Genomic DNA, 57,066 nt, shown 5'->3' on the forward strand with positions numbered 1-57,066 from the left:
GGTGCACATCTGGGCCTACGAGAGCCTGGATGACCGCATCCGTCGCCGAGCCGCGCTCTACGAGGACCGCGACTGGCTCGAGCGCTTCATCCCCAAGGCCTTCCCCATGCTGATCCGCATGGAGTCCAAACTGCTGATGCCGGCGGCGTTCTCGCCGATCAAGTGACCCTGTTTTCTTGCGAGCGTATTTTTCATGTCCGACGGATACAACTACATCGGCGGGCGCCGCAGCGGCCTGGGCGCGGTGTTGCTGAGCAGCATCGATGCCCACAGCGGCGAGCGCCTGCCCGGGTTCTTCTACCAGGCCACCGACGCGGAAGTGGAGGCCGCAGCTCAGGCGGCGGCCACGGCTTACCCTGTTTATCGCGCCCTGGCGCCGCAGCGCCGGGCGTGCTTCCTGGAGGCCATCGCCGACGAACTGGACGCCCTGGGGAGTGACTTCATCGCCTTGGTCGGGCGCGAAACCGCCTTGCCGGCACCGCGTATCAAAGGTGAGCGCGGGCGCACCAGCGGGCAGTTGCGGTTGTTTGCTCAGGTACTGCGCCGGGGCGATTACCTGGGGGCGCGCATCGACCGCGCCTTGCCCCAGCGCCAGCCGCTGCCGCGCCTGGACCTGCGTCAGTGCCGTCTGGGCATAGGCCCGGTGGCGGTGTTCGGCGCCAGCAATTTCCCGCTGGCGTTCTCCACCGCCGGCGGTGACACCGCCGCAGCACTGGCCGCGGGCTGCCCGGTGGTGGTCAAGGCCCACAGCGGCCACATGGCCACGGCCCAGCAGGTGGCCGACGCCATCGAGCGTGCGGCCCGTCATACGCAGATGCCGGCGGGGGTGTTCAACATGATCTTCGGCAGTGGTGTGGGCGAGCGCCTGGTGCGCCATCCGGCGATCCAGGCTGTGGGTTTCACCGGCTCGCTGAAGGGCGGCCGAGCCTTGTGCGACCTGGCGGCGGCGCGCCCCCAGCCGATACCGGTGTTTGCCGAAATGAGCAGCATCAACCCGGTGCTGGTCCTGCCCGAGGCGCTGCTTCGGCGGGGTGAGGCCATCGCCCGCGAGCTGAGTGCGTCGGTCGTGCAAGGGGCAGGGCAGTTCTGCACCAACCCTGGCCTGGTGATTGGCCTGCGCTCGCCCGAATTCAGCGCGTTCGTCGAGGCCTTGCGCCTGCACTTGGACGACCAGCCGGCGCAGACCATGCTCAACCGCGGCCACCCTGGCCAGCTACACGGCAGGCTTGCGCGCCCTGGCAGCGCACCCACAGGTTCAGCGTTTGAGTGCCGCCTGCCATGACGGCGCTCAGGCTTCGGCGCAACTGTTCAAGGCCGATGTGCAGTTGTTGCTCGAAGGTGACGAGCTGTTGCAGGAGGAGGTGTTCGGCCCGGCCACCGTGGTGGTGGAAGCAGCTGACCGTGAGGAACTGCACCGGGCCCTGGCCGGGCTGCGGGGGCAACTGACCGCCACCTTGATCGGTGAGCCGGCTGAACTCCTCGAGGCCGGCGACCTGCTGGCACGGCTGGAGGAGAAGGTCGGACGGGTGCTGGTCAACGGTTACCCGACCGGGGTCGAGGTCTGCGATGCCATGGTTCATGGTGGCCCGTACCCGGCCACCTCGGATGCACGCGGCACTTCGGTGGGTACCCTGGCCATCGACCGTTTCCTGCGGCCGGTGTGCTACCAGAACCTGCCCGACGCACTGCTGCCCGATGCACTGAAGAATGCCAACCCGCTGGGTATCAACCGCCTGGTGGATGGAGTGTTCAGCCGCGACCCGCTGTAGCACCATCGGGGCAATTTCACTGGCCCTGTCCTTATGCCAGGGCCGGTGACCTCTGTGCGATTCATTCACTAAGGAGCCGATCATGGATCTAGGTATCAAAGGCCGCTGGGCGATCGTCTGCGCCGCCAGCCAAGGGCTGGGCAAAGGCTGCGCCGAGGCCCTGGCGGGCGAAGGCGTCAACCTGGTGATCAATGCGCGTACCGCCGCTACCCTGGAGCAGACTGCTGCCGAGCTGCGTAGCCGGTTCCCGGCAATCGAGGTGGCCACGGTCGTCGGTGACGTGGCCGAGCCTGCGGTCCGCCAGGCCCTGCTCAGCGCCTGCCCGCACGTCGATATCCTGGTCAACAATGCTGGCGGCCCGCCGCCAGGGGATTTCCGTGACTGGGGCCGGGATGACTGGTTCAAGGCGCTGGACGCCAACATGCTCACGCCGATCGAACTGATCAAGGCCGTGGTGGACGGCATGGCCGAACGTGGCTTTGGCCGGGTGGTGAACATCACCTCCGGTGCGGTCAAGGCGCCGATCGACATCCTGGGCCTGTCCAATGGCGCACGTAGCGGCCTGACCGGCTTCATCGCCGGGCTTGCCCGCCAGCAGCGCCTGGCCGGGCGCAATGTGACCTTGAACAACTTGCTGCCAGGCGCGTTCGACACGGCACGCCTGCACAAGACCCTGCAGGCAGCGAGCCAGGCCAGCGGTGACCTGCAGGCGACGACCCAGGCACGCCGCCAGGCGATCCCGGCGGCGCGGTTCGGCAATGCCGAGGAGTTCGGAGCCTATTGTGCGTTCCTCTGCAGTGCCCATGGGGGCTATATCACCGGGCAGAACCTGCTGATCGATGGCGGGGCCTATCCAGGGACCTTCTGAGCAACATTGTCAATGAGCTGCAGACCGTCCAGGCCGGCGTTCGGGGTCCAGCCCCAGGCTCGATGGGTGTTGTGCATAGGGAGTCCTCGTGAAAGTAGCAGGGCAGGGTAGCCATCAATGACAAAGGGCCGCTTGGCGGCCCTTGTGTTCAGGCAAGCTGGATTCAGATTGCGAGGCTGTCGACCACACCGCCGTCGACCCGCAGGGCCGCACCAGTGGTGGCGGAGGAGTAAGGGGACGCGAGGTAGACCACCAGGTGGGCGACTTCGTCGACCTCGGCGGCGCGCTGGATGATCGAGCTGGGGCGGGCGCTGCGCACGAAATGGTCAGCCTCTTCGCGGATGCTGCGGCCGGAGGCCTTGGCAGCCTCGGCCACCAGGTTGGCGACGCCGTCGGTCAGGGTCGGCCCCGGCAATACTGCGTTGACGGTGACGCCGGTGCCTGCCAGACGCTTGGCCAGACCGTGAGAAACAGCGAGGTTGGCGCTCTTGGTCACGCCGTAGTTGATCATGTCGGCGGGGATGGCGATGCCCGATTCGGAGGAGATGAACAGGATCCTCCCCCAGCCTTTTTCCACCATCCCCGGGGCGTAGTGGCGAGCCAGGCGCACGCCGGACAGCACGTTGGTTTCGTAGAAACGGCTCCACTCGCTGTCGGCCACCTCGAAGAAGTCGACATCGTCGTAGATGCCCAGGTTGTTCACCAGGATGTCGGCCTTGGGGTGGGCGGCGAACAGGGTTTCGGCACCAGCGGCGGTGCCCAGGTCGGCGACGACGCCCTGTACCTGGCCACGCCCGCCCTGGGCGCGCAGTTCGGCCAGGGCGGCATCCACCGATTTCTGGCTGCGGCCGGCGATGACGACGTCGGCATGGGCCCGGGCCAGGCCGCGGGCGATGGCCAGGCCAATACCGCCGGTCGAGCCGCTGATGATGGCGGTGCGTCCGCCGAGGTCGATGTTCATGGAATGGCTCCTGTGGTTGAGTTGCATCGATGAGGCCATGCTAGTGAGGCGCTAAAAGACTGTAAAAGACAGAGTTCGACTGGGTTCAGACCTTTTCGGTCTGGTCCGCCAGCGCCAACACCTGCGCGCGGAAAACCGCCACGATCGGCCGCAGGTCCACCTGGTGCCAGGCCGCCCACAGCCGCACGCAGGGCCTGAACCAGTCCAGCTGGCGCAACACCACGGTAGGGCCCGCGCTGGCCGTCAGGCTGCTCTGCACCATGGCCAGGCCCAGCCCTGCGGACACCAGTCCGAGCACGCTCAGCGGGTCGGTCGCCTCCAGCGACAGGCGTGGAGTGAACCCGGCATCGGCGCAGCGGGCGATGAAGTCATCGCGCTTGTTGACCTGGTCGGGCTGGCCGCCGGTGATGATCCACTCTTGTTCATGCAGGTCGGCGGGGGTGAGTTCGGCCTGGGTCGCCAGCGGATGCTCGGCGGGGATCGCCAGCAGCATGGGGTCGTCCAGTACGGGTCGGGCAAGCAGGTCGGGATCGTTGTCGGGCGCGGGCTCGCAGACCAGGGCGATGTCCAGGCTGCGTTGACGCAGGCCTTCGAACTGCTCGCCGGGTGTCATGTTGTAGAGGGCGATATGGATCTGCGGACGATCGCTACGGATGGCCCGCACCGCGCCGGGCAACACGCCGGCATGGATGGCGTGGTTGACGTAGCCGATGCACAGGCCGCCTTCCTCGCCGCGGCCCAGGCGCTTGCCCAGCGACTCCAGGCGTTCGGCGTGCTTGAGCAGGCCACGGGCTTCGGCCAGGAAGGTGCGCCCGTCAGTGGTCAGGAACAGCCGTTGGTTGCGTCGTTCGAACAGGGCCAGGCCGAGGTGGTCCTCGAGCTGGGCGATCTGCCGGCTCAGCGGGGATTGGGAAATGTGCAGCTGCTCCGCCGCGCGGCCGACGTTTTCACATTCGGCGACGGCGACGAAGTAGCGCAACTGACGCAGATCTTGCATCGGACCTCCAGGGGACTGCCCCACGTTTTACGAGGGCGGTCCCGAACTGGCCAGCCTCAGTGCACCTCAGGTGATGCTACGCAGCCTCGCCGATGGCGTTGGCAGTGGCCTTGCCGCGCCCGCCAAGCCATACCAGCAACAGCCCGCCGGCTGCCAGCAGGCCACCGGCTACCGGTATTGCAGCATAGCCAAGGTCCAGGCTGATGACGCCGCCACCCAGCGCCGCGCCCACCGCGTTGCCGAGGTTGAACGCGCCGACGTTGATCGAAGATGCAAGGCCCGGGGCCTCGGCAGCGGCGATCATCACGCGCATCTGCAGTGGCGGCACCACGGCGAAGGTGAACACGCCCCATACCAGCAGGGCCAGGGCGGCGCCGAGGTGGCTGCCCAGTACCAGCGGCATCAGCACCATGATCAAGGCCAGGACACCGAGGAAGATCCGTGCCGAGCCGTCCAGCGACCAGTCGGCCAGGCGACCGCCCAGGCTGTTGCCGATGGTGAAACCCACGCCGATCAGCACAAGGCCAAGGGTGACGAAGCTGTCCGAGGCGCCAGTCAGTTCGGCCAGCACGGGGGCTACGTAGGTGTACAGGGTAAACATCGCACCGGCGCCGAGCACGGTGGTGGCCATGGCCAGCAGCACCTTTGGCCGGGCGATCACGGCCAGTTCGCGGCGTACATCGGGCACGCTGCCACGCTCGCCCTTGGGCAGGGCATACCACAAGGCGGCCATGGCGAGGATGCCGAGCAGCGCGGTGCCGGCGAAGGCCAGGCGCCAGCCGACCTGCTGGCCGATCCAGGTGGCGGCGGGCACGCCACCGATGTTGGCGATGGTCAGGCCCATGAACATGGTGGCGATGGCGCTGGCCTGTTTCTCACGTGGCACCACGCTGGCAGCCACCACCGCACCCAGGCCGAAGAAGGCACCATGGTTGAGGCTGGTGATCAGGCGCGAGGCGAGCAGGGTGCCGTAGCTCGGCGCCAGGGCCGAGAGCAAGTTGCCCAGGGTGAAGATGGCCATCAGCGCGATCAGTGCACCGCGCTTGCCGAAGCGGCTGAACAGCAGGGTCATGACCGGGGCGCCGAGCATCACGCCAATGGCATAGGCCGTCACCAGCATGCCGGCGCTGGGGATGCTGACATCCATGCCTTCGGCAATCACCGGCAGCAGGCCCATGGGGGTGAACTCGGTAGTGCCGATGCCGAAGGCGCCGATGGCCAGGGCGGTCAAGACGTGCCCGGGTTTCATTGTGCGGACTCCTGCGCGGCGAAGGTGGGGAATGGGGTCTGATCATGCAGGCTCATTGGGTGGCCTCCGATTGGTGTTGTGAGCGATGCGGGAACGGATCGCTTGGTGGGCGCAGTATCGCCATCTTGTGCGGGTGGATTAAGTCATGACTGCGTCAATGACTTTTGACTCGAAATCACGGATCAACAGAGGGAAAGCCCGCAGCTAGAGTATTCGCAGCGGGCAGGGGACTGGTTGGTAGAGCGGTCAGTGAATGGCAACCGGATTGATGTTGACTTGCGTGGAGCCAACATAGAGCGGTTGGCCGAGCACAAACAGGAACTCCCAGACCTTGTCGTGCACCAATGCACGGCTGTCGATAAGTTCCAGGTTGTAGATACCGCGCTTGGCGAGCATGTATTGGTTGACCGGGAACTCGTCCTTGCCATGGGGATTCGGATAAACCTCCGAGGCCCAGGTGTCGCCGCCGAACGCGACGATGCCCTGGTCTGCAAGCCATTGCGCCGCTTGCATGCCGATGCCGGGTTCCACTTCCAGGAACTGCTTGTTGTCCTTGCCGATCAATTCCAGCCAACCGGTGTTGAACAGCACCACATCGCCTTTGCGCAGGGTCAGGCCTTGCTGCTTCAACACCGCCTGGATGTCGGCCACGCTGAACTCGGTGCCACCGGGTACGATGGCCTTGTTGTAATGAGCGGTCATGTCCAGCACCACGCCACGGGTCACTATCGGCGGCACTTTCTCGACCCCGAGCCTGGTGACGCCATCGACAGTCACGAAGTCGGCCGCTTTGTTGCCGTTGTAGTACACATTATCGATGCCGATATGGCCAATCCCGTTGAGCTGGGTGCCAACGCCTGTCCAGGCGTTTACCAGTTCGTCGTTGAAGGTGAACTTGTTCGGCCCCAGCGACTTGCCGGCCTGCTGCCCGACCTGCACGTTGTACAGGCGGAAACTACGATGGCGGAATGCAGGAAGGTTGTTGTCCACGGGTACGGCCAACGGATAGGTCTTGCCCGTCTTGACCAGGCCGACCGCCTGTTTGACCACATCCGGGGTCAACAAGTTGGCAGCGCCGATTTCATCGTTCGGGCCGTAGGCCGACGGGTACCAATCGGCTGCAGAGGCGGCCTGCATGGCAAGCGGCAGCAAGGCCGCCAGGGCGAATTTTGAAAAGGTTTTCATCGTGGTTCTCCAGTTGACGAAGGCCGTCAAGGCAAGTGCGAACAGCGCAAGGGGATGATGCGGTCCAGTGGTCTGAGCAATGGCTCGCAGTTTGCGGCGTTTAAAATTGCGAATTAAGCCCTGTACAAGCCAAATTCATTTGACTTGAATTCAAGAATGGAAATTACACCAGAGGAGAAGTTTCAGGCGGTAGTTGCCGGCAGAGTATGTTGCCAGGGGGAGGGCAGGAGAGAAGTCCAGATGCCTTAAGTATCAAATTAGATAATTCTGTATATGTTCATATCGAGCACTGACTTCGCAGCCACCTAATCAATGCAGTCAATAATGAAATTCCAAGCATGGTCGTTACTGGCTACTTAGGGAGTGAAGCAACTTCTTGGCAACCACTGCCTATGATTCAAATGAGTGAACATCTGGTCGAGTTATATTTGGCGCCTATAAATTCGCGACAAAGGGGCAGGCCGCAATCAGATCTGTGAAGCGAAGCGTTGTCATCAGGCCCAAGTATCAAGTGCCATGAGTCGTCAGCGTTACCTCTGTGTGCTGGCCAACTCAGCGTCTTGCCACCCGCCACCAAGCGCCGCATAAAGATTGACCTCTGCCACTAACTGCGCCAACCGGTCACTGATCAACCCTTGCTGTGCGCTGAACAATGATCGTTGTGCGTCGAGAAAAACAAGGCTGCTGTCCAATCCAGTGCGATAACGGTTCTCGGCGAGGGTGTAGTAACGCTGGCTCGCCGCCACCAGTTCGCGCTGTGCCTGCAACTGCCGTTGGTAGGTTGCCCGTGCCGCAAGCCCGTCAGCGACTTCCTGAAACGCGTTCTGAATAGCCTTTTCGTATTCTGCTACCTGAATGTCCTTCTGCAATTGCGCATAGTCCAGGCTGGCCCGCAGGGCTCCGGCGGTGAAGATCGGCAGACTGATCTGTGGCTGGAACAGCCAGCTACCGCTGCCCGCGCCGAACAGGCCGTCAAGTTCGCGGCTGCTGCTGCCAGCGTTGGCGGTCAGGTTGATGCTGGGGAAGAACGCAGCCCGCGCAGCGCCAATGTTGGCGTTGGCCGCGCGTAGCCGATACTCGGCCTGGATGATGTCCGGACGGCGTTGCAGCAGGTCGGAGGGCAGGCCTGCCGGCATTTCGGCGATCTGCTCATCGGCCAGGGCCAGGACGGCCAGGTCATCGGCCACAGGTGCGCCTACCAGCAAGGTCAACTGGTTGAGGTCTTCGGCCACCCGCCGCTTGTAGCGCGCCACGGCGGCGCGGGTGCTGTCGACACTGGTGCGTGCCTGAATCTGGTCTAGCGCCGACACCGTACCGGCACGCCGCTGATTGCTGGTCAAGCGCAGGCTGCGTTCGTCGGCTGCCAAGGTATCCAAGGCCAGCGTCAGCAGTTCTTGATCGGCACGCCAGGTCAGGTAACCGCTGGCAACGCTTGCCACCAGGCTCAATTGCGTGCTGCGCCGGGCCTGATCGCTGGCCAGGTAGGTGAGTAGCGCCTGGTCGCTGAGGCTGCGCACCCGGCCGAACAGGTCCAGTTCGTAGGCGCTGACACCGAGTGTCGCCGCGTAGGTCGAGGAGATCATGCCTTGGTCGGTGCCGGTCATGCCGCGCGGCAGGTACTGGCGCTTGCCCTGTGCGTCGGCAGTCACTTTGGGGAACAGGTCGGCCCGCTGGATGCGATATTGCGCTCGATAGGCCTCCACATTGAGCGCCGCGGTGCGCAAGTCACGGTTGTTGGCCAGGGCATTGTCGATCAGCTGGCGCAATACCGGGTCATGGAACACCTGGCGCCAGTCCTGGACAGGTCGGTGTTCCAAGGCATTGCCCTGATAGGCAGGCCCCTGCGGGAACTGCTCGACCACCGGTGCCGACGGGCGCTGGTAGTCGGGAGCCAGGGAGCAGCCGCACACAAGTGCGGCGCAGAGCGTCAGTGTATGTCGGTGCATTGCGGGTCTCTTGGAGTCAGGCGCCTGCCATCCATCTGGCCAGGCCGTGGCGACCACTGATCCCCAACTTGGCGGTGGCGCGCTTGAGGTAGGTTTCGATAGAGCTGCTCTTCACGTTCAGCCGTTGCGCCATTTCAGGCACCGTGTCGCCGGTCAGCAACCCCAGGCAGACCTCCTGTTCGCGGGTGGAGAGCTTTACTGCCTCCTGAGCCACGCGCTCGGCGAAGGACTGGCGCAGCGAGCCGGCTTCCAGTTCTGCTGCAGGCCTGCCGGAGTGACGGGCGATACCTTGTCCCAGCCGCTGGCCGTGGTGCTCGACCAACGGCAGCAAGGCGTCGGAGAGGCTTTTGAGCTGCGACAGCTCCCCCAGGGTGAAAGGCCGCTGGCTGGGCAGGCGATGGAAGCAGATGACCCAGCGCCTGTCGCCGCTACGGGAAACCAGATGACACTGGTGGGCACTGTGGCTGTCGTGTGGTGGGGCCTTGAACTCGATCAACAGCGGGTCGGTCATCTGCATGATGCTGTGCAGAAACGGATCGCGCAGCGGGGCGGCACTTGGCGCCCGTTCTGCCCCGGCGTTCCCCAGTACCTTGATGTGGCTGACACTGACCTGGCGTGGGTCGAGCGTCCATTCGCTGAGGTCAAGCCTGTGAATTGGTACCTGGGCGTCGACCAGGCGAAACATCTGCTCGGCGAAATCATCGGCGCCGCTGCTGGCGATCAGTTCACCCAGTTGCAGATACAGATGGGGGTCGGGGCGCTGTTCGAGGCTGGCGTTCAGCTTCATATCCTTGTCGTCCTTGATTCAAAACGTTACGGCGGGTGGTCTCGCGATCGAGTCTCCGGGTTGCAAATGAGTGATGGCGGTATTCAAGCCCGCCTTGGAGGCGGCGTCTGTAATGGAAAACCGGGACAGAAAATGTCAGAAATTGCTGAACGATAAGTGGCTCAGCGCCCTGGGTTTCAGCAGCCATTCAGGCAAGTAGCCAGCGATTTGGCGTCATAAGCCCGGCGGTTCGCAGCGGATCCGGCACAATCGATTCAGGAGTAGGTCATTGGGGGCTGCTTCCCATGGCAAATCTCTTACAGGCTTTTCAGCTGCCGAGGATGGTGGCACCGGATGTCCGGGTTTCAGGGGCCATACAGGGTGGGATGGCGGTGCTTGAATCTGCGGATGATCAATCAGAAGGATCTGCCCCCTCATGCCAGCCGCCGAAACCTTTGCCCTGACTGCTGCCCAGCGCGATATCTGGCTGGACCAGATCAGCCACGGCGACTCGCCGCTGTACAACATAGGCGCTTATGTCGTACTGCAAGGAGCAGTGGATGTGGCGCGGCTGCAGGCCGCCCTGGCGCACCTTGTGGCCCTGCATGAAGGGTTGCGCACGGTGCTGGTGGCTGGGCATGGGGTGCCACGCCAACGCTTTGCCGAGAACGTGACGGTTGAACTAGCCGAGTACGACGTCCGCGCGACCGACGATCCGTTCGCAGCCGCCAAAGGCCTTCTGCACGACCAGATGCAAAAAGTGTTTGCCCTGGAGGGAGGCCCGTTATGGGGCGCGCAGTTGATCAGGCTGCAAGACCAGCGCTACCTGTTCGCCCTGCAGGCGCACCACTTGATCCTCGATGGTTGGGGCGTGGACCTGTGGTTCAAGCAAGTCGCTGATTACTATGGCTTGATAGGGCAAGGCTTACCGCTGCCGACCACGGCGCCGTCCTATCGTGAATTCATCGACGACGATGCCCAGTACCAGGCTTCGCCCCGTCATGGCAGCGACCGCGACTACTGGTTGGCCAAGTTCAGGCAGTTGCCCGATGCCCTGTTGTCGCCGCGTGAGCGTGGCGCGGTGTCGGCCGGCGAGCCGAGTGCAGTGCTCGAACAACCCTTCGATACGCGCCTGCTTGCGCGCATGCGGCAACTGGGCACGGACCTGCAGGCCTCGGCGTTTCATGTACTGCTGGCTGCGATGCACGTGTGCTGCGCGCGCACCTGGCAACGCGACGACTGGGTGGTTGGCTTGCCGGTGCGCAACCGTGGCAATGCCCGTCTCAAATCGACCATGGGGCTGTTCACCCAGGTCAGCGCCTTGCGCATGGACTTCGGACGCAACGGCTCGTTCGCCGAACTGGTGTGCGGCATCCGTGATGCCCTCAAGCGGGATTTTCGCCATCAGCGGTTCGCCCTTAGCGAGTTGAACCGCGCCCTCGGCGCGCTGCGCGAAGAACGGCCGCAGCTGTTCGAGCTGATGGCATCGTTCGAGGAAGACGGCAATGACCTGCGCTTTGGCGATATCAGCGGCCATACGGTGATGGTCTGCAATGGCCACGAACCCACGCCGCTCAGCGTCCACCTGCGCAGCAACCGCCACAGCGACAATGCCCACCTGCATTTGGTCTACAGCCGCGCCTGGTTCAGCGCGGACCAAGTCGAGGCATTGGCCGCCCGCCTGTTGCATGTGCTCGAGCAAGGGTTGCAGCAGCCCGGCTTGTGCATTGGCGCCTTTGACCTGCCGACCCCCAGCGAGCATGCGCAGCTGCAGCAATGGAACCGTTCGGCAGTGTCGCCCGGGCACGCTGAAGGGCTGATACACCGGCGTATCGAAGCCCAGGCCATGGCCAGGCCACAGGCGCTGGCAGCGCTGCACGAAGGCCAGGGCCTGAGCTACGGCGAGTTGAACCGGCGCGCCAACCACCTGGCGCAGCACCTGATCGGCCTGGGTGCCGGGCCTGACCTGCGTGTCGCGGTGGTCGCCCAACGTGGCCTGGATACCTTGGTCGGGCTGCTGGCGGTACTCAAGGCTGGGGCCGCGTATGTGCCGATCGACCCCGCTCACCCGCAGGAGCGCCTGGCCTATCTGCTCGAAGACAGCGCACCGCAAGTGGTGCTGAGCCTCTCACGGTTGAGGGGGCGGCTGCCTGCCCACGGCCTGCCGCTGATCGAACTCGACCGCTACCCATGGCCCGAAACGAGCGAAGCCGAACCTGCAGTTGCGCAGCTGGCGCCGCACAACCTGGCTTATGTCATCTACACCTCCGGCTCCACCGGCCTACCCAAAGGCGTGATGGTCGAGCACCGGATGCTGGCCAACCTGGTCGATTGGCACTGCGCCAGCTTCAACCTGGGGCCTGGCCGAAACCAGTCGAGCCTGGCCGGTTTCGGCTTTGATGCCATGGCCTGGGAGGTCTGGCCGACCCTGTGCAGCGGTGCGACGCTGCACCTGGCGCCGGTGCGCGACGGGGCCGAGGACATTGACGCCTTGCTGCGCTGGTGGCGGGCGCAGCCGCTGGACATCAGCTTCCTGCCGACCCCGGTGGCCGAACATGCCTTTGCCCAGGGCGAGCTGCACCCGACCCTGCAAACCCTGCTCATCGGCGGCGACCGCCTGCGTCGCCTGGCGCGCGAACGTCGCTACCGCGTCATCAACAACTACGGCCCCACTGAAGCCACGGTGGTGGCGACCTCGGGTCTGGTCGAGGCAGGCCGGCCGCTGCATATCGGTGGGCCGGTAGCCAACACCCGCCTGTACGTGCTCGACGAGCAGCGCCAGCTGTTGCCGATCGGCGCTGCCGGTGAGCTGTACATCGGCGGCAGCGGCGTGGCCCGCGGTTATCTGAACCGGCCTGAACTGACCGCTGAACGCTTTCTCGACGATCCCTTCAGCCCTGAGCCCGAGGCCCGCCTGTACCGCACCGGCGACCTGGCGCGCTGGCTGCCCGACGGCACCCTGGAGTACCTCGGGCGCAACGATGACCAGGTGAAGATCCGTGGCGTGCGAGTAGAGTTGGCTGAGATCGAGGCGGCCCTGGCCAGTCACGCTGCAGTGCGCGAATGTGTCGTGTTGCTGCGCGACGGCCAGTTGCAGGCGTGGTTCATCGGCGCAGCACCGGTGACCCCGCGAGTGCTGCATGAGCATCTGCGCGCGCAACTGCCTGCTGCCTTGCTGCCAGCCGCATATGTGGGCCTGGCCAGCTGGCCGCTCACCGCCAACGGCAAGCTTGACCGCCGCGCTTTGCCCGCTGCCGACGAGCCGGCCAAGGTGCGCCGAGAGCATGAGGAGCCCATGGGCGACATCGAGCAGCGCCTGGCACTTTTGTGGGCCGAGTTGCTGCAGGTCGAGCGGGTAGGGCGCCAGGACCATTTCTTCGAGCTGGGTGGCCATTCGCTGCTGGCGGTGCAGTTGATCGAACGCATGCGTCAGCAAGGGCTGCAAGCTGACGTGCAGGTGCTGTTCGGCCAATCGACCCTGGCCAGCCTGGCTGCCGCCGTGGTGGTGGGCGAAGCCGCAACGGTACCCGCCAATGGTGTGCCGTCGGGGTGCCAGCAGATTACCCCCGAGATGCTCAGGTTGACCGATCTCGACCAGGCTGCCATCCAGCGCATCGTCGCCACGGTGCCGGGCGGCGCAGGCAATGTGCAGGAGATCTACCCGCTGGCACCCTTGCAGCAAGGGTTGCTGTACCACCACGTGACCGATGAACAGGACCCTTATCAGCAGCAGGTGTTGTTCGCCTTTGCCAGCCACGCACAGCTACAGGCCTTTGCCGTTGCCTTGCAACAAGTAATCGATCGGCACGACATCCTGCGCACCAGCCTTCTTTGGGAAGGCTTGGAGCACCCGCAACAAGTTGTCTGGCGCAAGGCGCGCTTGCCGGTCGACAACTGGACAGCTGAACGGCCAGGTGACGATTGGGCAGCGCAGTTGCGCTGTGCCTACGATCCACAACGTCGGCCCCTGGATTTGCGCCAGGCGCCGATGATGGCACTGGTGACTGCTGAAGAGGCGGCGCAGGGCCGCTGGCTGGGGCTGCTGCGTTTTCACCACCTGGTCAACGATGCCGTTTCGTTGCAGGTACTGTTTGGCGAGCTCGATACGTTCATGCACGGCCGGGGCGAGCAACTGCCGCCGCCGGTGCCGTACCGCGACTATGTGGCGCTCAGCGGCGCTGACGAGCGCCAGGCCGGCCACGAAGCCTTTTTCCGCGATCAACTGGCCGGCGTCGAGCCGCCTGCGCCCGTTGCGGGGCTGGGCGGTGTCGCGGTAGACGAGCAGGACCTGCAGACCCATGCCGTGGCGCTTGACCCCGGCTTGACTGACCTGCTGCGCACTCAGGCACGTCAGCACGGCGTGGGCCTGCCCAGCCTGCTGCACCTGGCCTGGGCCCAGGTGCTCGGTAGCCTGTCAGGGCGCGATGAGGTGGTGATCGGCACCGTGCTGCTGGGCCGCGCCATGGCCGGCAAAGGCGCCGACCGCGCCCTGGGCATGTTCATTAACAGCTTGCCGTTGCGGGTCAGCCTGGCAAATCACTCACTGGGCCAGGCATTGGTTGAAACCCATGCACGCCTGGCCGCCTTGCTCGGGCACGAAGACGCGCCCTTGCTTCTGGCCCAGCGCTGCAGCGGGCTGCCAGCCGCCACGCCGCTGTTCAACAGCTTGCTCAACTACCGCCAAGGGGCATTGCCGCAGGGGCAGGTGCTGCCCGGTGTGGAACTGCTCGAAGCCAGCGAAGTGTTGAGCCACGGCCTGGTGCTGACGGTCGATGACCCGGGCAACACGCTGCACCTGGCGTTGCGCGCGCCATGTGCGATTGGCGCACCACGGGTGCTGGGCTATCTGCTGACGACCTTGCGCCAATTTGCCCAGAGCGCTGCAGAGCGCCCCCTGAATACCCTTTGCTGCGTGACCGCCGATGAACTGCAGCGCCTGTTGCACACCGTCAACCAGACCGAAGACCGGCAAAGCCCGCTGGATAGCACGCTGCCTGCACTGTTCGAAGCCCAGGTCCGGCGAACTCCCCTGGCTGTCGCGCTGCAGGCCGAAGACGCCAGCCTCGATTATCAGACGCTCAATGCCCAGGCCAACCGCCTGGCCCATCGCCTGATCGCCCTGGGCGTGGGGCCCGATACGCGCGTCGCCCTCTGCCTGGAGCGCGGTGTGTCAATGATGCTGGCGTTGTTGGGCGTACTCAAGGCCGGCGGCGCCTATGTGCCGCTCGACCCTGGCTACCCGGCTGAACGCCTGCGCTTCATGCTCGAAGACAGCGCGCCGAACGTGGTGCTGGTGCATGGCGCCACCCTAGGCCTGTTCGATGCGTTGCCGGTACCGGTGCTCGATCTGGACGGCGACAATTGGCAGGTCTGCAGCGCCGAAAACCCCAAGGTGACAGGCCTGGGCCCCAGGCAGCTCGCCTACGTGATGTACACCTCCGGCTCGACCGGCACGCCCAAGGGCGTGATGATCGAACACCGCGGGCTGTGCAACCTGATGCACTGGGGCTCGCAGATCTGCCCGCCGCAACCGGGTGATGCCTTGCTGCAACGGGCGCCCTACAGTTTCGACGGTTCGGTCTGGGAGTTGTTCTGGCCGCTCTGTGCTGGCCTGCGCCTGGTCCTGGCGCGCCCCGACGGCCATCGCGACCCCGCTTACCTGGTGCAGTTGATCCAGGCCCGGCAGGTCACGACGATGAAGTTCGTGCCGGCATTATTGCATCAGTTTCTCGAGCAGCCGGGCGTCGAACACTGCACCAGCCTGACCGACATTTTCTGTGGCGGGGGCGAGCTGACCCTGGCGCTGCTGCGCAACGTTCGTGAACGCTTGCCCCAGGTGCGTGTGCACAACGTTTATGGCCCCACCGAGGCGACCGTGGACAGCACCGCCTGGACCCTGCACGCACATGAGCCGCTTCCCGCACTGGCCCCACCCATTGGCCGGCCAATCGCCAACACTCGTCTGTACGTGCTTGACCACCACGACCGCCCGGTGCCACTGGGTGCGGTGGGACAATTACACATTGGTGGCGTCGGCGTCGCCCGTGGCTACCTGGGGCTACCGACGCTGCAGGCCGAGCGCTTCATTGCCAGCCCGTTCGTCGAGGGTGATCGCCTTTACCGCACCGGCGACCTGGTGCGCTACCGCCAGGACGGTGAGCTGGACTTTGTTGGCCGCAACGATTTCCAGGTCAAGCTGCGCGGGCTGCGGGTCGAGCTGGGCGAGATCGAGGCGGCGCTGGCAGCGCACCCAAGCGTTGGGCAAAGCGTGGTGCTGATGCGCGAAGAGCGCCTGGTGGCCTATTTCACCTGCCGCGATGGCTGCCAGGCGCCGGCGCTGGAGGTGTTGCGCAGCCACCTGCTCGCGCGCATGCCTGAATACATGGTGCCGCAGGCGTTCGTCGCCCTGGCGCAGTTGCCGTTGAGCGCCAACGGCAAGATCGACCGCAAGGCGCTGCCTGCACCCGGCGAGGATGCGGTGATCAGCCGTGAATTCCAGGCGCCGCAAGGCGAGCTGGAAGCCGCGTTGGCGGCCATCTGGACCGAGGTGCTGAAGATCGAACAGGTTGGGCGCCAGGACAACTTCTTCGAGCTGGGCGGGCATTCATTGCTGGCGGTAAGCCTGGTGGCGCGCATGCGCCAGGCCGGCCTGCATGTCGATGCCCGCACCTTGTTCAGCCAGCCGACCCTGGCGGGGCTGGCGGCCAGCACCCGCCGTGAGCAGCTTGAGGTGGTGATACCGCAGACCACCATTCCCAGCCTGGGTAAACGCAGGCGTCTCTGAGCCTATTGGGGCCGCTGTGCGGCCCATTCGCGGGGCAAGCCCGCTCCCACAGAGATCTGCCCTGCGCTCTACGCCAGACCTGGCTGCACGATTGTCCCCGCTTCCCATGTCAGACCGACCGGTCACGATCCTTTAGCGTGTCCCCGATTCCCATTTCCAGGCAAAGCAGGATGCTTACCGATGCTCTTCAGCGAACTGATGGCTGCTCTTTCCACCCGTGCGATCCGACTCCAGCGTGAAGACCAGGACCTGATTGTCCTGGGTGATGACGAAACCCTGGACGATACCCTGTGGGATGCGCTGTCACGGCACAAGCCGGCCTTGCTGGAGATGCTTGCCGAATACGACGACGACTGGCTGAGCCCGGCGTTCCAGATCACCCCCGACATGCTGCCGCTGGTGCAACTCGACCAACAGGCCATCGACCGCATCGTCGCCAGCGTGCCGGGCGGTGCAGCCAACGTGCAGGACATCTACCCACTGGCTCCGCTGCAGCAGGGCATGCTGTACCAGCATCTGGCGGCCAGCAATGGCGACCCGTACCTGGCCCAGGTGCAACTGCGCTTCACCAGCAAGGCGCACCTGGAGGCCTTCGCCGAGGCCCTGCAATGGGTGATCCAGCGCCACGACATTCTGCGTACGGCGCTGCATTGGGAGTACCTGGACGAGCCGGTGCAGGTGGTGTGGCGTGAGGCGACGCTGGTGCGTGAGGCCGTCGCGGTCGACGGCAGCCAGGCGCTGGCCCGGTTGTGCGAGCGTTTCGACCCGCGCCACTATCGCCTCGACCTGAGCCAGGCGCCATTGATGCAATTGATGCACGCAAGGGGGGAAGGCGGAGCGTGGGTGGCCTTGCTGATGTTCCACCACCTGGTGATGGACCATACCGCGCTGGACATCGTACGCCGCGAGATCCAGGCCCACCTGGCCGGCGAGTCGGCGCAACTGGCGGCCCCCATGCCGTTTCGCAATGTGCTGGCCGCCGCGCGCCTGGCGCTGGACGAGCAGGCCCATGAGCGCTTCTTCCGCGACATGCTCGCCGACCTCGACGAGCCGACCCTGGCCTTCGGCCTGCAAGACAAAGGCGACCAGGCCCTGGAACAGGCGCGCCTGACCTTGCCGGCTGCACTCAGCCAGCGCCTGCGTAGCCAGGCACGTTCGCTCGGGGTGAGCCCGGCGAGCGTGCTGCACCTGGGCTTCGCACGGCTGCTCGGGCAACTGTCGGCGCGCCAGACGGTGGTGTTCGGCAGCGTCCTGTTGGGGCGCATGACCACGGGTGATGGCAGCGAGCAAGCGCTGGGCATGTTCATCAACACCTTGCCGCTGCGCATCGACCTCGGCCAGCACGGCGTGCGCGACGCGCTGCTGGCCACCCACCGGCGGCTCAGCGCCTTGCTCGGCCACGAGCAGGCGTCGCTGGCCCTTGCCCAGCGCTGCAGCGGCGTGGCCGCGCCGGCGCCGCTGTTCAACAGCATGCTCAACTACCGCCACAGTGCGGCCGGTGATGCCGCCGAAGTCATCCCGGTGGCACCGGGCATCGATATCGTCGGTGCCGAAGAACGCACCGACTACCCGCTGACCGTCAGCGTCGACGACCTCGGCGACGACCTGCGCCTGACCGTACAGAGCCTGCCGCAATGGAGCGCAACACGCTTGTGCAGGCAGTTCGAACAGGTACTGGATGCCTTGGTCGAAGCGCTGGAGGCCAATCCCGCTGCGCCACTGCAGGGGCTGGCGGTGCTGCCGGCGTTGGAACGTGACCAGGTGTTGCGCCAGTTCAACGACACCGCTCAGCGCTTTGCGCAGGGCCAGACCGTGCATGCCTTGGTCGAAGCCCAGGCCGCCCGCACGCCGGATGCGTCCGCGCTGATCCAGGCCGGCCAGGTGCTGAGCTATGGCGAGCTGAACCGCCGCGCCAACCAGCTTGCTCACCGGTTGATCGGGCTGGGCGTCAAGCTGGGTGACCGGGTCGCGTTGTGCCTGCCGCGCAACGCCGAGCGCCTGGTCGGCCTGTTGGCGGTGTTGAAGGCCGGTGCTGCCTACGTGCCGGTGGACCCGACGTACCCGGCCGAGCGTATCGCCTACCTGCTGGCTGACAGCGCGCCGGCCTTGGTGTTGGCCACGGCGGCGATCGAAAACCTGCCGGACATGCCCCGCCTGAACCTGGATCAGCCCCACGCATTCGGCGGGGACGAAACCAACCCGGCACTGCCAGGCCTTGATGCGCAGCAACTGGCTTACCTGGTCTACACCTCCGGCTCCACTGGCCAGCCCAAAGGCGTGATGATTGAACACCACGCACTGGCCAACCTGGTGCATTGGCACTGCCAGGCGTTCGATCTGGCTGCAGGTGTGCACAGCGCCAGCGTGGCCGGTTTCGGTTTCGACGCCATGGCCTGGGAAGTCTGGCCAACCCTGTGTGCCGGCGCCACGCTGCACCTGCCTCCTGAAACCATCGGCAACGAGCATGTCGACGAGTTGCTCGACTGGTGGCTGCAGCAACCGCTGCAGGTCAGTTTCCTGCCCACGCCGGTGGCCGAGCAGGCCCTGCGCCGCGACCGCCAGCACCCGACCCTGCGCACCCTGCTGATCGGCGGCGACCGGTTACGCCAGTTCGAGCGCGACCCCGGCTTCGCGGTGGTCAACAACTATGGCCCGACCGAAACCACCGTGGTGGCGACCTCTGGCCAGCTCGTCCCAGGCGGCGCCTTGCATATCGGCCGGCCAATCGCCAATACCCAGGTGTATGTGCTCGATGAAGGGCTGCAGCCGGTACCGGTGGGCGTCACTGGTGAGCTCTTTATTGGCGGTGCGCAGGTGGCACGCGGCTATTTCAACCGCCCCGAACTGACCAAAGAGCGCTTCCTGCCCGACCCGTTCAGCGAGGTTGCCAATGCCCGCCTGTACCGCAGTGGCGACCTGGTGCGCTGGAACCCTGACGGCACCCTCGACTACCTGGGGCGCAACGATGACCAGGTGAAGATTCGCGGCGTGCGCGTGGAACTGGGCGAGATCGAAGCCGCCCTGGCCGCGCAACCGGGCATCGCCGATGCCGTCGTGCTGGTGCGCGAAGCGCGCCTGCTGGCCTGGTTCACCGAGACGGCGCCGGTTGACCTCGAACGCCTGCGTCAGGCCCTGCAGGCCAGCCTGCCGGCGCAACTGGTGCCGTTGGCATTCATGCGCCTGGATGAACTGCCACTGACCAGCCACGGCAAGCTCGATCGCCGCGCACTGCCCGACCCCGACAGTACCCTGCTGGCCGGCCAGGCCTACGAAGCTGCGCAAAGCGCGACCGAAGTGGCCATGGCTGCGATCTGGGCCGAGGTGCTGGGCGTCGAGCGGGTAGGGCGCCACGACAACTTCTTCGAGCTGGGTGGCCATTCGTTGCTGGCGGTGACCCTGGTCGAGCGCCTGCGCAAGGCGGGCCTGGTGATCGACGTGCGCGTGCTGTTTGCCCAGCCGACCCTGGCCGCGCTCGCCAGTGCGGCGGGGGTCGGCCATGAAGCCAAGGTGCCGGCCAACCAGGTGCCGTACGGCGCCGAACGCATCACGCCAGACCTGCTCAGCCTGATCGAGCTGGACCAGGCCGCAATCGACGCGGTGGTCGCCACGGTGCCCGGTGGCGCCGCCAACGTGCAGGAAATCTACCCGCTGGCGCCGTTGCAGGAAGGCATCCTCTACCACCACCTGAGTGCCGAGCAAGGCGACCCGTACCTGCTGCAGACCCGCCTGGCCTTCGACAGCGTCGAGCGCCTGCTGGCCTGGGCCGGCGCCTTGCAACAGGTCATCGATCGCCACGACATCCTGCGCACTTCGGTGCTCTGGCAGGGCCTGGCGCAGCCGTTGCAGGTGGTATGGCGCACGGCTGAGCTGGTTGTTGGCGAAATCGACGACCTGGTCGATGAGCCGGGTGTCGAGCGCATCGAGCAGTTGCACGCGCGCTTCGACGCCCGTCATTACCGCCTGGACCTGGCCCAGGCACCGCTCACCCGCCTGTATTACAGCCCGGACCCTGGCAACCAGCAGGTGGTGGCCATTCTGCTGTTCCACCACCTGACCCTCGACCACACCGCCATGGACGTGGTCGCCCGGGAAATGCGCGCGCTGCTGTTCGGCCAGGCCGACACCCTGCCGGCGCCAGTGCCGTACCGCAACTACGTGGCCCAGGCACGCCTGGCCGACCCGGCCGGCCATGAAGCGTTCTTCCGCGAGATGCTGGCGGATGTCGAAGAACCGACCTTGCCGCTGGGCTTCGCCGATGTACAAGGCGATGGGCGCGATATCGAAACGGCCTTTGCGCCACTGGATGCCGGCATCAGCCAGCGCCTGCGCGGCCAGGCGCGTCAACTGGGCGTCAGCGCCGCGAGCCTGATGCACCTGGCCTGGGCGCGGGTGCTGGGAGTGCTCGCCAACCGCCACGACGTGGTCTTCGGCACCGTGCTGATGGGCCGGCTGCAGGGTGGCGAGGGGGCCGACCGGGCGCTGGGCATGTTCATCAACACCTTGCCACTGCGGGTCGATACCCGCGCCTCGGCACAGGCTGCGGTGCGCGCAACCCACCGCAGCCTGTCGGCGCTGCTCGGCCATGAGCACGCGCCGCTGGCGCTGGCTCAGCGTTGCAGCGGCGTGGCAGCTTCGGCGCCATTGTTCAGCGCCTTGCTCAACTACCGCCACAGCGCAGCCGATGCGCCGCGCGAAGGCGAGGGCATCTGGGAAGGCGTGCGCCTGCTCGGCGGGGAAGAGCGCAGCAATTACCCGCTGACCCTGAGCGTCAACGACCTGGGCGAAGATTTCAGCTTCAGCGTGCTGGCAGTCGAGGGTATTGGCGCGGCCCGGGTGGTCGAGTGGATGGCCGCCGCGGTTGGCCAGTTGCTGCAGGCGCTGGAGCAAGGGCAGGCCACGCCAGTGGACAGCCTGCCGATCCTCAGCGATGAGGCCCGCCAACAACTGCTCGGTGGCTTCAACGATACCGCCCGCGAGTACCCGCAAGGGCAGACGGTGCATGCCCTGGTCGAAGCCCAGGCTGCCCGCACGCCCGATGCCACGGCGCTGACCCAGGCCGGTGTGACGCTGAGTTACGGCGAGCTGAACCTGAGTGCCAATCGCCTGGCGCACCGCCTGATCGAGCGTGGTGTGCAGCGCGGCGACCGGGTTGCCCTGTGCCTGCCGCGCAGCCTGGAACGGGTGATCAGCCTGCTGGCCGTGCTCAAGGCCGGTGCTGCCTACGTGCCGGTGGACCCCAGCTACCCGGCCGAACGCATCGCCTATCTGCTAAGTGACAGCGCCCCGGCCTTGTTGCTGGCCGAACCGAGCCTCGGCGGTTTGCCGGGCGACGTTCCCCGCCTGGATCTCGACGATGCAGGCGCCTGGCACTCGTCTGACAGCAACCCGCAGGTGACAGGGCTGGATTCCCAGGCACTGGCCTATGTGGTCTACACCTCCGGCTCTACCGGTCTGCCCAAGGGCGTGATGATCGAGCATCAGGCCCTGGCCAACCTGGTGCACTGGCACTGCCAGGCCTTCGCACTGCGCACCGGCGAGCGCACCTCGAGCGTCGCCGGCTTCGGTTTCGACGCCATGGCCTGGGAGGTCTGGCCGGCCTTGTGCGCCGGTGCCACCTTGCACCTGCCGCCTGCGCCTATCGGCAATGAACATGTCGACGAGTTGCTCGACTGGTGGCTGCAGCAGCCACTCACCGTCAGTTTCCTGCCCACCCCAGTAGCCGAACAGGCCCTGCGCCGCGAGCACCAGCACCCGACCTTGCGCACCCTGCTGATCGGCGGCGATCGCCTGCGCCAGTTCGACCGCGACCCCGGCTTCGACCTGGTGAACAACTACGGCCCGACCGAAACCACGGTCGTCGCCACCTCCGGCAAGGTGCTGCCTGGTGCGGCACTGCACATTGGCCAGCCCATCGCCAACACCCGCGTCTACGTGCTCGACGAACACCGCCAGCCGGTACCGATCGGGGTAACCGGTGAGCTGTACATCGGCGGTGCGCAGGTCGCCCGTGGCTACTTCAACCGGCCCGAACTGACGGCCGAGCGCTTCCTCGACGACCCGTTCAGCCGCAAACCGGGGGCGCGCATGTACCGCAGCGGCGACCTGGTGCGCTGGAATGCCGATGGCACCCTGGATTACCTGGGCCGTAACGACGACCAGGTGAAAGTCCGCGGTGTGCGCGTGGAACTGGGTGAAATCGAGGCAGCCTTGCAGGCACAAACGGGCATCGACGATGCCGTGGTGCTGGTGCGTGACGAGCGCTTGCTGGCCTGGTTCACCGAGACCGCGCCAGTGCAACTCGACAGCCTGCGCCAGGCGCTGCAGGCCAGCTTGCCGGCGCACATGCTGCCCCAGGCGTTGATCCGCCTGGCGCAGCTGCCGCTGACCAGCCATGGCAAGCTCGACCGCCGTGCATTACCTGAGCCGGATACTGCCGACCTGATCAGCCATGGCTATGCCGCGCCGCAGGGCCAGACCGAAACCAGCATGGCGGCGATCTGGGCTGACGTACTGGGTATCGAGCGGGTAGGGCGCCACGACAACTTCTTCGAACTGGGCGGCCATTCGTTGCTGGCCGTGACCCTGATCGAGCGCTTGCGCCAACAGGGCCTGCAAACCGACGTGCGGGTGCTGTTCGGCCAACCGACCGTGGCCGCGCTCGCTGCGGCGTTGGGCAACGGTCGCCTGGTAACGGTCCCCGAGAACCGTATCCCGGTGGGCTGCACGCAGATTACCCCGGACATGCTGTCATTGATCGACCTGGCCCCAGCCAGCATCGCGCGCATCGTCGCCACGGTGCCGGGAGGCGCCGCCAACGTTCAGGACATCTACCCGCTGGCACCGCTGCAGGAGGGCATTCTTTACCACCACCTCAGCGCTGCCGGTGCAGACCCGTACCTGCTGCAATGGCGCATCGCGTTCGATTGCCCGGCACGGCTGCAAGCCTTCGCCAGCGCCCTGGACAAGGTCATCGCTCGTCACGACGTGCTGCGCACTGCCGTGCTGTGGGACGGTCTGCGCCAACCAGTGCAAGTGGTGTGGCGCAATGCGCCCCTCGCAATTATTGAAAGCGCCGCCGATCCTGTGGGAGCGGGTCTTGCCCGCGAAGAATCCACCGCGATGCTTGAACTGTGCACTGCCCCGTTGATCCGCCTGCTGCATAACCCGCCGGCTGACAACCAACGCCTTGAAGCCACCCTGCAATTCCACCACATCGTCCTCGACCACACCGCCATGAAGGTGGTCCTCGAAGAAATCCGCGACCACCTGCGCGACCAAGCCCCGACCCAACCCCCGGTGCCGTACCGCAACTACGTGGCACAGGCGCGGTTGGCCATCAGCGAAGCCGAGCACGAAGCGTTCTTCCACGCCGAGCTGGCCGACATCACTGAACCGACCCTGCCGTACGGCCTGACCGACCTACAGGCCCAGGCCGGTGATTTCGACATGGCCACCGTGCAACTGGGGGCTTGCGACTACCAACGCCTGCGCCGACAGGCCCAGCAGCTGGGTGTCAGTGCCGCCAGCCTGTTGCACCTGGCCTGGGCACGCCTGGTGTCGGCCACCAGCGGCAAGGACAGCGTGGTGTTCGGCACGGTGCTGCTCGGTCGCCTGCAAGGGGGGGCCGGTGCCGACCGAGGCCTGGGCATGTTCATCAACACCTTGCCATTGCGCCTGGACCTGGATGGCCTGGGCGTTCGCGAAGGGGTGCGCCTGGCGCACCAGCGCCTGAGCAGTTTGCTGGTGCATGAACACGCGTCCCTCGCCTTGGCCCAGCGCTGCAGCGGCGTGGTTGCGCCGTTGCCGCTGTTCAGCGCGGTGCTCAACTACCGGCATGGCGCCAGTGCTGCCGAGCAGCAGGTGCAGCGCGAGGCCCTGGAGGGCATCGAGGCGTTGCCCAGCGGCGGGCATGGCCACTACCCGCTGAGCGTCAACGTCGACGATCTGGGCGATGGCTTGCGCATGACCGCGCAAGTCATGGCGCAGGTGGGCGCGCAGCGGGTCTGCGAGCAATTGCTGCAAGTGTTGGTCGGTATGCTTGATGCCCTTGAACAGCAGCCGCAATTGCCCTTGCAGCAACTGCCGGTGCTGGCGGCGCAGGAGCGTCAGCAACTGCTGGTCGAAGCCAACGCCACGACGCTGCAGCACGACCTGCAACAACCCCTGCACAGGCTGTTCGAAGCGCAGGTGCGTGTTGCGCCGGATGCGCTGGCCCTGGTGGCCGAAGAGGGCCAGCTCAGCTACCGCCAGCTCGATGAGCAGGCCAACCGCCTGGCCCATCACCTGATCGGGCTCGGGGTGAAACCCGACGATCGCGTAGCGATCTGTGTCGAGCGCGGGCTGTCGCTGGTCGTCGGCCTGCTGGCCATCCTCAAGGCGGGCGGGGCCTACGTGCCCGTCGACCCGGGCTACCCGGCAGAACGCATCCGCCACATGCTGGAGGACAGCGCGCCGCTGGCCGTGCTGGTGCACGGCGCCACCCGTGAAGTGGTGCAGTCTTCGCAGGCACCGCTGATCGATCTGGACGCGTCGGCCTGGGATACCCAGCCGATCAGCAACCCTCGCGTACCTGGCCTGGCGTCGCACCACCTGGCCTATGTGATCTACACCTCCGGCTCCACCGGCCTGCCCAAGGGCGTGATGGTCGAACACCGCAACGTGGTCAACCTGGTGCACTGGAGCCGGCGCCTGTGCGCCGTGGCGGCAGACGGCAGTGTGTTGCACAAGACCCCGGTCAGCTTCGACGCCTCGGTGTGGGAGCTGTTCTGGCCACTGTGCAGCGGCCTGCGCCTGGTGCTGGCCCGCCCGGACGGCCAGCGTGATCCGCATTACCTGGCGCAACTGATCCAGGCACAGCGGGTGAACGTGGTGCAATTCGTGCCAGCACTGCTGCAGCAGTTCCTTGAGTACCCGCAGAGCGCAGATTGCAGCAGCCTCAGCGATATCGTCTGTGGCGGTGGCGAGTTGACCCAGGCACTGGCCGCGCGGGTGCGCCAGCAACTGCCGGGCGTGCGCCTGCATAACGTCTACGGCCCCACCGAAACCACCGTCGACTGCAGCGTATGGACCCTGGAGCCCGATGCGCCGCTGCCAGAAGGCGTACTGCCAATCGGCCGCCCGATCGACAACACTCAACTCTATGTGCTGGACAACCGCGACCAGCCCGTGCCGTGGGGCGTTACCGGTCACCTGCACATCGGCGGCGCCGGCGTCAGCCGTGGCTACCTGGGCTTGGCCCAGCAGCAGGCCGAGCGTTTCATTGCCAGCCCGTTCGTGGCCGGCGCGCGGCTGTACCGCAGCGGCGACCTGGTACGCCAGCGTGCCGACGGCAACCTCGAATTCCTCGGGCGCAACGACCAGCAGGTGAAGATCCGCGGCCTGCGTATCGAGCCCGGTGAAGTCGAGGCGTGCCTGACCCGCGTGGCGGCTGTGCGCGAAGCCGTGGTGCTGGCCTTCGATGAACGCCTGGTCGCTTACTACACCGGCGCAGAGCAGCCGGCGGACAGCCTGCGGCAGGCGCTGCTGGCACAGATGCCCGAGTACATGGTGCCGGGGCTGTACATCCACCTCGACAGCCTGCCGCTGGCACCGAATGGCAAACTCGACCGCAAGGCATTGCCAGCGCCGGATGCCACCTTGCAGCAGCGCCCCTACGAAGCCCCGCAAGGCCGCACCGAAGCCCTGCTGGCAGGGCTGTGGGCCGAACTGCTGGGGGTAGAGCAGGTGGGCCGGCATGACAATTTCTTCGCGCTGGGCGGCCACTCGCTGCTGGCCGTGAGCCTCACGGCGCGCCTGCGCCTGGAGGGCCTGCAGGTTGATGTGCGGACCTTGTTCGGCCAGCCGACCCTTGCCGCGTTGGCGGCGACGCTGGGCCAGAACCAGCAGGTCGACGTGCCCGAAAACCGTATCCCGGCCGATTGCACCCACATCACTGTGGACCTGCTCAGCCTGATCGAGCTGGACCAGGCCTCCATCGACCGTATCGTCGCCAGCGTGCCGGGTGGTGCTGCCAATGTGCAGGACATCTACCCGCTGGCGCCGCTGCAGGAGGGCATTCTCTACCACCACCTGAGCGCAGCCGAACACGACCCGTACGTGCTGTATTCGCGGTTGCGCTTCGACAGCCTCGAGCGCTTGCAGGCCTTTGCCCGTGCGCTGGACCAGGTAATTGCGCGTCACGATGTACTGCGCACCGCCGTACTTTGGGACGGCTTGCCACAGCCAGTGCAAGTGGTCTGGCGCCAAGCACCGCTCGCCGTTGTTGAGCAGGTTGCGGCCCCTCGCGAAGCATCCGCCGCAAAACTCGATCTGAGCAGCGCACCACTGCTACGCCTGCTCTATACCCCGAGCGCAGGCGCCATCGACGCCACCCTGCAGTTCCACCACATCGTGCTCGACCACACCGCACTGGAAGTCATAGGCGAGGAGTTGGTTGCTTTCATGCAGGGCAACCCGGCCCCCACGCAACCTGCCGCTCCCTACCGCAACTACGTGGCCCAGGCCCGGCTGGGCATCAGCCAGGCCGAGCATGAAGGCTTCTTCCGCTCGCAACTGGCCGATATCGATGAGCCAACCCTGCCATTCGGCCTGAGCGATGTGCAAGGCGACGGCCGTGGCATGCAGGAGGCCAAACTGCCGTTGTCGGCCACGCTCGCCGCTGGCCTGCGTCGTCAGGCACAGGGGCTTGGCATCAGCGTCGCCAGCCTGTTCCACCTGGCCTGGGCGCGCCTGCTGGCAGCGGCCAGCGGCAAGGACAGCGTGGTGTTCGGCACCGTATTGCTCGGCCGTCTGCAAGGTGGCGAGGGTGCTGAGCGGGCGTTGGGCATGTTCATCAACACCTTGCCGCTGCGGGTCGACCTGGGCGGCGTCAGCCTGCGCGCGGCGGCCCATGCGACCCATCAGCGCCTCAGCGCGCTGCTGGCCCACGAGCATGCTTCCCTGGCCTTGGCCCAGCGTTGCAGCGGCGTGGCCGCGCCGTTGCCGCTGTTCAGCGCGATGCTTAATTATCGCCATGGGGCTCAAGGCAGTGCCGAGCAGCGCCACGCCTGGCAAGGCATCGAAGTGCTGGAAGGGCAGGAGCGTACCAACTACCCGTTGAGCCTGAACGTGGATGACCTGGGTGACGGCTTCCGCCTGGTGGCCATGACCCCGGCAGACATTGGCGCGGCGCGGATCTGCGGGCAGATGACCCGGGTGCTGGAGGCCATGGTCGCGGCGCTGGGGCATGAGCCGGAGCTGGCGGTGCAGCGCTTGCCGGTGCTGGAGGCTGATGAACGCCAGCGGGTGCTGGTGGACTTCAACGCCACGGCGGTGGACTACAACCTTGAGCAGACGCTGCATGGGCTGATCGAAGCGCAGGTCGAACGCACGCCGGATGCCGTGGCGGTGCGGGCTGAAGAGGGCGCCTTGAGCTATCGCCTGCTCAACGAACAGGCCAACCGTTTGGCGTATCACCTGATTGCTTTGGGCGTGAAACCTGATGATCGCGTCGCCATCTGCGTCGAACGAGGGCTGTCGATGGTGGTTGGGCTGCTGGCCATCCTCAAAGCCGGTGGCGCTTATGTGCCGGTCGATCCGGACTACCCGGCCGAACGTGTGCGGCACATGCTGACCGACAGCGCGCCGGTGGCGGTGCTGGTGCATGCCGCGACGCGCCATGTGCCGGAAAGCGGTCGGGTCATCGACCTGGATCAGCCGAGCTGGGACGCACGACCTGCGAGCAACCCCGTCGTGAAAACGCTGACGCCGCGCCATCTGGCCTACGTGATTTACACCTCCGGCTCCACTGGTTTGCCTAAAGGCGTAATGAACGAGCACGCCGGCGTGGTCAACCGCCTGCTATGGATGCAGGAGGCCTATAACCTCGATTCGGACGATGTGGTCCTGCAGAAAACCCCGTTCAGCTTCGATGTTTCGGTGTGGGAGTTCCTCTGGCCGCTGCAAACCGGCGCTCGCCTGGTCATGGCCCGCGCAGGCGGGCATCGCGATCCGGAGTACCTGCGCGAGGTTATTCGCCGCGAAAGCGTCACCACCTTGCACTTCGTGCCGTCGATGCTGGACGTGTACCTCGCCCATGGTGAAACGTCGGCTGATTGCCTCAAGCGTGTGCTGTGCAGCGGCGAGACCCTGCCAGGCAGCCTGGTGCGGCGATTCCACGCCCAGTTGCCAACGATCGAGCTGCATAACCTCTACGGCCCGACCGAAGCCGCCGTGGATGTCAGTGCCTGGCATTGCGTTGCCGCACCAGACAACACACCAATCGGCAAGCCGATCGCCAACACCACGCTGTACGTGCTCGATGGCCAAGGCCAGCCGGTGCCGCAAGGCGTGGCCGGCGAGCTGTTCATCGGCGGTGTGCAAGTTGCGCGTGGCTACCTCAACCGCGCCGAACTGACCGCCGAACGCTTCATCGATGACCCGTTCAGCACCCGCATTGGTGCTCGTCTGTATCGCACCGGCGACCTGGCGCGGCATCTGCCCGACAGCAACATCGAATACCTGGGCCGCAACGACGACCAAGTGAAAATCCGTGGCCTGCGCATCGAGCTGGGTGAGATCCAGGCCGGCCTGACCGCCATCGCGGGTATCAAGGAAGCCGTGGTGGTGGCCCGTGAACAACGCTTGGTGGCGTACTACACCGGGGAAGCGCAGAGCACCGAGACCCTGCGTTCGGCGCTGCTGACGCACTTACCGGAGTTCATGGTGCCCGCTCTGTTCATGCACCTCGAAGCTCTGCCTTTGAGCCCCAACGGCAAGCTGGACCGCAAGGCCCTGCCTGAGCCTGATGCGATCCAGGAACGTGCGCATGAAGCCCCGCTAGGCGAAACCGAAACCCTGCTGGCCGCGATCTGGGCCGAACTGCTGGGCGTGGAGCGGGTAGGGCGGCACGACAACTTCTTCGAACTGGGCGGCCATTCGCTGCTGGCCGTCAGCCTTACCTCGCGCCTGCGCCAAAAAGGCCTGCACGCCGATATCCGCGTGCTGTTCGGCCAGCCGACCCTGGCCGCGCTGGCTACGGCAGTGAGCGGCGAGACCGGCCTCAAGGTGCCCGCCAACCGTATCCCGGCTGATTGCACGTACATCACCCCCGCCATGCTGCCCCTGGCCGACCTATCGCAGGCATCGCTCGACACGCTGATGGCGCAGGTGGCCGGCGGTGCATGCAACATCCAGGACATCTACGGCCTGGCGCCGCTGCAGCAAGGCATCCTCTACCACCACCTGGCCAGCGAGGGAGCTGACCCCTACGTGCTGCAGGCCCGCTTCGCCTTCCCGGACCAAGGCACACTGGACGCCTTTGCCGCTGCCCTGGATCAGGTGATTGCGCGCCACGACATCCTGCGCACCAGCATCCACTGGCAGCACCTCGAAGAGCCTGTGCAAGTGGTCTGGCGCAAAGTCTCTTCTGTGGGAGCGGGCTTGCCCCGCGAAGGCAAAACCGCGGTGCTTGAGCTGGGTACCGCGCCACTGATCCGCCTGCGCCCCACGACGGGCATCAATGGCCGCATCGAGGCGACCCTGCTGATCCACCACATCATCCTCGACCACGCGGCGGTCGAACATCTGGTGGCCGAAGTCACTGCGGTACTGCACAACCAGCCGCTGCCCCATGCCAGCGTTCCCTACCGCAACTACGTGGCCCAGGCACGCCTCGGCGGCGACGGCCAGGCTGAAGAAATGCTGTTCCGCGAATTGTTGGGTGATATCGACGAGCCGACCGAAGTCTTCGGCCTGCGTTCCGCGCACAGCGATGGCAGCCGCGTGCTCGATAGCCGCCAGGCGCTCGATGCCAACCTGGCCAGGCGCGTGCGCGAGCAAGCCCGGCAACTTGGCATCAGCGTCGCCAGCCTGGTGCACCAGGCCTGGGGCCAGGTCCTGGCGCAGCTGTCCGGGCGCCAGGACGTGGTGTTCGGTACCGTACTGCTGGGCCGCCTGCAGAGCGGCGAAGGCGCCGAGCGGGCGCTGGGCATGTTCATCAACACCTTGCCGTTGCGGGTCAGCGTCGGGGCAGTTGGGGCCGCTGATGGCGTGCGCCTTACCCATCAACGCCTGGCCCGGCTGCTTGCCCATGAACACGCGTCCCTGGCGGTGGCCCAGCGTTGCAGCGGCGTGCCGGCGACCCAAGCGTTGTTCACCAGCCTGCTCAACTACCGTCACAGCGCACCGGCCAAGGCCGAGCTGCGCGAAGCCTGGCAGGGCATCGAGCAACTGTCCGCACACGAGCGCAGCAACTACCCGCTGGTCGTCAACGTCGATGACCTGGGCGATGCCTTCGTCCTCACGGTGCAGGCGGTGCCGGATGTGGACGGGGAGCAGGTGTGCCGGCTGCTGGGCACCGCCTTGGAACAATTGACCAACGCGCTGGAGCACACGCCTGCGACCGCCCTGCAGCAAGTCAGCTGCCTGGCGCCCGCCGATCGTGAGCTGGTGTTGCACGGTTTCAACGCCACCCGCCGGGATTACCCCCGCGAGCATGCAGTGCACACCCTGTTCGCTGCCGTTGCTGCGCTCAGCCCAGATGCGCTTGCGGTGATTCACGGCGAGCACCGCTGCAGCTACCAGCAACTCGACCAGCGCGCCAATCGCCTGGCCCATCACCTGCTGGCACTGGATGTTCGGCCGGGCGACCGCGTCGCGCTGCTGCTGCCGCGCAGCGTCGACTTGCTGGCGGCGCAACTGGCGGTGAGCAAGTGTGCAGCGGTGTATGTGCCGCTGGACAGCAACGCCCCGGTCGAACGCCAGGCGTTCATGCTTGCCGACAGCCAGGCCAAGGTGCTGCTGACCCACAGCAGCGAGCCGCAGCTGGGCCAGGCCCAGCGTGTCGAGCTGGACTTGCAGGACCTCGCGAGCTACCCGCAGCAATCGCCGGATCTGGTGGTGAACGCGGGCAGCGCGGCCTACATCATGTACACCTCCGGCTCCACCGGCACCCCAAAAGGCGTGCAGGTGCCGCACCGGGCCATCGTGCGGCTGGTGATCAACAACGGTTTCGCCGCCTTCAACAGCCAGGACCGGGTCGCCTTCGCCTCCAACCCGGCGTTCGATGCCAGTACCCTGGAAGTCTGGGCGCCGCTGCTCAACGGTGGCACCGTGGTGGTCATCGACCAGCATCAGGTGCTGTCGCGCGAGGCATTGCGCACGGTGTTGCTGGAGCAGCGTGTGAGCGTGTTGTGGCTGACCGCCGGGTTGTTCCACCAGTTTGCCGGCGACCTGCTGCCGGCGCTGGCCAAACTGCGCTACCTGATGGTCGGCGGCGATGTGCTGGACCCGGCGGTGATCGCCCGGGTGCTTCGCGAAGGCGCGCCGGCCCACCTGCTCAATGGCTACGGGCCCACCGAGGCCACCACCTTCAGCACCACCCACGAAATCATCGAGGTGGGTGAGGGCAGCATCCCGATCGGCAAGCCGATCGGTAACAGCCGCTGCTATGTCCTCGACGCTCGCCAGCAGCCGCTGCCGGTCGGCGCGGTGGGTGAGCTGTACATCGGTGGCGATGGCGTTGCCCTGGGCTACCTGGGCCAGCCTGAGCTGACCGCCGAGCGCTTCCTGGACGACCCGTTCAGCCGCGAGCCTGGTGCGCGCATGTACCGCAGCGGTGATCAGGTGTGCTGGCAAGCCGACGGTACCTTGCGCTACCTCGGCCGTGCCGACCAGCAGATCAAGCTACGAGGTTTCCGCATCGAACTGGGTGAGATCGAGGCCTGCCTGGGCAACTGCGCCGGTGTTCGTGACGCGGCCGTGGTGCTGCGCGAGGACACACCGGGCGACAAGCGCCTGGTCGCCTACTTCACGGCAACCGAGCCTGCGCCGACCATCGCCGAGCTGCACGGGCGTCTGCAAGCACAGTTGCCGGACTACATGCTGCCGGCGGCCTATGTGCGCCTCGACGCGCTGCCACTGACCGCCAACGGCAAGCTCGACCGCCGGGGGCTGCCGCTGCCGGGCAGCGATGCTGTGCTCAGCCGCGCCTTCGAGGCGCCGCAGGGTGAGGTGGAGCGCACCCTGGCGGCGATCTGGGCAGATGTGCTCAAGGTCGGGCAAGTGGGGCGCCACGACCACTTCTTTGAACTGGGCGGCCATTCACTGCTGGCCGTGACCCTGGTCGAGCGCATGCGCAAGGCGGGCCTTAGCGCCGATGTGCGCGTGCTGTTCGCCCAGCCGACCCTGGCGGCCCTGGCCGCAGCCGTGGGCAGCGGGCGCGAGGTGCAGGTGCCGGCCAACCGCGTGCCCCGCGACGCCCGCCAGATCACCCCGGCCATGCTCAGCCTGATCGACCTCGACCAGGCCAGCATCGACCGCATCGTCGCCAGCGTGCCGGGCGGCGCCGCCAATATTCAGGAAATCTACCCGCTGGCACCGCTGCAGGAGGGCATTCTCTATCACCACCTGAGTGCCGAGCAGGGTGACCCGTACCTGCTGCAGTCGCGCCTGGCCTTCGACAGCCTGGCCCGCCTGCACGCCTGGGCCGGGGCGCTGCAGCAGGTCATCGACCGTCATGACATCCTGCGCACTTCGGTGGTGACCGAGGGGCTGGAACAACCGGTGCAAGTGGTCTGGCGTGAAGCGCGCATGGCGGTGACGGCCATTACCGACCTGACCGGTGCTTCGCCGATCGATGCCTTGCAGGCCCGCTTCGACGCCCGTCACCAGCGCCTTGACCTGTCGCGTGCGCCGCTGATGCGCCTGGTGCATGCCGACGACCCGGCCAACCAGCGCGTGGTGGCGATCCTGCAGTTCCACCACCTGGCGCTCGACCACACCGCCATGGCGGTGATTGCCGGGGAAATGCAGGCGTTGCTGGCCGGCAACGGCGGGCAACTGGCCGCGCCGGTGCCTTACCGCACCTACGTCGCCCAGGCGCGCCTGGGCGCTGATGACGCCGGCCACGAGGCGTTCTTCCGTGACATGCTCGGCGACCTCGATGCGCCGACCCTGCCGTTCGGCCTGGCCGATGTGCAGGGCGACGGGCGCGCCATCGAAGAGGCGCACCTGCCGCTCGACGCTGGCGTGGCTCGGCAACTGCGCGAGCAGGCCCGGCGCCTTGGGGTAAGTGCCGCGAGCCTGGCGCATCTGGCCTGGGCGCGGGTGCTTGGCGTACTGGCCAACCGCAGTGACGTGGTGTTCGGCACCGTGCTGATGGGCCGCCTGCAAGGTGGCGCAGGTGCCGACCGTGCCCTGGGTGTGTTCATCAATACCTTGCCGCTGCGCATCGACCTTGCCGCGCCTGTACTGCAGGCCGTGCAGGTCACCCATCAAAGGTTGTCGGCATTGCTCGGCCACGAACACGCATCGCTGGCGTTGGCCCAGCGCTGCAGTGGCGTGTCGGCGGCGCTGCCATTGTTCAGCGCTTTGTTCAACTACCGCCACAGCAGCGCCGGCACGCCTGCCCAGGACGATGCCAGCGTGCAGGGCGTGCGCCTGCTGGGGGGTGAAGAGCGCAGCAACTACCCGCTGACCCTGAGTGTCGATGACCTGGGTGAAGGCTTCACCTTGAGCGTGCTGGCCCAGGAGGGGATTGGCGCCGAGCGTGTCGCGCAGTGGATGAGCCAGGCGCTGAGCCAACTCAGCCGAGCCTTGGCGCAAGGCGCAGACACCTGTGTGGACGCACTGTCGATCCTCGACGAAGCCGCTCGCCAGCAGGTGCTGGAAGGTTTCAACGCCACCACGCGCCTCTACCCGCAGGGCCAGCCCGTGCATGCCCTGGTCGAAGCCCAGGCGGCCCGCGCACCGCAAGCGGCAGCCCTGGTGCAGGACGGCCAGGTGCTGAGCTATGGCGAGCTCAACCGCAGCGCCAACCGCCTGGCCCATTACCTGATCCGCCGTGGCGTGCAACTGGGCGACCGGGTTGCCCTGTGCCTGCCGCGCAGCCTCGAGCGGCTGGTCGGTTTGCTGGCCGTGCTCAAGGCCGGTGCTGCCTATGTGCCAGTGGACCCTGGCTACCCCGCCGAGCGTATTGCCTATCTGCTGCAGGACAGCGCCCCTGCGCTGGTGCTGGCTGACGCGACCACGCGGGGCCTGCTCGGCGATACGCCCCGGGTCGAACTGGACCGCGATGACTGGCAGGGGGAGACGGACAGCAACCCGCACGTCGCGGGCCTGGACGACCAGCAATTGGCCTATGTGATCTACACCTCTGGCTCCACTGGGCAACCCAAGGGGGTGATGGTCGAACACGCTACCCTGGCCAACCTGGTGCACTGGCACTGCGCGGCCTTCGACCTGGCGGCCGGCAGCCATACCAGCACGGTGGCCGGTTTCGGCTTCGATGCCGTGGCTTGGGAAGTGTGGCCCGCGCTGAGCAGCGGCGCGGTGCTGCACCTGCCGCCTGCACGCATCGCCGGCGAGCATGTCGACGAACTGCTCGACTGGTGGCTGGCGCAACCGTTGCAGGTCAGCTTCCTGCCCACGCCGGTGGCCGAGCAGGCCCTGCGCCGCGAACGCCAGCACCCGACCCTGCGCACCTTGTTGGTCGGTGGTGACCGGCTGCGCCAATTCGACCGGGAACCGGGCTTTACGCTGGTCAACAACTATGGCCCGACCGAAACCACTGTGGTTGCCACGTCTGGGCAACTGCAAGCGGGGGGCGCCCTGCATATCGGCCAGCCGATCGCCAACACCCGCGTCTATGTGCTCGACGAGCATCGCCAGCCGGTGCCGGTCGGCGCCGTCGGCGAACTCTACATCGGTGGTTCGGGTGTCGCCCGGGGCTACCTGAACCGCCCCGAGCTGACCGAGCAGCGGTTCCTGGCCGACCCGTTCAGTGCCAACCGCGATGGGCGGATGTACCGCAGCGGTGACCTGGTGCGCTGGAATGCCGATGGGACCCTGGATTACCTGGGCCGTAACGACGACCAGGTGAAGATCCGTGGCGTGCGCGTGGAGCTTGGGGAGATCGAAGCCGTACTGGCGGCGCAGCCGGGCATCAATGATGCCGTGGTACTGGTGCGTGATGAGCGGCTGCTTGCCTGGTTCACCGGGGCGGCGCCGCTGGAAGCACTGCGCGAGGCGCTTCAGGCGAGCCTCCCGTCGCACCTGGTACCGCTGGCGTTCATTCAACTGGATGCCTTGCCGCTGACAAGCCATGGCAAGCTCGACCGCAACGCCTTGCCCGACCCATCCCCGGAACTGGTCTGCAGCCAGGCCTACGTGGCCCCGCAAGGCACCGTGGAAAACGCGTTGGCTCAGGCATGGGCCGAGATGCTGGGTGTGGCGCAGGTGGGCCGGCATGACAATTTCTTCGAGTTGGGCGGCCATTCGCTGCTGGCCGTGAACCTCACCGCGCGGTTGCGCCGTGATGGCCTGCAGGTTGATGTGCGTACACTGTTCGGCCAGCCGACCATTGCCGCGTTGGCGGCGACGCTGGGCAAGGCACGGCATGTGGAGGTGCCGGACAACCTGATCCCAGCCGGCTGCACCCACATCACCCCGGACATGCTGCCGCTGGTGGCGCTGCAACCCACTGCCATCGAGCGTATTGTCGCCAAAGTGCCGGGCGGTGCCGCCAACGTGCAGGATATCTACCCGTTGGCACCGCTGCAGGAAGGCATCCTCTACCACCACCTCAGCGCAGCGGAGCATGACCCCTACGTGCTGCAGTCGCGCTTCTCCTTCGCCAGCCGCGAGCACCTGGACAACTTTGCGTCGGCGCTGGACAAGGTTATCGCGCGCCACGACGTGCTGCGTACCGCCATCCTCTGGGAAGGCCTGCCGCAGCCGGTGCAAGTGGTCTGGCGCAAAGCGCCGCTGGGCGTCTACGAAGGCACGGCAAGCCACAGCCTCGACCTGAGCCAGGCCCCGCTGATACGCCTGATCTACACCCACACCGAACAGGCCATCGAAGCCACCCTGCAGTTCCACCACATCGTCCTCGACCACACCGCCATGGAGGTGGTCGGCGAAGAGTTGATCGGCTACCTGCAGGGCGACAGGGAACCTGCCCATGCCCCGGTGCCTTACCGCAATTACGTGGCACAGGCTCGTCTGGGCGTGAGCCAGGCCGAGCACGAAGCGTTCTTCCGCTCGCAGCTGGGCGATATCGACGAGCCGACTTTGCCGTTCGGCCTGAGCGATGTGCAGGGTGATGGCCGGGACATCGAGGAAGCCCAGCTGTGGTTGCGCGATGACCTGGCCCAGCGCCTGCGCCAACAAGCGCGGCAACTGGGCATCAGTGTGGCCAGCCTGTTCCATCTGGCCTGGGCGCGCCTGCTGGCAGCGGCCAGCGGCAGGGACAGCGTGGTGTTCGGCACCGTGCTGCTCGGTCGTCTGCAAGGCGGTGAGGGTGCCGAACGGGCGCTGGGGATGTTCATCAACACCTTGCCGCTGCGCATCGACCTGGCAGGCATCGGCCTGCGTGAAGGTGCGCAAGCGGCCCATCAGCGCCTGAGCGCGCTGCTGGCCCACGAGCATGCTTCCCTGGCCCTGGCCCAACGTTGCAGCGGTGTGGCTGCGCCGTTGCCGCTGTTCAGCGCGATGCTCAATTACCGCCACAGCACCCAGGTCAGTGCCAGCCAGCGCAAGGCGACCGAGGGTATCGACAACCTCGAAAGCCAGGAGCGCAGCAACTATCCGCTGGGCTTGAACGTGGACGATCTGGGTGATGGCTTCCGCCTGGTGGCCATGACCCCGGCGGAGATTGGCGCGGCGCGGATCTGCGGGCAGATGAAAAGGGTGCTGGAGGCCATGGTCGCGGCGCTGGAGCATGAGCCGAAGCTGGCGTTGCAGCGCCTCCCGGTGCTGGAAGCGGATGAACGCCAGCGAGTGCTGGTGGACTTCAACGAAACAGCGGTGGACTACCACCTTGAGCAGACGCTGCATGGGCTGATCGAGGCGCAGGTCGAACGCACGCCGGATGCCGTGGCGGTAATTGCTGAAGAGCGCTCGTTGAGCTATCGCCAGCTCAACGAGCAGGCCAACCGCCTAGGGCATCATTTGATCAGTCTTGGTGTGAAGCCGGACGATCGCGTGGCGATCTGCGTGGAACGTGGGCTGTCGATGGTGGTTGGACTGCTGGCCATCCTCAAGGCTGGCGGTGCCTATGTGCCGGTCGATCCGGATTATCCGGCCGAACGTGTGCGGCACATGTTGAGCGACAGTGCGCCGGTGGCGGTGCTGGTGCATGCCGCAACGCGCCATGTGCCGGAAAGTGGCCGGGTCATCGACCTGGATCAGCCGACCTGGAACGCACGACCTGCGAGCAACCCTGTCGTGAAAACGCTGACGCCGCGCCATCTGGCCTACGTGATTTACACCTCTGGCTCGACAGGTTTGCCTAAAGGCGTGATGAACGAGCACGCCGGCGTGGTCAACCGCCTATTGTGGATGCAGGATGCCTACGACCTGGGTGCTGACGACGTGGTGTTGCAGAAAACCCCGTTCAGCTTCGATGTTTCGGTGTGGGAGTTCCTCTGGCCGCTGCAAACCGGCGCACGTCTGGTCATGGCCCGCCCGGGTGGGCATCGCGATCCGGAGTACCTGCGCGAGGTTATTCGCCGCGAAAGCATCACTACCTTGCACTTCGTGCCGTCGATGCTGGACGTGTTCCTGGCCCATGGCGAGGCCGCGGCGGACCATCTCAAGCGCGTGCTGTCCAGTGGCGAGGCCCTTCCGGGCAGCCTGGTACGGCGTTTCCACGCCCAGTTGCCAACGGTCGAGCTGCACAACCTTTACGGCCCAACCGAAGCCGCTGTGGATGTCAGTGCCTGGCACTGCGTTACCGCGCCGGACAACACCCCGATCGGCAAGCCGATCGCCAACACCACGCTGTATGTGCTCGACGGCCAAGGGCAACCCGTGCCGCAGGGCGTGGCCGGCGAGCTGTTCATCGGTGGCGTGCAAGTTGCGCGTGGCTACCTCAACCGCCCCGAGCTGACCGCTGAACGCTTCATCGATGACCCGTTCAGCACTCGTCCTGGCGACCGTCTGTACCGTACCGGCGACCTGGCCCGCCATCTGCCCGACGGCAACATCGAATACCTGGGCCGCAACGACGATCAGGTAAAAATCCGTGGTCTGCGCATCGAGCTGGGCGAGATCCAGGCCGGCCTGACCGCCATCGCGGGTATCAAGGAAGCCGTGGTGGTGGCCCGCGATCAGCGCCTGGTGGCGTACTACACAGGCGAAGCGCAGAGCACCGAGAGCCTGCGCTCAGCGCTACTGACGCACTTGCCGAAGTTCATGGTGCCCGCGCTGTTCATGCACCTAGAGGCATTGCCGCTAAGCCCGAACGGCAAGCTGGACCGCAAGGCCCTGCCTGAGCCCGATGCGATCCAGGACCGTGCGTATGAAGCCCCTGAAGGCGAAACCGAAACCCTGCTGGCCGCGATCTGGGCCGAGCTGCTGGGCGTGGAGCGGGTAGGGCGCCATGACAACTTCTTCGAACTGGGCGGCCATTCACTGCTGGCGGTGACCCTGACCTCCCGCCTGCGCGAGCAAGGCCTGGAAGCCGACGTGCGCGCACTGTTCGAGCAACCGACCCTGGCCGGCTATGCAGCCATCACAGACAGCATGGAGATCGTCCTGTGAGCATCAACCAATTATTGGCAACACTGACGGCCAACAACGTACAGCTGGCACTCAAGGATGGCCAACTGGTGGTCCAGGGCAACCGCCAGGCGCTGACCGACGCAGCCCTGGTGGCGCGCCTGCGCGAGCACAAGCCCGCACTGGTGGCGATGATCGAGCGCGGCGAATACGTGGCGGTGAAACAGGGCGCGGTGCCAGTGCCGGCCAACCTGATCGAGCCCGGTTGCACGCGGATCACCCCACAGCAGGTGAACCTGATCGACCTTGACCAGGCCAGCCTCGATCGGCTCGTCGCCAGCATTCCCGGTGGCGCTGCCAACGTACAGGACATCTACCCGCTGGCGCCGCTGCAGCAGGGCATGCTGTTCCACCACGCCAGTGCCACCGACCACGACCCGTATGTGATGCAGGCGCGTTTCGCGTTCGCCAGCGAAGACCGCCTGCAGGCGTTCGCCGATGCCCTGCGCGGGGTGATCGCGCGCCACGATATCCTGCGCACCTCGGTGCATTGGCAAGGTTTGCAAACCCCAGTGCAGGTGGTCTGGCGAGAAGCCGAGCTGAAGGTACTGGAACTGCCCGAACAGGATCCGCAACGTGCCCGGCTCGACCTGACCCAGGCCCCGCTGATACGTCTGCTGCGTGAGCCGGCGCAGGCCGACGGCACGCTGAGCGCGACGTTGCAGTTCCACCATATCGCCATGGACCACAGCGCCCTGGACGTGGTGCGCCACGAGCTGATCGCCTTCCTCACAGGTGAGCACCAGCACCTGGGTGCCCCGGTACCGTTTCGCAATTATGTCGCGCAGGCGGTGCTTGGCATCAGCGAGGCGCAGCACGAAGCGTTCTTCCGCGAGATGCTGGGCGACATCGACGAATCGACCCTGGCCTATGGCATCCAGGACGTGCAGGGCGATGGCGTCGAGCACAACGAGCACGCGCTCGACCTGCCGCCGGGCCTGTGCCAGCGCCTGCGGGCCTATGCGCGGGGGCAGGGCGTGAGTGTCGCCAGCCTGTTCCACCTGGCCTGGGGCCGTGTACTGGGTGGGCTGACCGGGCGTACACAGGTGGTGTTCGGCACGGTGCTCATGGGCCGGCTACAGGGCGCCGAAGCTACTGACCGGGCGCTGGGCATCTTCATCAACACCTTGCCGCTGCGGATTGACCTGGACGGCGTCGACTTGCCGACAGCGATTCGCGCCACCCACCAGCGCCTGAGCGCACTGATGCGCCATGAACATGCGCCACTGGCATTGGCCCAGCGCTGCAGCGGCGTGGCGGCGCCGGCACCGCTGTTCAATACGCTGCTCAACTACCGCCACAGCACGGTCGCTGCCGGCGAACCGCGCCGTGCGGCGCTGGCCGGTATCGATATCGTCGAGTCTGCCGAGGCCACCAACTACCCGCTGACCCTCAGTGTCGATGACCTGGGCGAGGCGTTGCGCCTGACCCTGCTGGCCAGCGCGGGCGTGCCGGCGCAGCGCGTCTGCGCATACCTGCAGCAAACCCTGGAAAGCTTGCTACAGGCCCCGGCTGCGCAGGTGCTGGCGCTCGACATGCTGCCAGGCAGCGAGCGCGAGGAACTGCTGGAAGGGTTCAATGACTCCTCGGCCCACTACCAGGCCAGCCTGACCCTGCAGCAACGCATCGAGCGCCAGGCGCACGCGCACCCACAGGACACCGCGGCCACCCAGGCGGGCGAATCCTTGACCTACGCCGACCTCAACCGCCAGGCCAATGCCCTGGCCCACCACCTGATCGGCCTTGGCGTCGGTGCCGATGACCGTATTGCAGTGGTGGCCCGGCGTGGCCTGGACACACTGGTAGGTTTGCTCGCGGTGCTCAAGGCCGGTGCCGGCTATGTGCCGATTGACCCGGCTCACCCGGATGAGCGGGTGCACTACCTGCTCACCGACAGCGCACCTGTGGCGGTACTGACCCAGCAGGCCCTGAGTGGGCGCCTGGGGACACAGCAGGTTCCCGTGTTGCTGCTAGACCGGCCCGACTGGCCGGTACGTGGTGACAACCCCGCGCTGCCTGCCCTCAGTGCCCGCCACCTGGCCTATGTGATCTATACCTCCGGCTCGACCGGCCAGCCCAAGGGCGTGATGGTCGAGCACCAGACCGTCAACAACCTGGTCGACTGGCACTGCCGCGCCTTCGACCTGCGCCATGGCCGCCACACCTCATGCCTGGCCGGCTTGGGTTTCGATGCGATGGCCTGGGAGCTCTGGCCTGCCTTGTGCGCCGGTGCCACGTTGCACCTGGCCCCGTCCGCGCAAGGCAACGAAGACCTCGATGCCATGCTCGCCTGGTGGCGCGACCAGCCACTGGACGTGAGCTTCCTGCCCACACCGGTGGCCGAATATGCCTTCAGCCACCAGCTCGAACACCCGACCCTGCGCACCCTGCTGATTGGCGGCGACCGCCTGCGCCAGTTCAACCGTACCCAGCGCTTTGCCGTGGTCAACAATTACGGCCCGACCGAGACCACCGTGGTGGCCAGCTCAGGTGTGGTCGAGGCGGGTGGGGTGCTGCATATCGGCCGGCCGGTGGACAATGCCCGCCTGTATGTGCTCGACGAACGTCGCCAGCCGGTGGCGCTGGGCGTGCCTGGCGAGCTGTACATCGGCGGAGCCGGGGTCGCCCGCGGTTACCTGAACCGACCGGCGCTCACCGCCGAACGTTTCCTCGACGACCCCTTCACTGCGACACCAGGCGGACGCATGTACCGCACCGGCGACCTGGTGCGCTGGCTGGCCGACGGCACCCTGGATTACCTGGGCCGTAACGACGACCAGGTGAAAATCCGCGGGGTGCGCATCGAACTGGGTGAAATCGAGAGCCGCCTGGCCACCTTGCCCGGTATCAACGAAGCCGTGGTGCTGGCCCGCGAGGACCAGCCCGGCGAGCCACGCCTGGTGGCGTATTTCACGCCCCAGGCCGATGTCGACGCGGCAACTCCTGAGAACCTGCGTGCCCAGCTGCAGGCGCACCTGCCGGAATACATGGTGCCGGTGGCCTTCGTCGAGCTGGCTGCCTTGCCGCTGACCGCCAACGGCAAACTCGACCGCCGGGCGCTGCCCAAACCCGAGCGCTCGGCACTGTTCGAGCAAGGCTTCCAAGCCCCCGAAGGCGAACTCGAAAACGCCCTGGCGCAGCTCTGGGCTGAGCTGCTGCAGGTCGAGCGGGTTGGCCGGCATGATCATTTCTTCACCCTCGGCGGGCATTCGTTGCTGGCCATGCGCATGGTGTCGCAGGTGCGCCTGCGCCTTGGCGTGGAGCTGACCTTGGCCGAACTGTTCGCCAATGCCGAACTGGCGGCGGTCGCTGCAGTGCTGGCCAACGCTGGGCGTAGTGAACTGCCGGCGATAGTACCAGTGCCACGCGAGCAACCGCTGCCGATGTCGTTCGCCCAGCAGCGGCTGTGGTTCCTGGCACAGATGGAAGGCGGCAATCAGGCCTACAACGTTCCGTTGGCCCTGGGGCTGCGTGGGCCGCTGGATGCCGATGCGTTGGAAGCTGCGCTGCGGCGTATCGTCGAGCGCCATGAAACCCTGCGCAGCCGCTTCGTGCCTTGCGATGACAGCGCTGAGGTGATCATCGCCGCCACTGTCGGGGGCGACTGGTTCCAGCGCGAAATGTCGAGCCACGATGCGCTGGCCGCGAAGTTGCGCGAAGAAGCCAGCGCGCCTTTTGACCTGGCCCATGGCCCGCTGCTGCGCGCACGCCTGCTGCGCCTGGGCGCCGAACACCATGTGCTGGCACTGACGGTGCACCATATCGTCGCGGATGGCTGGTCGCTCGGGGTGCTGACCCAGGAGCTGAGGGCGTTGTACCCAACCTTCTGCCAAGGCCTGGCAGACCCGCTGCCGCCACTGCCGATCCAGTACGGTGACTATGCGGTGTGGCAACGCCGCTGGCTGGCCGGTGAGCAGTTGCAACGCCAGGCCGACTATTGGCGCCAGGCGCTGGACGGTGCACCCACCTTGCTCAAACTCCCCAGCGATCGGCCACGCCCCGAGCGCCAGGACTTTGCCGGCGCGAACCTGCCTCTGCAACTGGACCCGCGCCTGGCCGCAGGCCTGCGCACCCTGGCCCAGCGCCATGGGGTAACGCTGTACATGGCCTTGCTCGGCGCCTGGGCGGCGCTGCTGGCGCGGCTTGCCGGGCAGGCTGAGGTGGTTATTGGCTGCCCGGTGGCCGGCCGTGGCCGCGCCGAGCTCGAAGCGCTGGCGGGGCTGTTCGTCAATACCTTGGCCATCCGTATCGACACCGGCGCTGCGCCGACCGCGCAGGCGTTGCTCGAACAGGTGCGCAACCGTGTGCTCGAGGCCCAGGCACATCAGGACCTGCCGTTCGAACAAGTGGTCGAGATCGTACGCCCGGCGCGCAGCCTGGCACATACCCCATTGTTCCAGGCGACCCTCAACTGGCAGGCCACCCATGGCCCGGCGCTTGAGTTGCAAGGCTTGCAGCTGGAGGCCGTGGCCCAGGCCGGGCAGGTAGCCAAGTTCGACCTCACGCTTAACCTGGGCGAGCACGGCGAAGCGCTGGCCGGCAGCCTCGAATACGCCACTGCGCTGTTCGATGAGTCCACGGCGCGCCGTTACCTTGGCTACTTCGAGCGTTTGCTCTGGGCGATGGTCGGCAATGACCAGGCCACCCTGTCACATATCGACCTGATCGGCGATGAAGAGCGCCATACCCTGCTGCACACGCTCAATGCGACCCAACGCCATTACCCGCGTGAGCAGAGCGTGCAGCTGTTGTTCGAACAATGTGTCGCCCGCCATCCATTGGCACTGGCGGCCGTGCACGGCGAGCTGAGCCTGAGCTACGGCGAACTCAACGCACGGGCCAACCGCCTGGCCCATTACCTGATCGCCGAGGGCGTCGTACCAGGGGCCTGCGTGGCGATCCTGCTGCCACGCTCGCTGCAGTTGCTGGTGGCGCAACTGGCGGTGCTCAAGTGCGCGGCAGTGTATGTGCCGCTGGATGTCCATGCGCCGGTCGAGCGCCAGGCATTCATGGTCGAAGACTGCCAGGCCACGGCGCTCCTGACGTTGGCCGATACGGCTGCAGATTTCCCGGTGCGGCGCATCGACCTCGACCAGCTGGCACTGGACAGCCAGCCCGCGCATGACCCGGGCCTGCCCCGGGACGCCGGTGCCAGCGCCTACGTGATGTACACCTCGGGCACCACCGGCATGCCCAAGGGCGTGTGCGTGACGCACCGTGGCATCGTGCGGTTGGTGATGGCCAACGGTTATGCCGACTTCACCACCCAGGACCGTGTCGCCTTTGCCTCCAACCCGGCGTTCGATGCCAGCACCCTCGAAGTCTGGGGCGCGCTGCTCAACGGCGGCCAGGTGCGGGTGATCGACCATCCGACACTGGTGGACCCACAGCGTTTTGCCGTTGCACTGGTAGAAGAAGGCATCAGCGTGCTGTTCCTCACCACCGCGCTGTTCAACCAGTACGTGCAATTGCTGCCCGAAGCGCTGGCGGGGCTGCGCATCCTCATCAGCGGCGGCGAGCGTGCCGAGCCTGCGGCGTTTCGTGCCTTGCTCGACCGCGCGCCGACGCTGCGCCTGGTCAATGGCTATGGGCCCACTGAAACCACTACCTTTGCGGTGACCTGTGAGGTACGCGAGCTGGCAGCCAACGCTACCCAGGTGCCGATCGGCCAACCCATCGGCAACACCCAGGTCTATGTACTCGACGCGCTCCAGCAACTGGTACCCCGGGGCGTGGTGGGTGAGTTGTACATCGGCGGCGATGGCGTGGCCCTGGGCTACCTCAACCGCCCGGCGCTGACAGCCGAGCGCTTTGTCGAAGACCCGTTCAGCCAACGGGCCGGTGCCAGGTTGTACCGCACCGGCGACCTGGTGCGCTGGCAGGCCGATGGTCAGCTGGAATGCCTGGGGCGTAACGACGACCAGGTGAAGATTCGCGGTTTTCGCATCGAGCTGGGGGAAATCCAGCAACAACTGGCGCAGTGCCCCGGTATCGGTGACGTGATTGTCATGGCCGTGCCTGCCGAGCAGGGGCCGTTGCGCCTGGTGGCCTGGTTCACTCGCCTGGATGCGGCGCTGCAAGCCAGTGACCTGCGCAGCTACCTGCGTGGGCGCCTGCCTGAATACATGGTCCCGGCCGCTTTCGTGGCGCTGCAGCGGATGCCGCTGAGCAACAACGGCAAGGTCGAGCGCAAGGCCCTGCCGCAGCCGGGTCCGCAAGATTTCGCTGGAGCAGCCTATGAAGCGCCTCAAGGTCAGCAGGAGCAACTGCTGGCCCAGCTGTGGTGCGACCTGCTGCAGGTCGAGCGGGTCGGGCGTGACGATCGCTTCTTCGAGCTGGGCGGCCACTCGCTGCTGGCCATGCGCATGCTGGCCCAGATTCGTCAGCGGCAGGGTCTGGAACTGGCCTTGGCTGATTTGTTCGCGGACGACCGCCTGGCTGCGGTCGCCGCCAGCCTGGCCAGCCATCCCGCGCAGGTGATGCCTGACATCCAGCCAAGCCTGCGCGTGGGGCCGTTGCCCTTGTCGTTCGCCCAGCAGCGGCTCTGGTTCCTGGCGCAGATGGCGCCGGGCAGTGCGGCCTATCACATCCCCATCGGCCTGCGCTTGCGAGGGACGCTGGATGCCGTGGCGCTGGAACGTGCCCTGCGGCGCCTGGTGGAACGTCATGAGAGCCTGCGCAGCCACTTCGTCGGGCTGGATGGCGAACCGCAGGTGGTGCTGGCAACAGAGGCGTTCAGCCTTGCCACGGTAAAGGTGCCCGGCCTGGACGAACAGGTCCTGGCTGCGCTGGTCGAGCAGGAAGCCAGCCGGCCCTTCGTTTTGCACCGGGACCTGCCGATCCGTGGCCGTCTGCTGCACCTGGCGGCGGACCACCATGTGCTGCTGCTGACCCTGCACCACCTTGTCGCCGACGGCTGGTCGCTGGGCGTGCTGGTGCGTGAACTGGACGAGCTTTACCAAGCATTCAGCCAAGGTCGCGATGACCCGCTAGCGGCGTTGCCCGTGCAGTACCTCGACTACGCCCTGTGGCAACGCCGCACGCTGGGCGGCGATACCTTGCAGCGCCAGGCGCACTACTGGGCCGCGCAGCTGGCCGGGGCGCCAACGCCGATCAGCCTGCCCTGGGACCGGCCACGGCCTGAACATCAGGATCATGCCGGTGACAGCGTCGCGCTCTGCCTCGACCCGCGCTTGAGCGTCGAACTCAAGGCGCTGTGCCGAAGCCATGGGGTCACGCCTTACATGCTATTCATGGCCGCCTGGGCGGTATTGCTGACGCGGCTTGCTGGCCAGGACGAGGTGGTAATCGGGTCGCCACTGGCCAACCGTCGACAGGCCGAAGTGGACGGGTTGATCGGCATGTTCGTCAACTCCATTGCCGTGCGCGTGCAAACCTCGGGCGCGCCGAATGTCGCCAGCCTGCTGGCACAGGTCAAGGCGACTGTGCTCGCGGCCCAAGCGCATCAGGATCTGCCTTTCGAGCAGGTGGTCGAGGCGCTGCGGCCGCAGCGCAGCCTGGCCCATACGCCGGTGTACCAGGTGTCGCTGGACTGGGAGGGCAGCCCGCAGCGCCAGGCACTGCAGCTGGGTGCGCTGGCGGTGACCGCGCTGGGCAGCCAGGCGCGGATCGCCAAGTTCGACCTGAGCCTGAGCATGGGGGAGGGGGTTGAGGGCTTTGCCGGGGGCATCGTCTATGCCACGGCGTTGTTCGACCGGGCAACCATCGAGCGTTATGCGGGGTACCTGGAGCAGCTGCTGTGGACCTTTGTCGAAGGCGCGCAGGCCATTCCAGCCCACACCGGGTTGCCCGATGCAGACGAGCGCAAGCGGTTGCTGCTGACATTCAACGACACGGCGGTGGACTACAACCTTGAGCAGACGCTGCATGGGCTGATCGAAGCGCAGGTCGAACGCACCCCAGATGCCGTGGCGGTGCGGGCTGAAGAGGGCGCCTTGAGCTATCGAAAGCTCAACGAACAGGCCAACCGTTTGGCATATCACCTGATTGCTTTGGGCGTGAAACCAGACGACCGTGTAGCCATCTGCGTCGAACGAGGGCTGTCGATGGTGGTTGGGCTGCTGGCCATCCTCAAAGCCGGCGGCGCTTATGTGCCGGTCGATCCGGATTATCCGGCCGAACGTGTGCGACATATGCTGACCGACAGCGCGCCGGTGGCGGTGCTGGTACATGCCGCGACGCGCCATGTGCCGGAATGTGGGCGGCTAATCGACCTGGATCAGCCGACCTGGGGCGAGCAACCTGCCTGCAACCCGGTGGTTACAGCACTGACCTCGCGTCATCTGGCTTACGTGATCTACACCTCTGGCTCCACTGGCCTGCCTAAAGGCGTGATGAACGAGCACGCCGGCGTGGTCAACCGCCTGCTGTGGATGCAGGACGCCTACAACCTCGATGCTGACGACGTGGTACTGCAGAAAACCCCGTTCAGCTTCGACGTTTCGGTGTGGGAGTTCCTCTGGCCGCTGCAAACCGGCGCGCGTTTGGTCATGGCCCGCCCGGGCGGGCACCGTGATCCGGAGTACCTGCGCCAAGTCATCCGCCGCGAAGGCATCACCACCTTGCACTTCGTGCCGTCGATGCTGGACGTGTACCTCGCCCATGGCGAAGCCGCGGCGGACCAACTCAAGCGCCTGCTGTGCAGTGGCGAGGCGTTGCCGGGCAGCTTGGTGCGGCGATTCCACGCGCAGTTACCGAGCGTGGAACTGCACAACCTCTACGGCCCCACCGAAGCCGCCGTGGATGTCAGTGCCTGGCACTGCGTCGCTGCGCCGGATAACACGCCAATCGGCAAGCCCATCGCCAACACCACGTTGTACGTGCTCGATGGCCAAGGCCAGCCGGTGCCGCAAGGCGTGGCTGGCGAGCTGTTCATCGGCGGCGTGCAGGTCGCACGTGGCTACTTCAACCGCACCGAGCTGACCGCCGAACGCTTCATCGATGACCCGTTCAGCACACGCCCTGGCGCCCGCCTGTACCGCACCGGCGACCTGGCGCGCCATCTGCCCGACGGCAACATCGAGTACCTGGGCCGCAACGACGATCAGGTGAAAATCCGTGGCCTGCGCATCGAGCTGGGCGAAATCCAGGCCAGCTTGACCGCCATCACCGGCATCAAGGAAGCCGTGGTGATGGCTCGTGATCAACGCCTGATCGCGTACTACACCGGCGAAGCGCAGGGCAGCGAGACACTGCGCGCGGCACTGCTGACACACCTGCCGGAGTACATGGTGCCTGCGCTGTTCATGCACCTCGAAGCTCTGCCTTTGAGCCCCAACGGCAAGCTGGACCGCAAGGCCCTGCCTGAGCCTGATGCCATTCAGGACCGTCCTTACGAGGCCCCTGAAGGCGAAACCGAAACCCAGTTGGCCGCAATCTGGGCCGAGCTGCTGGGCGTGGAGCGGGTGGGGCGCCATGACAACTTCTTCGAACTGGGCGGCCATTCGCTCGCGGCGATTCGGTTGATCGACAAACTCGTGAAGGCTGGCCTGCAGGCCGCCCTCAACGACGTGTTCCAACAGCCAAGCGTGGCCCTGTTGGCCCGTCATCTGGACGCCAGCCACGCCGGTCGGGCGCAAACTGTCGTCACCGTCAGGGGCGCTGGCAGCCAACCTGCGTTGTTCCTGGTGCACGAGTTCACCGGCCTGGACTTCTATTTCCCGGTGCTGGGCCAGCACCTGCCAGGGGATTTCCCGCTCTACGGCCTGCCGGGGGTGCCGTATGGCGAGCCCCAGCCACGCACGCTGGAATGCCTGGCCCGCTACCAGATCGAACAGCTGCGCAAGGTCCAGCCGCACGGGCCCTATCGCCTGGCGGGCTGGTCGTTCGGCGGCGTGCTGGCCTTCGAAATGGCGAACCAACTGTTGGGCGCCGATGAGCAGGTCGAGTTCCTGGGGCTGATCGATACCTATACGCCGCGCCTGGCCGACCAGGGCAAGGCGCGCTGGCAAGGCCCGCGTGCGCTGGAGCGCCAGTTGCTGCTCAACTGCAGCACCTTCTGGCGCACCCAGGGCGAGGCCGGCGAGGCGCGGTTGGCGCAGCTGCAGCGCCTGGAGGCCGAGCAGGCCGACTTCAATACGCTGCTGGCCAGCTGCCGTGAACACCAGCTGCTGTATGGGCTGTGGTCGAGCATGAGCGATGCGCAGTTGCACCATTACTTCACTCGCGAGCTGGCGCACGGTCATGCCATGGCCCACTACCGCCTGGCACCGCTGAGTGTGCCGGTGCACCTGTTCCGCGCGGAGCAGGGCAGCGAGGGGCTGTCGAACCTGGGGTGGCGTGAAGCGTTGCCCGCCCAGGCGCTGGTCGAGATTGCCGTGCCTGGCGATCACCGCAGCATGATGCAGGCACCCCATGTGGCGTTGGTTGGCGAGGCCATTGCCCAGGCACTCGACCGCGTTGCGGCGCGCCCGGCCGAACAGGCTGTCGCTTACCAGCCGCTGGTGGCGATCCAGACGGGGCAGCATGGCCATGCGCCGCTGTTCTGCGTGCCGGGCGCTGGTGACAGTGTCACCAGCTTCGTCGGCCTGGCCGAAGCGCTGGGGCCGGACTGGCCGCTGTACGGCCTGCAGGCACGTGGCCTGGACGGTTGCTCCGTGCCGCATGTGTCAGTGCAAGCCGCAGTCGATTGCCATGTGCAGGCCATCGAAGCGCTGTACCCGCAAGGGCCACTGAACCTGGTGGGGCACTCGTTTGGCGGTTGGGTCGCGCATGCCATGGCGGCGCGTTTCGAGGCCAAGGGGCGCCAGGTGCGTTCATTGACCTTGATCGACAGCGAAGCACCGGGTGACCTCGGTACCTGTGGCCAGCCCTATACCTTTGGTGAAGCGCTGCAACGGCTGATCGACGCGCTGCAGTTGTCGACCGGCAAGGCACTGTGCATCGAGCCACTGGCCTTTGCCCAGGCCAGCGATGAAGAGCAATTACGCCAGTTGCACGGGGCAATGGTGCGGGTCGGGCTGATGCCGGCGCGTTCCCTGCCCAAAGCCCTGGAAGGCACGGTACGCACCTTCGCTAGCGCCTTGCGCACGGAATACCAGCCGACGCTGGGTTACAGCGGGCCGGTGGGGCTGGTGCTGGTCGATGACCCGAGCCTGGACGCTGCGGGCAACGCACGGGAGCAGGCGAAGATGCAGGCTGGCTGGCAGCAACTGATGCCGCAACTGGCGCTTTGGCAGGGGCCGGGCGACCACTTCAGCATCCTCAAGGTGCCGGATGTGTTCAGCCTGGCGGCCTGGTGGCATGAAGGGCAGGCGCTGCAGTTGGGCAAGGTAACCCAGTAATCATGGGGTGCCTTGGCCCTTGTGGGAGCGAGGCACGGCCATTCAATGTGAAAGTGAGTATTCATGGACAAGTCCAGATTCCGTAAATACAGCCTCGGCGTCGCCGTGGCCCTGGTCGCCGGCATTGCGTTGTATGCCATTCAGGCGCCGGCCAAGGCGCCGCAATACATCACCGCCACGGTCGAACGAGGTGACATCGAGAACGCGGTACTCGCCACCGGCATTCTCGAAGGCATCAAGCAGGTGGATGTCGGTGCCCAGATATCCGGGCAGCTGAAGTCGCTCAAGGTCAAGCTCGGCGACAAGGTCGAGCAGGGTCAGTGGTTGGCCGAGATCGACCCGCTGGTGCTGCGCAACACTCTGCGCCAGGCCGAGGTCGATGAAGAAAAGCTGCAGGCCGAGCGGCGCTCGACCCAGGCCCAGCTCAAGCAGGCCAGACGTGTGTACGAACGCTACCGTGAATTGCAGGCCGACGAATCGGTGTCGCGCCAGGACTTCGAAAACGCAGAGTCCGAGTATGAAGTGCAGCAGGCCGCGGTGCGCTCGCTCGATGCGCAAATCCAGAGCGCCCGGGTCGAGATCGACACAGCCAGGGTCAACCTCGGCTACACCCGCATCAACGCGCCGATCACCGGCCATGTGGTCGGCATCGTCACTCAGGAGGGGCAGACCGTTATCGCCAACCAGTTGGCCCCGATACTGCTCAAGCTGGCTGACCTCGACACCATGACGGTCAAGGCCCAGGTCTCGGAAGCCGATGTGATCCATATCAGCCCGGGCCAGGAGGTGTACTTCACCATCCTCGGCGAGGACAAGCGCTACTACGCCAAGCTGCGCGGCACGGAACCTGCCCCGCAAAACTACGCGCAAAGCAGCGACAAGAGCGACGGCAGCAGCGCCAAGCCCAATGGCGCGGTGTTCTACAACGCGCTGTTCGAAGTGCCCAACCCCGAGCACCGCCTGCGCATCTCGATGACCGCCCAGGTGCATATCGTGCTCGATACCGCTACCGGCGCGCTGACCGTACCCGTAGCGGCACTGGGCCTGCGCAATGGTGATGGCAGCTTCCCGGTGCGGGTGCTCGATGCCAAAGGCTTCGCCCAGGTGCGCAACGTGCAGACCGGCATCAACAACAACGTCAAGGTGCAGATCAAGGGCGGGCTGGCCGAAGGCGATCGGGTGGTAATAGGTGAGCCGGTGTCTGGCGAAGCAGGGGCGTGAGCATGAACATGAATGTCGAGCTTACCGCGCACAGGACGGTCGCCAGCGGCACCGGCGAACCCTTGTTGCGCCTGCAGGGCGTCAGCCGCAGTTTCATGGCGGGTGATCGCGAATTTCTTGCGCTCAAGGGTATCGACCTGGACATCCGCAGTGGCGAGCTAGTGGCGATCATAGGTGCGTCCGGCTCGGGCAAATCGACCCTGATGAACATACTCGGCTGCCTGGACAATGCCAGCAGCGGCAGCTACCAGGTGAGCGGGCAGGAAACTCGCGAGCTGGACGACGACGCCCTGGCCGCGCTGCGACGCGACCATTTCGGCTTCATCTTCCAGCGCTACCACCTGCTGCCGCACCTGGACGCTCTGCACAACGTCGAGATTCCAGCGGTGTATGCCGGCACGCCGCAAGGCCTGCGGCATGACCGCGCACGCGAATTGCTCAAGCGCCTGGGCTTGGCCGGGCACCTCGAACACCGCCCCAGCCAGTTGTCCGGCGGCCAGCAGCAGCGGGTGAGTATCTGCCGGGCATTGATGAACGGTGGCCAGGTGATTCTCGCCGACGAGCCCACCGGCGCGCTGGATACCGCCAGCGGCAAGGAGGTGATGGCCATCCTGCTGGAGCTGCACGCCGCGGGGCACACGGTGATCCTGGTGACCCACGACCCGAAGGTGGCCGGCCATGCGCAGCGCATCATCGAGGTCAGCGACGGGCAGATCGTCAGCGACCGCCGCAACGCTGCCCAAGCGTTACCCACACCCGTCACCGAACCCGCGCGCCAGCCACAGGCCGCGCGGCGCCTGGCGGCCAGCCTCGGAATGTTCCGCGAGGCGTTCAAGATGGCCTGGATTGCACTGATCTCGCACCGCATGCGCACTTTGCTGACCATGCTCGGGATCGTCATCGGCATCACCTCGGTGGTGTCCATCTCGGCCATCGGTGAAGGCGCCAAGGGTTACGTGCTGAAAGACATCCAGGCGATCGGCAGCAACACCATCGATATCTATTCGGGGAGCAACTTCGGCGACAGTAGGGCCAAGACCATCGAAACCCTGCTACCGGCCGACGTGGCAGCGCTGAACGAGCTGTACTACGTCGACAGCGCCACCCCGGTGATCGGCCAGAGTACCTTGGTGCGCTACCGCAACCTGGATGTCGATGTGCAGCTCAACGGTGTCAGCGAACACTACTTCCAGGTGCGCAATATCCGCTTGGCCGCCGGCATCGTGTTCAGCGCCGACGACGCCCGGCGCCAGGCACAGGTGGTGGTGATCGACCACAACACAAGCAACCGCCTGTTCGGGCAGAACATCGACCCGCTGGGCCAGGTGATCCTGGTCGGCAACCTGCCATGCACGGTGATTGGCGTGACGGCCGAGAACAAGAACCTGTTCGTCGCCAGCAATCAGCTGAACATCTGGGTGCCCTACGAAACCGCTGCAGGCCGCGTTCTCGGCCAGCGGCACCTGGACAGCATCAGCGTGCGGATCAAGGACGGTGTGCCGAGCAAACGGGTGGAGGAGGAGGTGACCAAGCTGATGCTGCAGCGCCACGGCACCAAGGACTTTTTCACCAACAACCTCGACAGCATCATGCAGACGGTGCAGAAAACCAGCCGCTCGCTGACCCTGCTGTTGTCGCTGATTGCGGTCATTTCTCTGGTAGTGGGCGGTATCGGGGTGATGAATATCATGCTCGTGTCGGTGACTGAACGTACCCGCGAAATTGGTATCCGTATGGCGGTGGGGGCGCGGCAGTCGGACATTCGACAGCAGTTTCTTGTAGAGGCGGTGATGGTCTGCTTGTTTGGCGGGGTAGTGGGGATTGCCCTGTCGTATGGCATTGGCTCGCTGTTCGAGTTATTCGTCAAACAGTGGGAAATGGTGTTTTCTCCAGGGTCGATCGTGATGGCGTTTGCCTGTTCGACGTTGATTGGCGTGGTGTTCGGGTTTGTGCCAGCGCGCAATGCGGCGCGACTGGACCCGATCGAAGCGTTGGCGCGAGATTGATGTTGCCTGCACCGGCCCTTTCGCGGGAACCACGCTCCGGCAGTGGCTGGTGCAGGCCACCACATTCAGTTGTTGGCGTACATCCAGCGCATCAATGAATGCCGGCCGCTGATGCCCAGCTTGATCGCCGCCCTGCGCAGGTAGCTTTCAACGGTATTGGCCTTGAGTTTCAACCGTTCGGCCTGCTCCGGTGCGGTGTGCCCGGCCAGCAGGCCCAGGCACACCTGGCATTCACGCTCCGATAAATTAATTCCGGATTGCGCCAGACGATCGAGAAAGCGCTGCTGCAGGCTCTCTGGTGCTGTACGCTCAGCGTTGGGCTGCAACGCGTCGATGTGTTTTTCCAGCATCGGTAGCAGCAGGGGTGATATTTCATCCAGCCGGCTGCGTTCGCAGGCAGAAAAACTGAAGGTTGAGCCTGCACGCAGCACCTGGATTTCGTACCGCGAATCCCCATTTCGCCTGATCAGGTGCAGACGCGAAGGGTCGTCGAAGCGCCCTTCGAGGTGCTGTTCAGACGAAAAAACCGTTTCATTGATCAGTGTCGACTTCGTTTCGAGTTCAGGCGGGGCAGACGGCAGTTGCCTGATCTGCGTTGCATCGATACTCAGATGCGCTTGGATAAGATCGTGCAGCATGCGTGGGAACTGGCGGCTGCCGGTGCTGGCAATGACCTTGCCGAGCTGCGGATAGAGCAGGTGCGAATTCATCGTGTCGTCCTTGGTATGTCGAGATGCTACTCCTACCGGTTCGCCGGCATCCTGAGCCTGCGGTAGAAGGTGGTTGAATCCTAGTACAACGATTGAGTGGCAATTAAATGAAAGCAGAATAATGGCATAATAATGGCCAGCACTCCTACCGTTCACATTCATCACGACCCATCCACGGAAGTGCAGGGCGTGGCGGTAGGGCTATAGTAGATCGCTCATATAACTCAACTAAATGAGTATTTAGTTGAGTTATACATTTTTGTGATAATTGTGAAGCTTCAGCCGTTTTCTCGCCCGCGAAAATCGCACTGCGCTATGTGAGGGTGATTGGGGAGGCTCGGTTTTATCTAAAAGCAGCAAAAGCCATAGAACAGGCTGCGATGAACGGCGATCTAGTGCTTTACTGGCGCGCAGCGATGAATACAGGCTTGGCCTTGGAGCTGTTTTTGAAAGCTTTCCATGTGGAGTAAGACCGTAATAGCCCAGAGGACATGGATGACCCCAGATGGGATCCTGACGGTTATCTGCAGCTTCGCAATAGTGGAAAGCACAGCCATAGGCTGGTCGGCCTTTTTCAGGAAATCGATAAAGGCCTGGCCAGTCGCTTGCTCGAAATCTCGGAGCGGCTCTGGCCAGGTTACTCACTGAATTGCTCGAAGCTGTTCGTTGGAACGCGCCACAGGTACGAGTTCGAGTCGCTACCTTCGTTCTACACGGAAGTATTCGAACTGGGGCCGCACCTAGACCAGGTGCTGGAGGAATTGATCCGGGCACCAACCGTGTGATTTTCTCGCCGGCGAAAATCGCAACGCGATCTGGCTGCAGGAATTTCGCCGTGAAAGCGATCGAGCAAAGCTGCCGGCAGCGACCGATTCCAGATCTGCAGGTTGCTAATAGCAACACAAGGCGCCAGCCAAGCAAGCCGTTTTTTCGCGTCCGCGAAAATCTCACTGCGTTCTGGCTTCCAATCTGGCCAACACATACCCTGATCGCCCCATATCAATCTGCGCATAATGTATATTATGTTAAATTGTGTATTTCCATTGTTGTCACCCAGCTGCTATCCGCTCACTGCTCCATGATTTTCGTGCAACCCGATGCCAGATTTCACAACGTGAAAGTACGCTGAAGTAAATCTTCACACAGAAAGCTCCCTGCTATCCGTTTTGCCTCCGAAAACGCAGTGCCAACCGATTACTTTCATCGCTGGAGTTCAGGATCTAATAGTTGCCCTCACGGCCCTAGGTTCTGTACGAACAGTAATGTCTTAGACACCGCCGCCAGCAGGCCAGCGTGACCATCGCCGCATAGCTTTTCGCGAGCTTGCAGTAGCGGGTCGCCAGACGGCGATGCTCTTTCAACCAGCCAAATAGCCGCTCGATAACGTTCCGTTCGCGATACTTGGGTTTATCGAATAGGCGCGGCAAACCCGGTTTAGGTTTGCGTTTCATGACCCGATAGGGAATCACAGGTTGCATGCGATAGCGGTCACAGTACTGCTGGAGAGACTCCGCGTCGTAGCCCTCGTCAGCAATCAGCTTGCGGCATCGCTTGCGCGGCCTACCTCGTTCAGTGGGAATGTGGACGCCGTCCAGCAACGGCTGGTCGTGGGAGATATCGCTGACTTGTCCGCCCGAAAGGATGAAGTGCAGCGGCACACCTCGAGTGTCGCAGACCATGTGGATTTTCGTTGTTAGCCCACCCCGACTTCTCCCAAGTGCGTGATCCGCCGGTTCTTCCGCCCCCCCTTTTTTTGCCTGCCCCAGATGAGGCTCGGGTCGCTTTGACTGCCGTCGAGTCAATGCACCAGGTGTCCAGGTCGATCAGGCGTTGAGTTTGACGTGCAGACGTTTGAGCATCTTGTTGAAGGTGCCCTGATTTCGCCAATCTCGAAAGCGCTGATAGACAGTGGACCAAGGGCCGAATCGCTCTGGCATGTCTCGCCATGCCGCACCGGAGCAAAGTACCCACAACACGCCATTCAACATTGGGCATGGCAGAATCCTTCGCCTAAAAGGCGAGAACTCTACGTAAAATCCGGCCTCCAGAGGCGCTGGCGACATTTCAAAGGTTTTCATACAAAGCCTAGAGCTCGTGGAAGCCAGTCGAGCCGAACCGGACTGCATTCGTTATGACTTGGCGCAGAGCAGCGCAAACCCCGAGCTGTTTTTCCTCGTGGAGTGCTGGGTCAGCGAGAAGTCCTTAATCGACCATCAACAGACGCCGCATTTCCTCAAGGGCATAAAGGAAATTGAAGCCCTGGCCGCCCACACAGACGTTCAATCCGTTTATTGGGTTGAACCTAAGGGCTAATCCCGACGGAATTGCGCCGGCCAAGCTTGGGTTACCCAAGGCAAGGATGAAAGCCCACCCGCTAAAGGTCTAGGGACAGAGCTACACGCTGGTTTCCAGGGCCATCAGGTGCCAACCGAGGTTGATCCGATCCCCTAATCCACACCTGGACACACCCGCTTTTCTTTCCAGCATACGCACGTCCGGCGCGTCTAAGCTGAAGCCGGGCTTACCGTTGGTGGCTGCGGTGAAGAGAAACGACATGGGGCCGCAGCTTGTTCTGAGCTTGATTTTCCCGCCCTCCTCCCCGTACCGAACGATCTCGTACGGGGCTTCTTGAACTGGCCTAATGATTTTGGACACCTTCATCGGGCGCTATGATGGCGCCCAATTGGAGGCAAAATCAGTGCGTAAATCTTATTCAAGAGAATACAAAGTCCAAGCTGCCGAAATGGTTCTGGATGGTGGCC

General features: G+C 65.3%; 16 protein-coding genes and 2 pseudogenes (1 of these 18 running past the window's edge). 10 read left to right on the plus strand and 8 right to left on the minus strand.

Going from position 1 to position 57,066, the window contains the following annotated elements; all coding sequences use genetic code 11:
- From RTH46_RS11450 to RTH46_RS11460, 3 genes and pseudogenes are all read left to right on the plus strand, one after another.
- Positions 1 to 166 carry the 3' portion of an NIPSNAP family protein gene (locus RTH46_RS11450; RefSeq protein WP_125858593.1) on the plus strand. Its footprint begins 149 nt before the window's first position, so the window shows 166 of its 315 coding nt (coding positions 150-315); its start codon lies off the left edge, out of view; it ends in the stop codon at positions 164 to 166.
- Positions 167 to 193: 27 nt separating this feature from the next.
- Positions 194 to 1,769: pseudogene (locus tag RTH46_RS11455) on the plus strand (aldehyde dehydrogenase (NADP(+))).
- An 82-nt stretch (positions 1,770 to 1,851) separates the two neighbouring features.
- Positions 1,852 to 2,637: an SDR family oxidoreductase gene (locus RTH46_RS11460; RefSeq protein ID WP_316905726.1), complete on the plus strand. Its 786-nt coding sequence runs from the start codon at positions 1,852 to 1,854 to the stop codon at positions 2,635 to 2,637.
- A gap of 163 nt (positions 2,638 to 2,800) precedes the next feature.
- Here RTH46_RS11460 and RTH46_RS11465 read toward each other — a convergent pair whose 3' ends face one another.
- From RTH46_RS11465 to RTH46_RS11490, 6 genes are all read right to left on the minus strand, one after another.
- Positions 2,801 to 3,598 (minus strand): SDR family NAD(P)-dependent oxidoreductase, encoded by a 798-nt coding sequence (locus RTH46_RS11465; RefSeq protein WP_316905727.1) that lies wholly within the window; start codon positions 3,596 to 3,598, stop codon positions 2,801 to 2,803.
- Positions 3,599 to 3,683: 85 nt separating this feature from the next.
- Positions 3,684 to 4,595 carry a LysR family transcriptional regulator gene (locus RTH46_RS11470; protein WP_316905728.1) on the minus strand — a complete coding sequence of 304 codons (912 nt, stop codon included), beginning with the start codon at positions 4,593 to 4,595 and terminating at the stop codon, positions 3,684 to 3,686.
- Positions 4,596 to 4,671: 76 nt separating this feature from the next.
- Positions 4,672 to 5,844 (minus strand): MFS transporter, encoded by a 1,173-nt coding sequence (locus RTH46_RS11475; RefSeq protein WP_316905729.1) that lies wholly within the window; start codon positions 5,842 to 5,844, stop codon positions 4,672 to 4,674.
- A 246-nt stretch (positions 5,845 to 6,090) separates the two neighbouring features.
- On the minus strand, positions 6,091 to 7,029 hold the full coding sequence (locus RTH46_RS11480; RefSeq protein ID WP_316905730.1) for a cyclase family protein: 939 nt from the start codon (positions 7,027 to 7,029) through the stop codon (positions 6,091 to 6,093).
- A gap of 530 nt (positions 7,030 to 7,559) precedes the next feature.
- The gene (locus tag RTH46_RS11485; RefSeq protein ID WP_316905731.1) at positions 7,560 to 8,975 is read right to left on the minus strand and encodes an efflux transporter outer membrane subunit; all 1,416 of its coding nucleotides are present in this window, start codon (positions 8,973 to 8,975) and stop codon (positions 7,560 to 7,562) included.
- 16 nt (positions 8,976 to 8,991) lie between these two features.
- Positions 8,992 to 9,762 carry a helix-turn-helix transcriptional regulator gene (locus RTH46_RS11490; RefSeq protein ID WP_279847153.1) on the minus strand — a complete coding sequence of 257 codons (771 nt, stop codon included), beginning with the start codon at positions 9,760 to 9,762 and terminating at the stop codon, positions 8,992 to 8,994.
- A 415-nt stretch (positions 9,763 to 10,177) separates the two neighbouring features.
- On the opposite strand from RTH46_RS11490, the gene RTH46_RS11495 reads away from it, so the two are divergent.
- From RTH46_RS11495 to RTH46_RS11515, 5 genes are all read left to right on the plus strand, one after another.
- A complete protein-coding gene (locus RTH46_RS11495; RefSeq protein WP_316905732.1) occupies positions 10,178 to 16,525 on the plus strand; it encodes a non-ribosomal peptide synthetase in 6,348 nt (2,115 codons plus the stop codon).
- Between the two features lie 180 nt (positions 16,526 to 16,705).
- On the plus strand, positions 16,706 to 39,046 hold the full coding sequence (locus tag RTH46_RS11500; RefSeq protein ID WP_316905733.1) for a non-ribosomal peptide synthase/polyketide synthase: 22,341 nt from the start codon (positions 16,706 to 16,708) through the stop codon (positions 39,044 to 39,046).
- Complete coding sequence (locus tag RTH46_RS11505; protein ID WP_316905734.1) at positions 39,043 to 50,367, plus strand: non-ribosomal peptide synthetase; 11,325 nt, start codon at positions 39,043 to 39,045, stop codon at positions 50,365 to 50,367. Before RTH46_RS11500 ends, RTH46_RS11505 begins: the two co-directional genes overlap by 4 nt.
- A gap of 63 nt (positions 50,368 to 50,430) precedes the next feature.
- Entirely contained in the window at positions 50,431 to 51,588 is a 1,158-nt protein-coding gene (gene macA / locus RTH46_RS11510; RefSeq protein ID WP_316905735.1) for a macrolide transporter subunit MacA, read from the plus strand.
- 8 nt (positions 51,589 to 51,596) lie between these two features.
- Positions 51,597 to 53,594 carry a MacB family efflux pump subunit gene (locus RTH46_RS11515; RefSeq protein WP_410478564.1) on the plus strand — a complete coding sequence of 666 codons (1,998 nt, stop codon included), beginning with the start codon at positions 51,597 to 51,599 and terminating at the stop codon, positions 53,592 to 53,594.
- A 65-nt stretch (positions 53,595 to 53,659) separates the two neighbouring features.
- Here the strand turns inward: RTH46_RS11515 and RTH46_RS11520 are convergent, their stop codons facing one another.
- Entirely contained in the window at positions 53,660 to 54,304 is a 645-nt protein-coding gene (locus RTH46_RS11520) for a helix-turn-helix transcriptional regulator (protein ID WP_153787863.1), read from the minus strand.
- 835 nt (positions 54,305 to 55,139) lie between these two features.
- On the opposite strand from RTH46_RS11520, the gene RTH46_RS11525 reads away from it, so the two are divergent.
- Positions 55,140 to 55,433 (plus strand): hypothetical protein, encoded by a 294-nt coding sequence (locus RTH46_RS11525; RefSeq protein WP_316905737.1) that lies wholly within the window; start codon positions 55,140 to 55,142, stop codon positions 55,431 to 55,433.
- 112 nt (positions 55,434 to 55,545) lie between these two features.
- Here RTH46_RS11525 and RTH46_RS11530 read toward each other — a convergent pair.
- A pseudogene (locus RTH46_RS11530) lies at positions 55,546 to 56,292 on the minus strand (IS5 family transposase); the annotation flags it as partial.
- Positions 56,293 to 56,398: 106 nt separating this feature from the next.
- Between RTH46_RS11530 and RTH46_RS26275 the strand changes: the two are divergent.
- Positions 56,399 to 56,617 (plus strand): putative quinol monooxygenase, encoded by a 219-nt coding sequence (locus RTH46_RS26275; RefSeq protein ID WP_410478561.1) that lies wholly within the window; start codon positions 56,399 to 56,401, stop codon positions 56,615 to 56,617.
- Positions 56,618 to 57,066: the final 449 nt, after the last annotated feature.

This window comes from Pseudomonas sp. zfem004 (genome assembly GCF_032621715.1).
Lineage (GTDB): Bacteria > Pseudomonadota > Gammaproteobacteria > Pseudomonadales > Pseudomonadaceae > Aquipseudomonas > Aquipseudomonas sichuanensis.

Excerpts from the sequence above, each read along its gene's own strand:
- RTH46_RS11520 (WP_153787863.1), bottom strand. The coding sequence starts at position 54,304 with ATGAATTCGCACCTGCTCTATCCGCAGCTCGGCAAGGTCATTGCCAGC.
- RTH46_RS11485 (WP_316905731.1), bottom strand. The coding sequence starts at position 8,975 with ATGCACCGACATACACTGACGCTCTGCGCCGCACTTGTGTGCGGCTGC.
- RTH46_RS11490 (WP_279847153.1), bottom strand. The coding sequence starts at position 9,762 with ATGAAGCTGAACGCCAGCCTCGAACAGCGCCCCGACCCCCATCTGTAT.
- RTH46_RS11515 (WP_410478564.1), top strand. The coding sequence starts at position 51,597 with ATGAATGTCGAGCTTACCGCGCACAGGACGGTCGCCAGCGGCACCGGC.
- RTH46_RS11460 (WP_316905726.1), top strand. The coding sequence starts at position 1,852 with ATGGATCTAGGTATCAAAGGCCGCTGGGCGATCGTCTGCGCCGCCAGC.
- macA (WP_316905735.1), top strand. The coding sequence starts at position 50,431 with ATGGACAAGTCCAGATTCCGTAAATACAGCCTCGGCGTCGCCGTGGCC.
- RTH46_RS11465 (WP_316905727.1), bottom strand. The coding sequence starts at position 3,598 with ATGAACATCGACCTCGGCGGACGCACCGCCATCATCAGCGGCTCGACC.
- RTH46_RS11475 (WP_316905729.1), bottom strand. The coding sequence starts at position 5,844 with ATGAAACCCGGGCACGTCTTGACCGCCCTGGCCATCGGCGCCTTCGGC.
- RTH46_RS11500 (WP_316905733.1), top strand. The coding sequence starts at position 16,706 with ATGCTCTTCAGCGAACTGATGGCTGCTCTTTCCACCCGTGCGATCCGA.
- RTH46_RS11470 (WP_316905728.1), bottom strand. The coding sequence starts at position 4,595 with ATGCAAGATCTGCGTCAGTTGCGCTACTTCGTCGCCGTCGCCGAATGT.
- RTH46_RS11495 (WP_316905732.1), top strand. The coding sequence starts at position 10,178 with ATGCCAGCCGCCGAAACCTTTGCCCTGACTGCTGCCCAGCGCGATATC.
- RTH46_RS11480 (WP_316905730.1), bottom strand. The coding sequence starts at position 7,029 with ATGAAAACCTTTTCAAAATTCGCCCTGGCGGCCTTGCTGCCGCTTGCC.